The sequence below is a fragment of the Arcicella lustrica genome, assembly GCF_034930985.1.
GTDB lineage: Bacteria > Bacteroidota > Bacteroidia > Cytophagales > Spirosomataceae > Arcicella > Arcicella lustrica.
Window position 1 is genome coordinate 115,343 of sequence record NZ_JAYGIM010000003.1, and the last position, 57,671, is coordinate 173,013.

A 57,671-nucleotide genomic window follows, 5' to 3' on the forward strand; every position below is an offset into this window, starting at 1 on the left:
AACTTCTTCCGAAGGTTCTCTTGCAAATTCAATTCCGACGCTTTTCATTTGGTGAAAATCTCTCCAGAAATCATCAGTGTTTAAAAACAAGAATACTCTCCCACCCGATTGATTTCCTACGCTTTTCTTCTGTTCCTCATTCACGGCTTTTGCCAATAACAAACAAAAACCATTTGAATTTTGTGGTCGTAGCAAAACCCATCTTTTACTTTCGGTCAGTGGCGTATCTTCCACGAGTTCAAATTGTAGTTTTTGCGTATAAAACTCAATCGCTTCGTCATAATCCTGCACGACTAAAGTCATTTGAGAGATACTTTGTTTCATTGTTTAGATTATTTAGATACAAGACGCAAGAGACAAGAAGCAAGATAAAATTAGCAATACAATACATAAGATATTGTTCCTATAATGTGGTCGGTGATACACAAACTACCGTAAGATACAAATAGATAGTCTTCATCTTACTTCATGTTTCATACTTCTTATATCTTACATTCTATATCTTATCTCTTGCTACTTGTCTCTTGCTACTTGTCTCTTGCTACTTGCCTCTTTACAAACCCTTTTCACGAATATACCAATCTCTGAAACTTTCTTTTGGAGGCTCAGGCATTTCTCTTTGGTTGTACCAAGGATTCATTCCATTATTCACCAAGAAAGGAGCATTTTTCATAAAGAATCTACCTAATTTCCCTGCTGTTCTAAAGAATTTTGGAGAATTCAAAACCATTGCCATTGAATTAATTCCCGCAGCTTTTACTTTAGAAACATGACCACCTTGTACCAATACTTGGCGCCATTTATACAATTGGTCATGAATATCAATTTTCACTGGACAAACATTTGAACATGAGCCACAAAGTGTTGAAGCAAAAGGTAAATCTGCATTCTTTTCCATATCCAGATTTGGTGCCAAAATAGAACCAATTGGTCCAGCCACAGCGGAGTGATAACTAAATCCACCCGAACGACGATAGACAGGACAAGTATTCATACAAGCGGCACAACGAATACATTTCAAAGAATTTCTGAAATCTGGACGACCTAATTGTGTTGTTCTACCATTATCTACTAAGATAATGTGCATTTCTTGTCCCTCACGTGGTTTATGGAAATGACTTGAAAAAGTAGTAATCGGTTGTCCAGTGGCACTTCTTGCTAATAATCTTAAGAAAACACTTAAATGTTCAGCTTTAGGAATAATCTTTTCAAAACCCATCGAAGCGATATGAACATCCGCCAAATGCGTTCCCATATCGGCATTTCCTTCATTGGTACAAACCACAAAACCACCTGTTTCGGCGATGGCGAAGTTTACGCCCGTCAAAGCTACTTTTCTTGTCAAGAAAGTATCTCTTAAATGTTGGCGAGCCGCTTCGGTTAAATATTGCGGGTCAGTTGCACCTTTTTCTGTACCTAAATGGATATGAAATGTTTCGCCTACATCCGCTTTTTTTAAGTGAATAGCTGGTAAAACAATATGCGAAGGCGGTTCATTTCTCATCTGAACGATACGTTCGCCCAAATCTGAGTCAATTACTTCTATGCCTTCTTCTTTCAAAAAATCATTCAAATGGCATTCTTCCGTCAGCATGGATTTTGATTTCACCATGCGAGTAACACCTTGTTTTTTCAAGATAGAAAGTACAATTTCGTTATGTTCTTTTCCATCAGAAGCCCAGTGTACTTTAATACCGTTTTGCGTAGCTTTTTCTTCAAACTGCACTAATAAATCGTGCATATTCGACAAACCATGATTCTTGATTTGCGAACCCGCTTCACGCAATTGTTCCCATTCAGGAATCTGAAAAACAGCTTTATCACGCTTTGAGCGTACAAACCAAAGCGTTTCGTCGTGCCAGTTTACGTAATCTTCGTCTTTATTGAATTCGACCGATGCCGTAGCGTGGTCTTTGATTGGAGTATTCATCAGCTATTTTTTTTATTGTGAATGAGTGATTTAGTGATTATTAATACAAGCAATCATTAATTCACAATTCACTAACTCACAATTTACTTAATCACAATTGACTAAATTTTACTATTCAAAATTTCTGCGATATGTTTTACTTTCACGTTTGAGCCTTTTCTTTTCAAGATTCCTTCCATGTGCATCAAACAAGAAACGTCTGCACCAGTAATGAATTCAGCTTCATGACGAAGATGGTCGGCTACTCTATCTTTCCCCATTTTGGCAGAAACGGCTTCCTCTGCTACACAGAAAGTACCTCCAAAACCACAGCATTCATCTTTTCTATCTAATTCAATGATTGATAAACCAGAAACCATTTTTAATAATTTTTCCGGTTTTGAATATGGTTGGGCAACCAACTCTGACATCTGAGCGAGTTTCAATCCACGTTGTCCGTGGCAACTTTGGTGTAAACCAACTTTGTGTGGAAAATGTGCTTGAAGGTTTTCTACTTTTAATACATCAACTAGAAACTCTGTGAGTTCATAAATTTTAGCATTGCCTCCATCTTTGCCCAACACATGGTCTTTCACATGAAGTGTACAACTTCCTGATGGCGAAACGATGTATTCGTAACCTTTAAAGTTTTCAAGAAAATTTTTGTCACATCCTTTACTGAGATGTTCAAAACCAGAATTTGCCATGGGCTGTCCACAACAAGTTTGATTTAGTGGATAATGTACTTCACAACCAAATTTCTCTAATAGCTCCAAAGTAGCAATGGCTACGTTCGGATAAAACTGGTCGATATAACAAGGAATAAACAGCGCTACTTTCATCGTTTTGGATCTACAATTCAATCTTTTCTATAAAGCCCAAAATTACATGTAAAATACTCTTTAAAGCGTACTGTACTCTTATGCGGAAACACTTTGATTGAGTTCTTCGATAAAAGCTCTCCGAAACTGAGAGGGACTTTTCCCTTTGAATTCTCTGAAAACACGACCGAAATAAGACACATTATTGAACCCACAATGGAAACAAACATCCGTAATCTCCTCGCCTTTCAAAAGCATTTTACAGGCTTGATTTATTCGATATTCATTCACAAATTCTGTAAATGTTTGGTTGGCATTCTTTTTAAAGTAATTACAAAAAGCAGGAATTGTAAGGCTCGACAAATCAGCAACTTCTTGTATATCAATTTCTTGCCCAAAATTATCTTCTACAAATTTGTAGATTTTGTTCAAGCGTTCTTGGTCTTTTAAACTAAAATTATAACGTATGTCAGAAGCATTTAGCAAAACATACTCTGTAGATTTTGCTAGAAATTGAAGAATACCGAGTAACTCGATTAATCTTTCAAAATGAGAAAGTTCAAGTAATTTTCTAAACCGAAGATTGAGTTCTTCACGGGTTTCACCATAAAATGAAATTCCTTGTTTGGAGCGTTCAAAAAGTAATTTGATAGCAGACATTTCTTGTACTTGAATAAAGCCATCGCCCAGAAAATTTTCTTTGAATTGAATTACCACTTCCTCGTGTGTTCCAATGGCTCCATAACCAAAACCAGAATGCGGAACGTCTGAGCCAATCATCACCAAATCGCCATTGGTATAATAGCTTAAATGATTACCCACATGTCTTCTTCCTGAACCCTGAAATACCAACACAATTTCATATTCTGGATGATAATGATAGCTCCATCTGAAAGTACCAGCTGATACTTTATGATGCAAAATCCTGAAAGAACTCCCTTCGTCAGGTTGGATTATTTCAAATTCTGCTTTCATTTAATATTTTTTATACAAATTATGAATATTTCCATTTTTATGGCTAATTTACTGAAAAATTTACTTCTTAATAATATTAATTATTAATACAGTAACATTTTCTAATAATCAAAGAGTAGTTTTTTAACCAATATTGTCTGAATTTTGTGAAAACATTAACCATTTATATAGCTACTTTATCATCAAGCCAATAACGCCAAAGAAGCGGACTGACGTCCGCTTCTTTTTTTAATATTATTAGCATCCCAAACCATGAACAACTGGAAAATTAAAGTATCGATATTTATCAATTATTTCCTTTTTGCCATTCTATTGAATAGCGTTGGAGCGGTGATTTTACAAGTACAAAATACTTATGGAATCTCAGAATCTTCGGCTTCTGTTTTAGAGGCATTCAAAGATTTGAGCATTGCTGGTGTTTCTTTTCTAGTTGCTTCCTTTATTGTAAGAATTGGCTATAAAAATTCTATGTTGATTGCACTAGGAATTGTTTCAATTACTTGTTTGATGATGCCTTTTTTAAATCAATTTTGGATGACAAAATTGCTATTCGCTTCCATTGGTACTTCGTTTGCATTGATAAAAGTTTCGGTTTATGCCACAATTGGCTTAATCACCAAAGATAAAAACGAGCATATCAGCTTAATGAACTTCATTGAATCGTTCTTTATGATTGGTGTGCTTACGGGTAGTTTTGTATTTAGTGCTTTTATTGACGACTTAAATCCACAGTCGCCTGCTTGGGTAAATGTTTATTATTTATTGGCTGGTTTGGCTGCTTTTGCATTTGTATTATTATTGACTTCCCCTTTGGATGAATCAAGCATTAAAAAAGAAAGTACTGAAAACACATTGGGCGGTTTTAATGAAATGCTTCGTTTGGTAATTGTTCCAGTGGTTTTAGTTTTTGTGGCGAGTGCTTTTATTTATGTATTAATTGAACAAAGTATTATGAGCTGGCTACCGACTTTCAATAGTAAAGTATTACATTTACCTGCTAGTTTGAGCATCCAAATGGCAAGTATTTTAGCGGCTTCAACAGCAATTGGTAGATTTTTGGCTGGAATTGCACTTCGAAAAATCAAATGGCTTTTTGTATTACTTACTTGTGTAGTTTTGGCGGGAATTTTAGTCATTGTAGCTTTACCACTTGCCAAAAATTTAGGTGATGAAGCAATTACAGGTTGGGGAAATGCCCCAATTGTTGCTTTTATTTTTCCGATGATTGGTTTGGTTATAGCACCAATTTATCCAGCAATTAATTCCGTTATTTTAAGTTCACTTCCCAATCGTCAGCATGGAGTAATGTCGGGTTTAATTGTGATTTTTTCAGCATTGGGTGGCACAACAGGTTCATTAATTACTGGACATATTTTTGAAGCTTATGGTGGCGAAAGCGCTTTCTACTTTTCATTGATTCCACTGACTATTTTAATTGTATGTTTGATTGTTTTCAACAAATTATCAAACAGCGAAAAAGTTGAATTAAAGAGTACAGGAGGGCATTAATTGATATTTTTTATAGATTGAGCATTAATTATATTTTATAAACAATCACTTAAAACAAAAGGCTACAAGGGACAAAATAATTTGAGCGATTATGCTATACTTTGTAGTGTCAAATCAAGATGTCCAATAACAATTATACCCAACCAGATCATCCCTTCGATGAATTGTTCGTCGCCGTGCAGATGAGTGATATTTTTCCTGACTCCAAAACTTTTAATGATTACATTCCAAAGTATGCGTCTGAGTTAATTTTGGAAAAATATTTACAAGAAAAAAATAATCCCACTTTTAACTTAAAGCAATTTATTGATAATAACTATACTGCCAATTCTATTCCATCAAACGATTACAAAAGTGATACTTCAAAACCAATCGCTGAACATTTATCAGCATTGTGGTCAATTCTTACTCGTGAACCCAACCAACAAGAACAAGAAGGTTCATTAATTCAATTGCCTTCACGCTATGTTGTTCCGGGTGGGAGATTTCAAGAAATTTATTATTGGGACAGCTACTTCACGATGCTTGGCTTGCAAGCAAGTGGACAAATTGATTTAATTGAAGGCATTATTGATAATTTTGCTTTTTTGATTGATAAATTTGGCTACATTCCTAACGGTAATCGTACTTATTTCTTGGGGCGTTCGCAACCACCATTTTTTTCTTTAATGGTTGAATTACTCAGACAAGAAAAAGGTGATGAAGTATTGCTTAAATATTTACCTGCTTTAGAAAAAGAATATGATTTTTGGATGAAAGGTAAAAATCAGTTGACTAAAGAAAAGGAAAATATTGCCATTAATAGAGTGGTAAAAATGCCCAATGGAGGTTTTTTGAATCGATATTGGGATGAAAATAATACTCCACGACCAGAAGCATATAAAGAAGACGTTGAATTAGCTGAACAAGCTACAGAAAATACCTCAGAAATTTATCGACACATCAGAGCAGCAGCAGAATCTGGTTGGGATTTTAGTAGTCGTTGGTTTAAGGATGGACAAAATATGAGTACCATTCACACAACTGATATTATTCCTATTGATTTAAATTGCTTACTCCTAAATCTTGAAAAAACTTTATTCAAAGCTTTTTTATTGTTAGATGATAATTTTTCTGCCAACAAACTCTATAATGCTTCAAAGCTCAGAGAAAAAACCATCAAGAAATATTGTTACAGCGTAGAAGCAGGGTTTTACTTTGATTACGATTTTGTAGCACAAAAAAATACTGAGGCTTATACTTTGGCGGCAACATTTCCACTGTTTTTTGAAATTGCTAATAAATTTCAAGCAACCAATGTTTCCAGAATCATCAAAGATAGATTTTTAAAAGATGGCGGTTTAATTACAACCACTACAAATTCTGGTCAACAATGGGATGCCCCAAATGGCTGGGCACCTTTGCAATACATTACTTATCAAGGATTAAAATCTTACGGATTTGATATTTTAGCCGATAAAATCAAAACTCGCTGGATTCAAAGTAATGAAAAGGTGTATTTAAAAACGGGTAAAATGACCGAAAAATACAACGTAGAAACACCAAATACCGAAGCTGGTGGAGGAGAATATCCTAATCAAGATGGTTTTGGATGGACAAATGGCGTATTCTTGAAATTCCTGAATTTTAAATAAAACATACTTCTTTTAAGGCGCATCATGTTTATTCTTGGCGATAAACATGATGCGTTTTACTTCTCTCCCATCTAGCTCAAAAAAAATAAATCGGCAACCCTGCAACAAAAGTCTCATTCTCTCCCTCTTTTTACAAAAATGTTAAAAAACGTTAAGTGCTTTTTTATTAACTAAAAAAATAGTTAATTTGGCTTTTGATATTTAAACCTCCACACAATCAACTCTATCATCATGTATAAATCTACTTTATTGCTTTTCTTTTGTCTCGCCTTTTCTACCCTAATGTTGGCACAAAATCCAGCCAGAGTAACGATAAAAGGCATCGTTCAAGACACGAATTCAACAATAATGTCTGGCGCAACAGTTATGTTATTACAGCCAAAAGATTCTGCTTTGGTTAATTTCTCAAGAGCAAACGACAAAGGTGCTTTTGAATTCAGAAATGTTAAAAATTCCAATTATTTACTCAAAATTTCCTTTGTCGGATTCCTTCCTTATCAGCAAAATGTAAAACCTTCAGAAACTGATATTGCAGATTTAGGAGCTATCAAAATCAAACCTATTGCTCAAGAATTACTGGAAGTAGTTGTACGAACAGCCAAAGCACCATTGAGTATCAAAGGTGACACGATTGAATACAATGCAGCTTCATTTAAAGTGCCCCCTGGCTCATCGGTTGAAGATTTACTTCGTCGTTTGCCAGGTTTAGAAGTAGATGCCAGTGGAAATATCAAAGCACAAGGGAAAGACGTAAAAAAAGTATTAGTGGATGGAAAAACGTTTTTTGGTGATGACCCAAAAGCTGCAACCAAAAATTTAGGTGCTGAAACGATTTCTAAAGTACAGGTTTTCAATGGAAAATCTGACCAAGCTTTATTGACAGGCATCGACGATGGTAAAAAAGAAAAAACCATCAATCTTGAATTAAAAGATGAATACAAAAAAGGAGCATTTGGGAAAATTACGGGTGCTGTAGGAACAGAATCAAGAAATGCTTTCAGAGGAAATTATAACCGTTTTAATAAGAAAGAACAGTTTTCGATACTCGGTTATGCCAATAATATCAACGAAACGGGCGTGAACTGGAGTGATTACGGCGAATTCAAAGGAAATAATACTTTTAATCAGAATGATAATGGTGATTTTGGTTTTGGTAGTGGCGGTCGATACTATTTTTCTGATGGCGGTGGTATTACCGATAATTTTGATGGAAGAGGTTTCACCAAAAACTTTGGTAGTGGTGTGAATTATAATTATACTTATCAAAAAACGAAATTGAGTACCAGCTATTTCTACAATCAGACAGATTTAAAACTAGATCAATTTCAAAACACTAAAACGTTTTTGCAAAACAATTCTTTCTCTACTACTGATACGACAAAAACCACTAATTTCAGAGGGAACCACAGTATTGCTGGGCGCTTTGAGCAAATGCTAGATTCAAGTAACACTTTAATTACCAAAGCAAGTTTGCGTTTTAGTAATTCTAACGGAACAGATTTGAAAAGTCAGCGTTACTTAACCCAAGAAAATGCACTTCGTAATGCTGTTGCTATCAATAATAGTTCAGATTTGAATGCTTTTAACTTTTCGGGTACAGCTATTTTCAGACATAAATTCAAAAAGAAAGGGCGTACTTTAGCGGCTAGTTTGATGTACAATGTTGCGTCCACAGATGGAACTGATAAACTTTATTCATTAACGAAGTTTTTTGCAGCACAGGATGTCAACGAGCAAATCAGAGCCATCAGTCAATTAAATCAAAATGCCAATAATACTAACTTTTTGAAAGGTGGATTAAATTTCCTAGAGCCGCTTTCAAAGAAAATCTATTGGGAAAGTTTCTATAATTTCAGCAACAATAAACAAGAAGTAGGAAGAAATGCCTTCAATGGTTTATCAAACAATGAACGTTTTGATAGCTTGAGTACATTTTACCAAAATGATATTACTTATAACAGAATTGGTAGTAGCATACGTTATTCTCATGCGGGGATTAATATTTCAGCTGGTTTAGCTGGACTTCGCTATGATTTGAATGGAAAAGTTTATCCTAAAAAAGATGCTCCTTTAAATACTGAAATCAATAAAAGCTACGATGCGCTTACTCCAAACCTTTCAGCAAGTATCGAACTGAAAAATAATGCTTATATAGGCTTCAACTATAATTTAAATGTGGAAGCACCAAGTATCACCGATTTACAACCAGTTGTCAATAACAATAACCCTTTTTACATCACAAAAGGAAATCAAGATTTATTGCCTGTTAAAAGTCATGAAGTTGGATTGGATCTTTACAAATTTGACCCTTCTACTTTTACTAATATTAGCTTGTGGACAAGTTATAATTATTACTTAAGTCAGGTAGTTTATAACCAAACGGTTGACCAAAATTTTGTTACGACAACTCGTCCAGAAAACATTTCAGGCGGTACTCGTTTCAATACTGGACTTTACACAAGTTTTCCGATTGTAAAAACAAAACTTACAGTTAACCTAAACGGAAATGTTAACCTTACAAATAACCCAACGTTTATCAACGGAGTTAAAAATGAAACAAATAACCAAGGTTATAACATTACTTTAGGTTTTAGCATTACTCCAAGTGATAAATTATTAATGGGACTTAGTGGAAGTTTAGGTTTCACCAAGGTTAAATATTCTATCGAAGAAGGACAAAATCAGAACATTAATACAAAAGGTTTAGATGCCTCTTTAAAATGGAATTTTGCGAAGAAAACCTTCTTTGAAACAAATCTTGATTATAATGGCTATAAAAACGATCGTTTCGGATTCAATCAAGACATTCCAATCTTGAACTGTTCTGTAAGAAGATTACTGATGAAAGATAATAAAGTTGAGCTTCGTTTAGCAGCATTTGATGTGTTCAACAAACGTCAGACAATCTCACAACGTGGTTATCAAAACGTTGTAACGAACCAAACTGCATTAACTTTAGCTCGTTATTTTATGTTGAGCATCACTTACAACGTAAAAGGACATGTGGATAAATTAAAGAAAAATAATGGTTGGTAATGAAAGGTTTAAAAATTGAGCAATGTTTAGCTTAAACTCATTGTTCAAAACCAGTAATTACTCCATTCTAACAATTAGAAATCTTAGCACATGAAAAAAATATTGATAATCGCATTCATTTTATTCTCAATACAAATGTTTGCACAAACCAATGAGGGAACTGTTTACTTTACTAGAACAACTTATTGGACAAAAATGAACAACCAACTAAGTTATTTGAGCAAACAAGAAAAAGAAAAAATGACTTATATGTTTGCTGGTAAAGACGATTGGAAAGAATATATGTTACTTCATTACAATGATAATGAGAGTAAATATGTTGCTTCAGAAGAAAGGTCGGAAGAATCGGAAGGCTATGCTTGGAGAAAGGAAGAATTTAGTGTTGCCAGAAATTTTTCTAAGAACACAATGTTAGATGTTTTTGAAATACTTGGGAAAACTTATATCATCGAAGATTCTTTACAAACTCCCAATTGGAAAATTCTGAATGATATTAAAGAAGTAGCAGGACATATTTGTATGAAAGCCATGATTGAAGATACGCTAAAAAAGCAGAAAATAATTGCTTGGTTTGCACAAGATATTCCTTCAAACGCTGGTCCAGAAAGACTTTGGGGACTACCGGGTTTAATTCTAGAATTAGACATCAACGACGGTACAGTATTGATTCAAGCATCAAAAATAGAGTCTAAAAAACTTACTCAAGAATTGGCACCACCCAAAAAACTGAAAGGTAAAAAAATGAATGAATCAGCCTATCAAGAAATGTTAAAGAAAATTATTCAGGAAAAAATCAAAGAAGAACGAAACCCATTTTGGTTTATTCGATATTAATAATAAAAAAGGAGTTGCTTTCGGCAACTCCTTTTTTATTATTATTGTCAAGATTCAATCTTTACAATAACTATCTATTCATCGAAACTAAAAACTCTTCGTTTGTTCTTGTTCCTTTCATTTGCTGTTGTAAAAACTCCATTGCTTCCACAGAGTTCATATCGCTCATGTGTTTTCTTAGAATCCATACTCTTTGAAGCGTTTCTTTATCCATCAATAAATCTTCACGACGAGTACCTGATGCTGTAACATCAATTGCAGGGTACATTCTACGGTTAGACAACTTACGGTCAAGTTGTAATTCCATATTACCTGTTCCCTTAAATTCTTCGAAAATTACTTCATCCATTTTAGAACCCGTATCAATCAAAGCAGTGGCGATGATTGTCAATGAACCTCCATTTTCTACATTACGTGCAGCTCCGAAAAAACGCTTTGGTTTGTGAAGCGCATTGGCATCAACCCCACCCGATAAGATTTTTCCTGAAGAAGGAACGACAGTATTATACGCACGAGCTAAACGAGTAATAGAATCTAATAAAATTACAACATCGTGTCCGCATTCAACCATACGTTTTGCTTTTTCTAAAACGATACTTGCAACTTTTACATGGCGTTCTGCTTGTTCATCAAAAGTAGAAGAAATTACTTCTGCTCTTACACTACGTTGCATATCCGTAACCTCTTCTGGACGTTCGTCAATCAACAAAATCAATAAGTAAACTTCAGGATGATTTTTTGAAATGGCATTCGCAATTTCTTTCAACAATACCGTTTTACCAGTCTTGGGTTGCGCTACAATCATACCACGTTGACCTTTTCCAATTGGAGCAAATAAGTCAAGAATACGAGTAGAGTATTGATCTGGACGAGAAGAAAGTTTTAGTTTTTCTTCTGGGAAAAGAGGCGTTAAATATTCAAAAGGGATTCTATCTCTAATTTCTTCAGTCGTTTTTCCGTTCACTGATTCTACTCTTAAAAGAGCAAAATACTTCTCTCCTTCTTTCGGTGGACGAATCGAACCACGAACAGTATCACCAGTTTTTAAACCAAATAGTTTTATTTGCGAAGGTGAAACATAAATATCATCTGGTGAAGCCAAATAATTATAATCTGCTGAGCGAAGGAAGCCATAACCTCCATCTTGCATAATTTCAAGTACGCCTTCGTTCTCAATAATGCCATCAAACTCACGAATAGCTTGATTATAAATCGGTTTTTTGAACGCATTATTGTTATTTTGACGAGTAACATCACTACGTACTTCTTGCTCTTGTGGCAAACCAGCAGCAGGTTCATCTGGTGTAATAAACGAAGTATCTATTACAAATTCCTCTTCAACTTCTATCGGAAAATCTACAATTGGCTCTTCATCAAACTCATAAGTAATGTCCGAAGCAACCTCTGGTTTGGCTTTTACTTCTTTAACAACCTTAGGTTTCGGTAGCTCTGATGGGCTTTGTTTAATTGTTGTATTTTTAGCTACAACCACTGCATTGTCGGCATCTTCCTTAGAAATGCGTTGTCTTTTTGGACGAGGGGCATCTGAAGCTACTCCAGACTCTTTCCTCACTTTCCTTTCTGTTTTGTTATCGTCTTGCATAGCATCTTTGGTGGAAGGTTTGCGGTTTTTTGGGGGCATTACCGCCTGTTTATCAAGAATTTTGTAGATGAGTTCTTTTTTAGGAAGGTCATTAACATTGGAAATGGCATATTCTTTGGCAAGCTCATGAAGCTCCGAAATAAGCATCATGTCTAATTCTTCAATTTTGTACATAAGGGTAAATTGATAGACTATCTACAATTAAAGTCTTTCTAAATTGTGGTTAAATATTAATAAAAACATCTTAAAAAAGATTGTCAACTTTAAAGTTAAATTTGGGAAAAATTTGGAATGATGTGGATAAATGATGTTAAGTATTTAATAATCAAAATCTTAACGGAAGAAACACACAGGATTGTGAATTGTACTGCAATGATAATTCCATTATTTCAAATAATCAAACATTTTCTTCATTTTTTTACAATAATTTACATAATCAACTAACCATCAGTACACTTATATATTAATCCTTTTTCCAACACTTAAGTTAACGTTCTCACAAATTGATTGATTACTCGGCTTAGACCAAAATTATGCTTCGTTGAATTATATTAAAAAAGGCTAAACTTTCTGATAAAATTTTTTAATTGAGATTCCCCTGTTATTTTTGTGCTATCAAACCAGAATATTACGGAAAAATGAATCGCAAAAACATTTTAGCTATCGCCAGTATCGCTTTGTTAGCCATCGCTTGTGACTATCAAAAAAATAACAATATTAAACAAGCTGACCTTCGTGAAGGAGATCAATATGTGTATGGTGTACATCCAGATTCTGCTGCTGCACAAACAAAAAACAAATACACAGCAAAACCTGAAAACGAAGTAAGAGCCAACAAAATTCGTGAAAAACTATTTAATGATAGTACGAATACTCAAGGTAATTAAGCATTATATCTGTGAGAAAAGTTTCTACTTAATTATATTTTATCTAAGAAAGCGTTGCAAATAAAATTGTAACGCTTTTCGTATTTTTTTAACTTTGAACCCATAAATGAATATAGCTCTTGTAACAGGCTCCGCTGGATTAATTGGTAGCGAAGCAGTCTCTTTCTTTTCAGATAAATTTGATTTAGTAATCGGTATTGACAATAATATGCGTCAGTACTTTTTTGGAAACGAGGCATCTACTGCTTGGAATCGTAATCGTTTAGAAGAACAGTTTCCTAATTATAAACATTATCAAGCTGATATTCGTGAGGTTTCTCAATTAGAGGTAATCTTCAAAGAATACGGAACAGATATTAAATGTGTGCTTCATACTGCTGCCCAACCTTCACACGATTGGGCAGCAAAAGAACCTTTTACTGACTTTTCTGTAAATGCCAACGGCACTTTGAATATGCTTGAGATGACTCGCTTGCATGCTCCAGATGCCGTATTCATCTTTACTTCTACCAATAAAGTATATGGTGATAATCCAAATTATTTACCATTAATAGAAACAGAAACCCGTTTTGAAATCGACGCTAGTCACCCATATTTTGAAAATGGTATCGACGAAAACCATAGTATCGACCATACTAAACACTCATTGTTCGGTGCATCAAAAGTAGCAGCAGATGTTTTAGTACAAGAATATGGTCGTTATTTCGGGATGAAAACGGGTATTTTCCGTGGTGGATGTTTAACAGGGCCAAATCACTCAGGAACTGCTCTACATGGATTTTTATCGTACTTGATGAAATGTGCCATTACTGGAAATCATTACACAATTTTCGGATACAAAGGCAAACAAGTTCGTGATAATATTCACTCTTACGATTTAGTGAATATGTTCTGGAATTTCTATTTAAATCCACGTGCGGGCGAAGTATATAATGCTGGTGGCGGGCGTTTTGCCAATTGTTCAATGCTTGAAGCCATTGCAATCTGTGAAGAAATGACAGGTAAAAAAATGAGTTACAGCTATTCTGAAACCAATAGAATTGGTGACCATATTTGGTATGTTTCAGACCTTTCTAAATTTAAATCACATTATCCTAATTGGAACTGGACTTTTGGTTTAAATGAAACCTTACAGCAAATTCACGATGGTATTGCGTCTCGTTTATAAGAGATAAATAGCATTCTGATTTTACGTTTAAAATATTTAATTCCCCAAAATGAATCCGATTGGCTACCAACGGATTCATTTTTCATATCAACATATTATGAAACTAAGTGTCGTAATTCCTGCATATAACGAAGAAGAATCAATTCCAGAAACATTAAAATCTTTATACAATACGCTTCAAAAATATGGAATTGAACATGAAATCTGTGTTACTAATGATAATTCAAAAGACAATACAGAAGCTGTTCTGCAAGCATTACAAAAGGAAATTCCTACTTTAGTTTATTTCACTAACAAAGGACCAAATGGTTTTGGCTATGCTGTTAGATACGGACTAGAACGTTTTACTGGCGACTGTGTAGCAGTAATGATGGCAGATATGTCTGACGATCCTGAGGATTTAGTAAAGTACTACAACACAATGCTTGAAAAAGATGTTGATGCTGTTTTCGGTAGCCGTTTTATGAAAGGTGGAAAAGTAATAGACTACCCTAAATTGAAACTTTATATCAACCGTGTTGCTAATCTTATCATACGCTTTTTAGTTGGGATAAAGTACAATGATACTACCAATGCCTTCAAATTATACAAAAGAGAGACCATCGAAGGCATCAAACCTTTTATGTCTCCGCATTTCAATTTAACAGTAGAATTACCCCTAAAAGCATACGTTAGAGGTTATTCTTTTGCTGTTGTTCCGAATAGTTGGACGAATCGTAAATACGGAGAATCTAAATTGAAAATAAAAGAAATGGGTAGCCGATACTTCTTTATTTTACTGTATTGTATGATTGAAAAATTCTTTTCTCGTGGTGATTATATGAAAAAACCATCAAGAAAATAAGTTTTTTAACCAAGTAATTTGGTACAATAAATAACTAAATAATATTCCCCAAGAAACCGCAAAAAGTAGCATTGAAAAGAATATTTTAAAGAATGGTACTTTAAAAGATAATGCTAAAAGTGTTCCTCCAACGGGCGTAAAAAAGAGTGGAGTAAAACAAGCGATTCCCCAAATACCAAGTTTTTTCCAGATTTTCACTGCAAACCTAGTCCTTTTTGAAAATAGTTTTGGCTTAGTTTTACGATACTTCGCAATTAAACGTTGAATCGTACTTCCCAAAAGAGCAATCAAAGTTACGGTAGTCATCATACCAATGATACAACATATTGCTGTTTCCCACCAAGTCAATCCCATTACAATCCCAGCGATAGGCCCATTAAAAAATTTAATGGCTGTTGCAAGCATTACGGTAAAATATTTCCCAAATGTCATAATTAATACGTTAGTCTTTGTAAGTCAATTGATTAAGTTTTATAATTGATTAAATCTAAGAATGAAATTATTTAATTTTCAATCAATAATTTTAAACTAACTTGCGAAGGTATTAATTGTACAATGAAATGCCCAAACCTTAGTAAAATTATGTATCAAAAATTAAAATTTTTTACTTTTATAGTTTGTTCTGTTGTAAGTGTTTATACTCAAGCACAAAGTGTTTTTATTCCTTTAAACCAAGATTATTATCATTTAATTGACCGTTACGAAATAAAACGTGGTAAATTTTCTGAAGGTTTTCATACAAGCGTAAAACCCTATACTCGAAAAGGTGTAGTTCAACTCGTCGATAGTATTTGGGCAAGTAATTCAATAATTTTATCGGATAAAGATAGATTCAACTTAGCATACTTGGAAAATGATAGTTGGGAATGGAAGAATAACGATACTACAGGCAATAGCAAAAAACCTTTCTGGAAAATATTCTATCAAAAAAAAGCTGACGCTTATTCAAATGCTGATGATATTCTCGACCTCCACGTTAGCCCAGTACTTAATTTAGAATTTGGTGCAGCTACGGGCGGTGTTCAAAAAAGTACAAGTATCAATACTCGTGGAATAGAAATTCGAGGAATGATTAATAAAAAAGTAGGTTTTTATACTTTCATTTCCGAAAACCAAGCTTATATTCCCGACTACGTCAAAACGTTTGTAGATGCCTATAACCAAAATGAGCTCCGACAAACCAATCTTCGATTGCCCGGTATGCCAGGTGAAGGGCTAACCAAAGAATTCAAGCAAAATGCTTATGCTACAGATTTCTTCACGGCAAGAGCTTACATTACTTTTCAGGCTACCAAAAATATACAATTACAATTTGGGCATGATAAAAATTTTATTGGAAATGGCTTCCGTTCGATGATTTTGTCGGATAATGCCGCTCCTAATTTATTCCTTAAAATCAATACGCATATTGGGAAATTTCAATACCAAAACCTCTTCACTCAGCTAGTTTATACAGGTTTAAAACCAAACGACCAGATTTTCCCGAAGAAGTACATGGCGATGCACCATTTGAGCCTTAATCTTTCTAAAAATTTCAATATTGGCATTTCTGAAAGTATTGTTTTTCAAAGAGATAGCACTAATGGCGATGGCTTTGATTTGAATTACTTGAATCCAGTTATTTTTTATCGTTCTATAGAAAGCTTTCAGGGAAGCGGCGACAATGCTTTGATTGGTTTCGATTTCAAATGGAATTTTGCTAAACGTTTTTCTCTTTATGGACAGTTGATGTTAGATGAATTTATTGCAAAAGAGATTTTCAAACCTACAGGTTATTGGGCGAATAAAAATGGTTTACAAGCTGGATTGAAGTACATTGATGTTTTTGGAATCAGTAATTTAGATTTCCAAACTGAAGTCAATGCTGCTCGTCCATATACTTACAGCCATGATAGTGGCGCTAATTATACGCAATATAACCAAGCTTTGGCACATCCACTCGGAGCTAATTTTGTAGAATGGTCTAACATCATTCGTTGGCAAGCTTTAAAGAAACTCAATATCACTGCAAATATTATTTTTGCAAAATTTGGAGAAGATAGAAATCCAACTGAAAACTGGGGACAAAATATTCAAAAAGACTATGACACCAGAAGTAGGAAAGTACTTTATAATGATGATTATGGTAATGAAATTGGTCAAGGAAGAAGTGCTAGAACGATGATTTATGATGTTAGGGCTTCTTATCAACTAAAACATAATTTCTTCCTTGATTTACGATTCTTGAGCCGTGATTATAAAAGTGGAAACAGTGATTTAGATTATACAAATACCATCAAATCGTTCGGAATTCGTTGGAATATTCCATACAGACAAATGCTATTTTGACGATTCATATCCATACTCGGTTGTGAACATGGCATAATCTTCCGATTCATTATGAAGTCTATCAAAAGAGGTTACACAATAAATGTAGCCTCTAAATTTTTCAGCAACTGTATCTTCAAAAGTATTTAGCTTGCCGATATAAATAAGTTTTTCTGCTTTTGTTAAATCTGGCTTTTCCCCCTTTTCAAAGCGATAAACGGCATAATAATTATTAAGGTCGTCGTCAACTGCTTTTTCTCCTGGTTGCCAAGTCAATACAGGAATGCCCTTATCATTCTTTAACACTAATAATTTTTGCGGAGCTAATGGTGGGATACTATCTTTCCAAGGCATCGCTGGAATTAATGCTGGAAAACGATAATAATTTCTCCTTAAAGTATCTTGAAAGCCTCCGTAATTTTCGGTCAAACTTCTTGAACTAAAGAATATACTTCCTTGGCTTGAAATATTTTCACGATTGAATCGGATTTGTTTTGGCGCTTCTGTTAATGACCAACCTGCTTTGATTTTATAAATTCCTTGACCGATGTATAAATGCTTGCCAAAAGTATTGTCTTTCCACCAAAGGGCTAATTCGTTATAAGGAATTTTGCTATGTGCATGTTCAAAGTAAATCTGTGGGGCAATATAATCTATCCAGCCTTGCTGAAGCCATTTACGAGTATCGGAGTATAAATTATCATAAGATGTTAGCCCTGCCTGCGTACAAGAACCATCAGGGTTTTTAAGGCTAAAATTTCGCCAAACACCAAATGGACTTATCCCAAATTTCACTCTTGGTTTTATTTTTTTGATGGCATCACTAATTTGATAAATCAAGGAATCGGTGTTACTTCTTCGCCATTCGTTAATATTTTTTATTCCTCCATTATATTTTTTAAAGGTTTCTTCATCTTTCAAAACCTCACCTGTTACTTCGTAAGGATAAAAATAATCGTCAAAATGAATGCCATCTACATCATAATTTTTCACAATCTGAACCACAACGTCAGTGATGTATTTTCTTACCTCTGGAATGCCGAAATTCAATAATTTTTGTCCATCATAAACCAACATCCATTCTGGTTTTGTAACGCTGATATGGTCAGGAGCAAGTGTTCTTGATTTCTTAAAAGTAGCACGATTGAGGTTTAGCCAAGCATGAAATTCTAAATTTCGATTGTGGGCTTCTTCAATCATAAAGTTAAGCGGGTCATAAAACGGAGTAGGAAATTTCCCTTGTTGACCTGTCAAAAACTCAGACCAAGGTTCTGTACTTTTAGCATAATAAGCATCGCAGGCATCTCGTACTTGTACAAAAACAGCATTCAGATTTGACTTTTTATGTTCGTTCAAGATTCTGATAAAATCTTGCTTTTGAAGTTCAGAGTTATACTGACCACGTTTGGGCCAATCAATGTTTTCAACGGTGGCAATCCACGCTGCTCTGAATTCATATTTCTGAGGTTTACTTAGCGCTGAGTTCTGAGCGTTACAGCCAGAACAAGAAAGACAAAAAAAGAAAAATATTTGTATAAATCGATTGGTCATTATCTAAAAGAGGCTCGTTTGGTAAGCAGACTACCAAATAAAATCTCGTATAAAGGCTAAATGTATTTGTACAAAAATAAGGAATTATGCCTGAAATTGACAATCTGAAAAATATTCGGAAGAAGGGAATAAAAAAACAGAAGACAATCACTTGTTTATCAAGCAAATATCTTCTGTTTTTTCACAAAAATCTATATATTAATCTTCTAAAGTAAACATATAACCAACGCCTTTAAGCGTTTTGATATAATGTTCTGGGATTTTTTCTCTAAGCTTTCTGATATGAACATCTACCGTTCTTTCAACAACGTAAACATCAGTACCCCATACTTTTTCTAATAATTCATCTCTATTGAATACTTTATTAGGATGTTTTGCCAAAAACGAAAGTAATTCAAATTCTTTCTTAGGCATCACTAATGGGTTTCCGTCGTTCAATACACTGTAATTAGTACGATTAATCACCAATTGCCCAATTTCAATCTTCTCATCGCTTTCAATTTGCTGTGCCTCACGCCTAAACATTGCTTTGATTCTACTTACCAAAGCTCTTGGTTTAATCGGCTTCACGATATAATCATCTGCACCAACATCAAAAGCGGCTACTTCTGTATATTCTTCAGCACGAGCCGTAAGAAACAAAATATAAACTTCTTTGAATTCTGGAATAAGACGAAGCTGTCTTGCTGTTTCGATACCATCCTGACGAGGCATCATTACGTCCAATAAAATCAAATCGGGTTTGAAAGATTTGGCTACTTCTACAGCTTGAACGCCATCTAAAGCAGATTGAATTTCGAAACCTTCTCTTTGAAGATTATACTCTAACAGTTCAATGATGTCTGGATCGTCATCAACCAGTAAAATTTTGGGAATAGGTAATGCGTTTGCCATATTTTAGTTTGCAACGAATCGTAATTTTATTAAGATTTTCCTAATTCAATACTTGTGTTGCTCAATTGTTAATGCAAAATTAATAAGCCCAATATTACGGAATTGTTAAATCTAAATCAGGGAATCTTTATAGAATTTATGAAAGTAAGCTACACATCAACTTTGTACAAATTAAAATTGGTTATTTGTACAAAATGAAGATGAATATTTTGCTTCACAACTAATTCATCATTTTTTTTCAATTTGTACTTTAGCCAATTTGCCTTGTTCATTTGAAATTAACAAGATATTGTTCGTTAAAAAAGTAATTGCTTCCGATTGTTGAAAAGCAAAAGTATAACATTTCTTAGGATGCTTAAAGTCTATTTGCTGATTCTTAATTCCGAAAAAGACTACCTTTCCGTAAGTTAGCAAGGCAAAGGTTTTCTCATCTGGACTAATCGCCGCTCCTGTCACCATCGCATTAATCAATACTTCTCCTTTGGGCAAAAGTGCATAATTTCCAGCTTTGCTTGGCACGGCATACATTTTCACCAAATTATTTCCTCTGTTTTTAGAGAACAAGTACAAACTATCGCCATGAGTAAAAAATGCTTCGCAATCAAAATTCTTATCTTCTTTGGCTGGTGGGAAACGTTCTTGATCGGCATAATGAAATGAAATTGTTTCAACTTTTGATGGTTCTGATTCTTTCACTTTATAAATCGTCAGGCTCCTTCTTTTATTTTCATTATTTCCGATGTCTCCAATATACAGATTTCCATTGTTATCACGAGTAATTTCTTCCCAATCTTGATTTTCCAAATTGGTAAAATTGATAGTCGATAGCAGTTTTCCATGAATATCTACTTCATAAATTTCAGGTTTGCCTCCACTATCGTTGTGTGTCCAGAAAGTAGTGTCTTTTGAACTTTTTATCAAACCAGAGCATTCGTTTACTTCTGAAGCCAATTTCCCGGTTTCTGTTACTTTATAGAAGTGTCGTCCTTTCGAAAAATCACTTTGGCTACTTTCTTTATGACAACTACAGAATAATAATTGAAGATTGAATAACCATAAAACAATTTTGGATTGGAACATAATTTAAGAATTTAGATTGGGTTGTAATTAACGATTTTTTTATCAAAACAGAATCAATTCAGTACATTTATCGTTATCATTGCGTGAAATTTACTTAACCGCAGGTTAATCGTCTCAATTATAAAGCAAAACAATAAGGTTTTATTTTATGCTTTGCCAAATATCTTATCAGTTTTCTAATAACATATTTGATAAACAATGTCTCAAATGTTGCCCAATAGTTTTTTAGAGGCTCTTTGCCAAAAACATTCCAAACCCAATACTTTTCCTGCCACTTCGACGGTTAAAGAATTGTTCACCGACATTTCGCTGGCATTGTTTCCTGAACAAACACAGCGCCATTTTGGCTGTGTAGATGAACTACAAGAAGCGTTTGACCAAATCCAGTTAAGACTTACCAGATTACTCCGTTCCATGCAACAGCATCTTGATGAAGATGCCCGTACTTTGGCAGCGGCCTATATTCAGAAACTTCCAGAAATTTACCGAGTATTATTAACTGATATTCAGGCAATCATGATGGGCGACCCAGCCGCTCAAAGTGAATATGAAGTAATTAGAGCCTATCCGGGCTTTTATGCCATCATCTTTTATCGACTTGCACATGCTTTATTAGAAATGAATGTGCCAATTGTACCAAGAATTTTAACGGAATATGCACATTCTAAAACAGGAATTGATATTCATCCTGGTGCAACAATTGATGAGTATTTCATGATTGACCACGGTACTGGCGTAGTAATTGGCGAAACCACTAACATTGGTAAGCATGTAAAACTATATCAAGGCGTTACTTTAGGTGCATTATCGGTTAGCAAAGAAATGGCTTCGCTGAAACGCCATCCAACAATTGAAGACCACGTTGTGATTTATGCTGGAGCAACCATTTTAGGTGGAGAAACAGTTGTTGGCGCAAATTCTATCATCGGAGGAAATGTTTGGCTCACTCGCAGCATTCCTTCTTTCACAAAAATATATCACCAAGAACAGGTAAAAATATTGCAGTAATATAATTGAATGGCAACACTCTTAGACTTAGTTGGCAATACGCCAATTGTTGAATTAAACAGAATCAACCCAAATCCAAAGGTAAAAATTTACGGAAAATTAGAAGGACACAACCCAGGCGGTTCGGTAAAAGACCGTGCGGCTTATGGCATGATTCGTGGAGCGGTAGAACGTGGAGAAATAAAACCAGGAACAAAATTGATTGAAGCGACTTCTGGAAATACTGGTATCGCTTTAGCCATGATTGCTCGTTTGTACGGACTTGATATTGAATTAGTAATGCCCGAAAACTCTACTCGTGAAAGAGTATTGACGATGGAGGCTTTCGGTGCAACCGTAACCCTTACGCCTGCCAGCGTTGGGATTGAAGGCTCAAGAGATTATGCTGAAACTAAAGTAAAAGAAGGTGGTTTCTTTATGTTAGACCAATTCTCGAATCCAGATAATTACATGGCTCATTACCACTCCACTGGACCAGAAATCTGGAGAGATACCGACCATAAAGTAACCCATTTCGTTAGCTCAATGGGAACTACAGGAACGATTATGGGTACTTCAAAATTTTTGAAAGAAGTAAATCCTGATATTCAAATCGTAGGTTGTCAACCGACTGAAGGTGCTAAAATTCCGGGTATTCGTCGTTGGGAGCAAGAATATTTGCCGAAAATTTTTGATGCTTCAAGAGTAGATAGAATCATGGATATTTCTGAAAAAGAAGCTCGTGAAATGGCTAATACTTTAGCAAAAGTAGAAGGCGTCTTTGGAGGAATGAGTAGCGGAGGAGCGGCTTCTGCGGCTGTTCGTTTAGCTCAAGAATTAGAATCTGGCATTATCGTTTGTATCATTTGCGACCGTGGCGACAGATACCTTTCAAGTGATTTATTTGGGAGTTGATAAGATTCCTTGACCATAAAAAAAGCCTTGCTGTGAAGCAGGGCTTTTTTGTTTTATTTCCGATATGATGGTAAAACGTCCAACGATATACTTTTGTTTCATCAATGAAAAACTATTAAATTATTTTTCAAAATAAAATTAAATATTTTCAAAAAGGTGAATTCCAAGAGCCAATCCTACAAAAAAGAGTAAGTCTCAACAAATTTTCGGAACTTTGTAAGTATTAATACAATTGAAATTCGATAATCCAATATTAGAATGCGTCTTCATCGTCCATTAGTGATAGCAACCGTAAAGGCTCTGCAAGAAATATTTTTCGTAAAAAATCCTCGTCAAGCTGACAGAGTAATTGAGCAAACGTTAAAATCAAACAAACAATGGGGCAGTCGTGACCGTGCCTTCATTGCCGAAACTACTTATGAAATTGTTCGTTACTGGCGTTTGATACTTTTCTCGAACAACCTTTATGAAGATAAACTGAAAGCTCCTTACTTCTGGCAAATTGTTGGTTCTTGGTTATTAATCAAAAAACGCTTGTATCCCAATGCGGATAACGTTGATTTTTTACCTAAATGGGAAGAATTCTCACATATTCAAGCAGCAAAAATTTTAGACCGTTTTGAGGAAGGAATGTTAATTCGTAAAGTACGTGAATCTGTTCCCGATTGGCTAGATCAGTTATGTGCTTCAGAATTGGGCGAAGAAAAATGGTCGGAAGAAATTATGGCAATGAATGAACAAGCACCAGTCGTTTTAAGAGCCAATACGTTAAAAACCAATCAAGATAAATTACAAGATTTGTTGGATGCCATCGACATCGAAACCATCGTTCCCGAAGGTTTGCCAGATGCTTTAATACTAAGACAACGTCAGAGTATTTTCAGAACCGATTATTTCAGACAAGGTTTTTTTGAAGTACAAGATGCAGGTTCGCAGTTGATTGCTCCATTTTTGGATGTTCAACCGGGAATGAGAGTAATTGACGCTTGTGCAGGTGCAGGTGGGAAATCATTGCATTTGGCAGCTTTGATGGAAAACAAAGGCAAAATTGTATCAATGGATATTGAAGAATACAAGTTGGTAGAATTGATGAAAAGAGCCAAAAGAAATGGTGTTGATAACATCGAAGTAAAGCTCATCGACCCAAAAGTATTGAAAAAATACGAAGCCAGTGCAGATAGATTATTATTGGATGTACCCTGTTCGGGTTTAGGTGTAATCCGTAGAAATCCTGATTCAAAATGGAAATTAACACCTGAGTTTATTGATAACTTAAAAGTTACTCAATGGAATATTCTTACTGAATATGCTGCCATGCTGAAACAAGGTGGAAAAATGGTTTTTGCTACTTGTAGCCTTTTGCCTTCTGAAAGCGAAAATCACATCAAACGTTTCATGGCTGAGTTTGGTGACCAATGGGAGTTTTTAGGTGAAAGACGTACTTCTACAGCAAAAGAAGGTTATGATGGCTTTTATATGGCTTGTTTACAGAAGAAATAATAATTTTTGCATAAAAACCACTCAAAATGAATTATTGAGTGGTTTTTAATTGTTCATTTACTATATTTAGTATATCTATTTACTTACTTAAAGTATTCTGTAAAAATTTCATCAACTATCATTTACTTCACAATGAAAAAATTAATCATTTTATTATTATTTATGCTGGTTTGTCAACATGTAGAAGCACAAATAGCGACTCGTTGGCGAGCAACTGTTCAAACTGATGGAGGCTCTTTACCTTTTGGACTTGAAATCAAACCTACTAAAAACAAAAACAAGTTTGATGTTTACGTTTTAAATGCTTCTGAAAGATTCAAAACCGACGAAGCTACTTTAGAAGGCGATTCACTAATTATTCCAATCTCTTTATTTGATGCAGAAATCGTAGCCAAGAAAAATGCACAATCGTTGGTGGGATTTTATCGTAAAAACAAAGGTCGCAAATCTTATATAGAATCACCATTTCAAGCTAGTTTGGGTTATTTAAACAGATTTAGAACGAACAAAATGGCGATTCGTGGCAATGCTACAGGAAAATGGTCAGTTAATTTTATTAACGCTGAAACCCAAAAAGCAAGTTTTGCAGTGGGCACTTTTCAGCAAAAAGGAACAATTGTAACTGGTTCTTTCTTAACAACTACTGGCGATTATCGTTACATGGACGGAAACATTGTTGGCGATAGTCTTTTCCTTTCTACTTTCGACGGTTCGCACGCTTTTTTATTGAAAGCAAAAGTAGATGGGGATAAAATTACAGGGAAATTTTATGGAGGAATTAAAGGTTCGAAAATCTTCGAAGCCCAAAGAGATGAAAATGCAAGTTTGCCAGATTTAGGGAAAATCACTTTTTTAAAAGAAGGATATGATCGTTTTGATTTTTCTTTTTTAAACGAAAAAGGCGAGAAAATTTCTCTTTCTGACGATGCTTATAAAGGGAAAGTAGTAGTTGTACAAATTTTAGGTTCTTGGTGTCCGAACTGTATGGACGAAACTAATTATTTAGTACCTTTTTACAAAAAAAATAAAGCTCGTGGATTTGAAGTAGTAGGTTTAGCTTATGAGAAATCGACTGAAACAGAATTTTTCAAACAAAAAATGGCTCTACTTCGCAAACGTTTCGGCATTGATTATCAGTTATTAAATGCTGGCGTAAATAGTTCCGAAAGTGCTTCGCAAAGTTTACCTTCACTTAACCAAGTAATCGGTTTTCCAACAACGATTGTTTTAGACAAAAAAGGTGATATTCGTTTAACACATGCAGGGTTTTCTGGACCCGGTACTGGGAAATATTATACCGAATGGGTTCACGAATTTGAAAGTAAAATTGATGAATTGATTAAAGAGTAATATTTTTCAAAAGAGAAGCCCAGCAAATTTGTTGGTCTTCTCTTTTGAAATTTTTTAATGTAACAAAGCAAAAATCAATAAGTAAGCTACTACACCCGCAAAATAACCAAGTAAAGCCGTAAAACTGATTTTTCGCATATACCAAAGAAAATCTATTTTCTCCATACCCATTACGGCTACACCAGCTGCTGAACCAATAATTAAAATACTCCCTCCTGTGCCTGCACAATATGCCATAAATTCCCAAATTTTCGAATCCGTCGGGAAAGCCGTTAAATCGTACATTCCCATCGAAGCCGCCACCAAAGGTACGTTATCAATTACAGCCGAAGCCAAGCCAATTACCACTACAATAATATCTTGATTCCCGATAGATTTATCCATCCAAGTAGCCAATTCCGTCAATAAATGTGTGGATTCTAAAGCACTGATAGCTATTAAAATTCCTAAGAAAAACAAAATACTTGAAGTATCTATTTTACTCAAGGCATGGGCTACAGTAAAAGGCTTTTTCTCTTCTTCATCTTTACCAGAATGCAGTATTTCAGAAACAATCCAAACGATACTCAATCCTAACAAAATACCCATATAAGGTGGTAAATGTGTGAGGGTTTTAAAAATAGGAACAAACAATAAAGTACAGAATCCTGTAAAAAGCATTATCAAAGAATTTTGCGTTTGGATAATTACTTGATGTACTTCTTCAGGTTTAGCCTCCTCTTCTTTCGCTTTTTTTACTGAGCCTTTTAATTGAAAGGTTAAATAAACCAATGGAATGATGAGGGAAATCAAACTTGGAATCAACAACATTTTCATGATGTTTACTGGTGTAATTTGTCCGCCAATCCAAAGCATCGTAGTTGTTACATCCCCAATTGGCGACCATGCTCCACCCGCATTTGCTGCAATAATTACAATTCCAGCAAACAGTTTTCGAGATTCTGAATCTTTTATCAATTTCCGAATCACCGAAACCATCACAATGGCTGAAGTAAGATTATCCAATACCGATGATAAAAAGAAAGTAATAAAGGCTATCGTCCAGAGTAATGTTACTTTATTTTTACTTGTAATGCGGTCGGTAATTAATTTAAAACCTTGATGGGCATCAATCAATTCTACAATCGTCATTGCACCCAACAAAAAGAAAAGTATTTCAGAAACTGAACCTAAATGATGTGAAAGTTCGCTTAAAACAAGTTCTTTGTCGGATGAAAAAACCACATAAATCGTCCAACATAAAACTCCCGTTAGTAAAGCTGTTGCTGTTTTATTGATTTTGATAGGATGTTCTAAAGCAATGCCTAAATAGCCTATTGTAAAAATTGATATAATTAAAATCTGCATTCGTTAATGAGTTATGTTGTCGGTAAAGATAAAATAAATATCCTTGTTAATTTCAAACGATTATACTTACAGATTAGCTTTCTTTGAAAATTTTGCATTGAAAAGAATGAAAAAATGCAAGAATTTCATTCATGATTTACAAAATAGCAGCAGAAATACTCAATAAATTCCTTTTTTTCTTTCGCATCCCATAATACTCTTCTAACTTTGTGGGATTTAATTTTTTTCTTATGAAAGTTCTTCGAAGGACTTTCTGATTTCCATAAATAAATTCTAGCAAAAATGAGTTCAATAGTATCGCTCGCAGACCGCATTAATGCACTGGAGGAGTCAGCAACGCTCGGGATGACAAAAAAAGCCCGTGAACTTGCTGCTCTGGGACACAAAGTAATCAGCCTTTCAGTAGGCGAACCAGATTTCAAAACCCCAAAGCACATTTGCGATGCCGCCAAAAAAGCCATTGATGATGGTTTTCATGGTTATTCGCCTGTAGCTGGTTATCCTGATCTTCGCAAAGCGATTGCTGATAAGCTCAAACGTGATAATAATATCGAATGGAATCCTGAAAACATCGTTGTTTCTACAGGAGCGAAACATTCATTAGCAAACGTGATTTCAACTTTGGTAAATCCAGGTGAAGAAGTAATCATTTTTGCACCATATTGGGTTTCTTACTCTGAAATGGTAAAATTAGCTGAAGGTACTTCAGTAATTGTTGATGGTGCTTTTGATAATAATTTCAAAGTAACACCTGAACAATTTGAAGCAGCAATTACTCCAAAAACGAAATTGGTGATGTTTGCTTCGCCAAACAACCCAACTGGTTCTGTTTATACTGAAGCTGAATTAAGAGCTATCGGTGCTATTGTAGCGAAACATCCAAATATTTTTGTAATGGCTGATGAGATTTACGAATACATCAACTTTACAGAAGCTGGACATTTTTCTATCGGTTCAATTCCTGAAATTAAAGACCAAGTAATCACTGTAAATGGTGTTGCGAAAGGTCATGCGATGACAGGTTGGAGAATTGGTTTTATCGCTGCGGCAAAATGGATTGCTGATGGTGTTGAAAAATTACAAGGACAAGTTACTTCTGGAACAAACTCTATTGCTCAAAAAGCAGCTACTGTTGCTTTCAACGGTACTTTAGAGGAAGCTTACAAAATGAAAGAAGCTTATCTTCGTCGCCGTGATTTAGTAGTTGGTCTTTTACGTGAAATCGAAGGTTTCAAAGTAAATATGCCAGACGGTGCATTCTATGCTTTTCCAGATGTAAGTTATTATTTCGGAAAATCTGATGGCACAACAACAATCAAAGATTCTGATGATTTCTCTATGTGGCTTTTAGCAGACGCTTTCGTTGCTACTGTAGCAGGAACAAGTTTTGGTGCACCAGACTGTGTTCGTATCTCAACTGCTGCTGCTGACGAACAATTGGTTGAAGCTTGCGAAAGAATTAAAGCCTCAGTTGCGAAATTAAAATAATGATTTTTCTCAGTATTTGAAAAACAAACGTCCACAAGGTTGTTACCTTGTGGATTTTTTTTATAATTTACCTTATATCTTCATATCAATACCGTAAAAGCATAAATCTCGTTAAGTATCTATTCTATAATTTTATTTGGTAAAATAATTAAAATTCTTTGTAAGGACTTTTATATACTATATCTTTCATTTATGGAAATTTTATATCTAATATTGATATAATGAAATTTGTTTTGATTACTTTGTGAAGTAAAGCCTAACGACGATAAGAAGATTAAAGAGTATGGAAAAGAAAAAAATATATTGGACAATTCAACTGACTTGTTGGAGTCTATATATTGTTTATACAACAAGCGAATACATTTATTATGACGTTAATATATCTACGGCTATCATTTCAGGATTCACAAACTTTCTGGTATTTATTGGTTGTACGCATACTTATTATTCAATTGTTAATCCTAAAAAGATAGAATCACTCAATTGGCAAAAATTCATTTTGTATCCCATCATTGCCAATTTTATTATTGCTATTGTAGTTTACTTTATTGATTTTCTGTTTCTGAATATTACCATCCCATATTCCAATAATATTCAATCAGATTTTCTAGGCAATGCTTTTCAGTTTGTTAAAACATTTAGATTCATCATGCCTTGGTTTATTTTCTATCATGGAATTAAGTTTGCTAAGAAAGCAATTCATGAAGAAAGAGCAAAAGTTGAAGCCGAAATACATATCAAAGAAGTAGAATTAGTAAGTTTACGAAGTCAATTAAACCCTCATTTTTTATTCAATTCACTCAACAGTATTCAGGCACTTACTTTGTCTGAGCCAAAAATGGCAAGAGATGCCACCATTAAACTTTCTGATTTACTCAGAATGTCGCTTTCATTTTATGAATTAAAAGATATTACTTTTCAAGAAGAATTGAATCTTGTAAAAAATTATCTTGATCTTGAAAAAATGCGTTTCGACGACCGTTTAAATTATAAAACAAATGTCAGTAAAAGTGTGCTTGCAGCCAGAATTCCTCCGATGTCATTACAATTATTAGCAGAAAACGCCATCAAGCATGGTATTGGTAAGCTAAAAAATGGCGGAGAAATCATTGTTTTTGCCCATAAAAAAAATAATTTATTAGTTTTTGGGATACAGAATACTGGCACAATTTTGGCGGAAAATTCTGAGAAAAAGACCCGAAAAGGAATTGGCTTAGAAAATCTTAAGAGAAGACTTCTTATTAATTATGGCTTAAAAGATGCCATCGTAATTTATGCAGAGGACAATATGGTAACGGCTCAGGTAAGTATTCCCCTGAAAGTGTAACTTCATTCTAATAATATTGTTTTTTCTTGCCAAAAAAACTTTATTTCAACGTTAATCAAAAATAAATAAGAAAAAAAAAGCTAATTAAGCCATTTTTTTTCCTTGAAAATGATTTGAAATTTACTATATTAGCGGAAAATACAGGTAAGTACAACTAGAGCACTACCCCTGAGAGGATCACAGGTGATGACCTATATTAATTATTGCAAATCAGTTAAGTGAGATGGCTAATAGAAAACCTTACTCTCCAAGAGCTGTTGATCGCCAATATCAAGACTTGTCCAATATTAAGCCAATGAGTAAGAAAATTAAGACTATCTTGGTGGATGACGAGAGGTTAGCTCGCCAAGAATTAAAGTACTTGTTACAAGACTATCCGGATATTCAAATCATTGATGAAGCCGAAAATGTGGACGATGCTATCGAAAAAATCCATCGTTTACAGCCTGACTTGATTTTTTTGGATATTGAAATGCCAGAAAAAAATGGTTTCGACTTATTGGATGAACTGGAATTCATTCCTAAAATAGTATTTGTAACGGCTTATAATCAATATGCGATTCAAGCATTTGAATCGGAAGCAATGGATTATCTCTTGAAACCGATGAAAGCCGAAAGACTTTCAAGAACAATTGAGAAAATCCGTGCTGAAATCCAACAAACAAGAATTTCAGAAGCTGTTTCGGAAGGAAGACTTCCACCAGACAAAAGAATTTTCTTGAAAGATGGCGACAAATGTTATTTCGTAAGGTTAACAGAAATATACATGATTGAATCTGTAGGTAATTACTGTCGTTTCCATTTCGGAAGTAACAGGCCGATGATTCACCGTTCTTTGAATAAAATTCAAGAACGTTTAGACCCTAACACTTTCTTCAGAGCCAATCGTCAGCAAATTATCAATACTGAATATATTGCTGAAATAGACTCTTATTACAAAGGTGGAATGAAGGTTGTTTTGAATAATGGAATCGAATTAGAAATTTCAACCAGAAACTCGGTTGCCTTTAAAGATATGATGGGAATATAAAATGATTTTTATCACTTTATCACTAAAAGTCCTCAAAAATTTATTTTGAGGACTTTTTTCATTCCGCACTTGAACGGTTTTTTAAAATTTCAAAATGAATATTCATCACTTCATCCTTTTTTTCAGGACAACATAACCGTTAAACAGAATTTATCCTCCTATTTCTGCGGAAATGTACTTTCTCTTGCTTTTGTTATCATGAGTTAAGTATATTTGCTCAAGGTAATTTAATAATTACTCATAGAAAGGTTTAATAGTGGCGGCTATTAAACCTTTTTTTATTGCCAATCATTTATCTGCAAGACCATCGGCTGAATGGCAGATTTTACTATCTTTGCCTTTATGCGAATTCTAAGATTTTTATATACCGCTTGGGCTATTTTCTGGTTTGTATCGTTATTTTTAATTCTCTTCCCTTTCTTCTGGCTTTTTCTTCAGAAAGAAACATGGAAACCGAAAGCTCATTATTTGAACCGATTATGGGGTAAGCTTTACTTCCCAATAATTGGAATGCCCATCAATATAAAATATGAAGCTGAAATAGATGTAAACAAAACTTACGTTTTTTGCGCCAATCACTTTTCATACTTAGATATTGCCGTGATGGGCTTGGTTATCAAAAACTATTATGCCTTTGTAGGAAAAGCTGGACTCAAAAAAGTACCTCTATTCGGCTATATGTTTAGAAAATTGCATATTCAGGTAGATAGAAATGATAAGCACAGCCGCTCAGTTTCTCTCACTCGTTCCTTAAAAGCCTTGAAGAATGGTAGAAGTATCATCATTTTTCCAGAAGGTGGTATCAAAGCAAAACATCCTCCCAAATTACATCTTCCCTTGAAAGACGGTGGTTTTGTAATGGCAATCAATCAACAAATACCTATTGTACCGATTACTTTTCTGAATAATTTTCAGATTTTAGAAGATGGGGAATACCTCCTTAAGCCTAAAGCCGTTAAAGTAATCGTACACAAACCCATAGAAACAAAAGGAATGACTAGTAATGACGTTGAAGCATTGAAGGAGAAATTCAAAGAAGTTGTTCAAGGAACACTAGATATTACTCATCAAACTCAAAGCATTTTTCAAGAAAGTATCTCATAAAGTCCAATCAAAAGACTTTGCTACCTGTTATCCAAAATCTTTGTATCTTTTGAAAGGATAAGATTTACTTTGAATAAAATAAACAATCAAAATCTAAACGATAATAACATGTACTCTCACGAAATTGATTACAAAATTATAGGAGAAGATATCCAATTAGTAGAAGTAGAACTTGACCCTAACGAAACCGTTATTGCTGAAGCTGGCACAATGTGTTACATGGAAGAAGGCATTGTTTTCGAAACTAAAATGGGTGATGGCTCAAGTGCTGATAATTCATTAATTGGCAAGCTTTTTCAAGCGGGTTCTCGTTTATTAACTGGCGAATCGCTCTTTATGACGCATTTTACCAATCGTGGTTATGGCAAACGTAAAGTAGCTTTTGCTGCACCACATCCTGGTACAATCATCCCGATTAACCTTGCAACACTTCCGGGAAATACGTTAATTGCTCAAAAAGATAGTTTTCTTTGTGCTGCTTTAGGAACAAAGGTTTCAATTACTTTTAATCAAAAAATTGGCGCTGGCTTTTTCGGTGGTGAAGGTTTCATTTTAGAAAAACTTCAAGGTGATGGTTTAGCATTTGTTCATGCTGGTGGTACAATTGTAGAAAAATACTTAAACAATGAAACGTTAAGAATTGATACAGGCTGTATTGTAGCTTTTGAACAAACTTTAAGCTACGACATCCAAAAAGCTGGTAATTTAAAATCTATGATTTTGGGCGGTGAAGGGCTTTTCTTAGCCACTATGCGTGGTACTGGTAGAGTTTGGATTCAGTCTATGCCATTATCTAAATTAATTCGTACACTATCGCCTTATGGTGGCAATGCGAATAAAGAAAGTGGTTCTGTATTAGGTGGCTTAGGAAATATTTTAGGTGACTAAACGTTGTTTGTCGGTGGTTTTCATCTCTCGACAATCAATTTATCATATTCAATAAAAACTTCATCCATTTGAATGAAGTTTTTACATTCAAACAATCAATGATTTATCAAAAAGGATTTTTTCATCAAATTAGTGCAAGCTTATTAGCTTGCACTTTTCTTGTTTTCGGACTAAGTAGTTGTAGAAAAACAAAGGACGATAGCGATTTCGTACCAAAGCCTAAAGGTTTTAACCGCATAGATTTGCCTTCAACGCATTATGTTCAACTACTTGAAAATCATCCTTATACTTTCCAATATTCCAGTCAGGCAATTATTAAGCCTGATACCGTAGCATGGGCAGAACCTCATTGGCTTTATGTGTATTATCCAGCTTACAAAGCGATGATTCAACTTACCTACAAATCGCTTGATAATAATCCGACTAAACTTTCTAGGCTTATTGATGATGCTTATAAATTAGCAGCAAAACATAGCCAAAAAGCATCATCTATTCAAAATTCTATCCTCACGACTCCACAAGGCCAGAAAGTAATGTTGATGAGATTGGAAGGAGAAGTACCTACCTACCTACAATTCTACACTACCGACTCAACAAAGCACTATTTACGTGGAGCACTTTACTTTAACACAGCCTTGAAAAGTGATTCACTAGAACCCGTTATTGAATACCTTAAAAAGGATGTTATTAAAATGGTAAACACCCTTCAATGGAAACAATAATCTAAGTCATCATATCATTGTAGTAAGCCAGTACTTAGGTATTGGCTTTTTATTTTAAGGATTTTCGAGTAAATTACATTTACAAATTATCCTAACCATAAAATATGTTTGGCTCCACATTTCAAAGCATTGTAGATAGACGTCGCTCGGTAAGAATTTTCGATAACAATGCTCCTTTTGATGAATCCGTCGTTTCTAAATCCTTAGCATTATCAGTACTTTCTGCAAATAGCAGTAATATGCAGCTTTGGGAGTTTTATCAAATTAAAACTAAAGCTGTTCATGAAGCGCTAACAAAAGCTTGTATGGGGCAATCGGCTGCTAAAACGGCTAGTCAGTTAGTTGTTTTTGTGACTCGCCAAGATAAATGGAAAGAAAGAGTACAATGGAACATCGACAAGCTTGAAAAACAATTTGAAGGCAAAGAATTAACTAAAAAAGACCTTAGAGCTTTTGATTATTACAAGAAATTAATGCCATTGGTTTACAGATATGACCCATTCGGCTTTAATACCTTACTTCGTAGTATTATCGTATTTTTCATGGGCTTTAATAAACCCTTCTTGAGAATTCGTAATCATGGCGACCAGCGAGTAATGTGCCATAAATCATGTGCATTAGCGGCTCAAACATTTATGTTAAGCATGGCATCAGAGAGTTATGACACTTGCCCAATGGAAGGTTTTGATAGCGACTTAGTTAAAAAAATCTTAAAGCTTCCTTCTTCAGCAGAAATTAATATGATTATAGCATGCGGCATTGGAAAACCTGAAGGTATTTATTCAGATAGAGTCCGTGTGCCTAATCAAGAGGTAATATTTGAAGTATAATTAACAAACTATCTTTATTTTATGAAAAAACCATTATTACTCGCCCTCACGCTCATGTCATTTTTGGGAAATGCCCAAAAGAAAAAAGCAAGCACAACTTCATCTTCAGAAACCGACAAGCAAACTATTATCAGCAACATCGATAAACGCTTCGATGAGTATGCAGGTATATCAAAACAGATATGGAATTTTGCAGAATTGGGTTACATGGAAGAAAAGAGTTCTTTACTTTTACAAGAACAGCTAAAGAAAGAAGGCTTTACGGTACAAGCAGGCATAGCAGGGATTCCTACTGCATTTGTTGCAAGCTTTGGAGAAGGCAAGCCTGTGATTGGTATTTTAGGTGAATACGATGCTCTACCCGGTTTAGCTCAACAAGCTGTTCCTGAGATTAGTCCTATTCCCAACCAAAAAGGCGGTCATGGTTGCGGACATAATTTATTCGGCACTGCATCAGTCGCTGCTGCCGTTGAAGTAAAGAATTGGCTAATAAAATCTGGTCAAAAAGGAACTATCAAGATTTATGGTTGTCCCGCAGAAGAAGGTGGTTCGGGTAAAGTTTATATGGTACGAGAAGGACTCTTTAATGATGTCGATGTAGTACTTCATTGGCATCCTGGCGCTCAAAATTCAGCCGATGCGGGTACTTCTTTAGCCAATAAAAATGCTAAGTTTCGCTTTAAAGGAATTGCTTCACACGCTGCTGCATCTCCAGAACGTGGACGTTCTGCTTTAGATGGTGTTGAAGCAATGGATATGATGGTTAATATGATGCGTGAACATATCCCACAAGATACTCGTATCCATTATGTGATTACAAAAGGCGGTGAAGCACCCAATGTAGTACCTGCTTATGCCGAAGTATATTATTACGCTCGCCATAAAGACCGTGAGATTCTTCAAGGTGTATGGAAGCGTATAGAAAATGCAGCACAAGGTGCAGCACTAGGAACAGGCACTAAAGTTGAATGGGAAGTATTAGGAGGTGTATTTAATTTGTTGCCAAATATTACTTTAGCCAATGTAATGCACAATAACTTGGCTAAAGTTGGCGGTGTAGTGTACAATGAAGAAGAAAAAAAGTTTGCCATATCATTAAGCGAGACTTTAGGGGAACAAAAACAGCCTATCGAAAATGCAGCCTTGGTTAAAGATTTTCGTGATGGCTCAGAAAGTGCAACAAGCGGGGGCTCTACTGATGTAGGCGACGTTAGTTGGACAGTTCCAACGGTAGGATTACAAACAGCTACGTGGGTTCCGGGTTCATCAGCGCATAGTTGGCAATCAACCGCTGCAAGTGGTATGGGTATCGGGCAAAAAGGTATGATTGTAGCGGCTAAAACTTTAGCTTGTACAGCATTAGATTTATTTAAAGACCAAACATTAATTGACAAAGCAAAAGCAGAATGGACACAAAAAAGAGGTGCTAACTTTAAATACGAAGCTCTTTTAGGCGACAGAAAACCTGCTTTAGATTATAGAAAGTAATAGAAAGCCTTGATTCTTTGCTATAAACATTCAAACCCAAAGGATTATTTAGTTCTAAATCCCGAAGGGATTAAATGTTTATAGCAAAAAAATGAGAAGATTGTTCGACTCTGATGGAGTCGTATCCTTTATCTGTTTTACTCTATAAATATTTGACCATTTCATGGTCATTGGACTCCTAATTTGTCTTTTCTATAAACATTTAGTCCCTTCGGGATTTAAAAACGAATAATAATATACACACTACCTTCTAATAAAATGGCAGGAACATTTTCACAAATCTATATCCAAGTAGTTTTTGCCGTAAGAAGCAGAAACAGTTTAATTCATTCTACCTGGGAGGAAGAACTTTACAAATACATCTCTGGAATTTGTAAAAATAAAGGACAAAAATTGTTGGCTATCAATGGAATGCCAGACCATATCCATATTCTGATTGGGCTAAAGCCATCATCTTGTTTATCAGATTTAGTCCGAGAAATTAAAAAATCATCAAATGATTTTATTAATGAAAAAAGATTTACTACATCAAAATTTCAATGGCAAGAAGGATATGGTGCTTTTTCTCACAGCCATTCAGCACTGGACAATATCATAAGTTATATCAATAACCAAAAAGAGCATCACCAAAAACATACCTTTAAAGAAGAGTATATTTCATTTCTAAAAAAATTTGAAATAGCATTTAAAGACGAATATCTGTTTGAATGGATTAGCTAATTTTGATGGAAATTAATTTGACTCTTTCAGGGTCTAAGAATAGTATATTGTATTCATTCTGCTATACGCATTTAATCCCTTGGGGATTTTATTGACAGAAAATATTTTACAAGTAGAAAAACTACGTGCAGAGCATGAAGCTCAGTCACTAAAATAATACGTTCATCTATTTCTATTGGATTTTAAAATACTTCATTGTCAAATTAGACAAAAGTAAATTTTCTATATTAACCTTTTGGTGTTTGATACTTTTCAAATGTTTTGTTAAAATATCATTTAAAGAAGGCATATATTTTACTTCTAAAAATTCCAGTATTTTTTGATAAGCTTTCATCAAAAATTCATCTCCAAACTGACAGGAAACCATGACGGTTCTTGGATTATTAGAAGCACGAGCCATACCAAAATAAAAGACAGATTGGTCAATAGTAGAGTCTTCGTAAAGAATAGGGCTTTCTGAATTCTCAAATGACTGGTATAAAATTGAATTGAGTTCATTGAGTAACAAAGTAGATTCGTCTGCTTGTGTTTTGAAGTGTTGCTGTAGTTCTGGCGTGTAGATTGTTTCAGATAATTTGCCATATACCTCAATCCGTTGACTATTGATTTTGAAGATATTAAGCAAGCCTTTCAGTATTTCTTCGTTGATGATTTTCATGATATAATTGTGTTCATGTGAAAAACGGATGATTAAAACCTCTATTAACCATTAACAAAATGTCAATCTATTCAAAGTAGAAAACCTGTTCAATTCAATATTCTATTTCAAAAAAACACTTCTTCCTCAAATCGCAAGCATACAATTAAGCAAAAAAATTATACCAGTTAAAACCCATGAAAACTTTGTTATTTTTTGTGTAAATGACTCTACAAGAGTAGTATTAAAGGGGAGAAAGAAGGCAATATTTTTACGCACTTCCTAGTACATACGTTGAGTGAATACATCAACATTCAGTATTCCACATTTTAAAAATGGAGAATACTGAATAATAAAACTGAGAATGAATTAGTTTCAATCCTTTATTTCACAAAAGACGAAACACCTAAATCCTGCATCTTTTTTACTATATGTTTACCTAAGTTTGCACCTTGTGTTTGTCCGTTTTCGATGGAGTCTTTGAAGTGAATACCACCATAAAATCGAGAAATAGCGGCTTCTGAGGCGGCCTGTTTAAATGATTTAAATGAACGTTGAGGAATACCAAACTCAACTTCTACAACATCGGTATAGGCGAAATTATCGCCGACTAAATGCGTTAGAACTGTTGCTACTGCAGAGGAAATCACACTATGTCCACTGGTATATTCTGGAAAAGGTGGAGTTTGTAACAAGCCTCGCCAATTAGGGTCTATTTGCTCATTGATAACAGTTTCAGGTCTAATTCTATTACTCCTATATTTTTCATCCCAACATGAAATAAAAGCATCAGCCATCGTAATGCCTACCATCGCATGCCAACGTACTGCTTCAGCTAAGTTCACTTTTTTCTGTAAACAAGCTATTCCTGTAATACCCATCCAGTGTCCGCCCGGAGATATTTTCTTAGTACCAAAACTAACATGACCTTTCTGATTTAAGAAAAAGGGGTTGCAATCCCAAAAATTGGCAATATGAATTTGTTCTTTTGTGAGATGCTGAGTAGCATCATAAACGTCTTTTGCAAGCTTATAAAATGCACTATTTTTGTCTTTACTATATGGAATAACCGTCTCTGGCTTGAATTGAGCAGCGCTATCTAACACAAAAGGACGGAGAGTTCGCCAGTGTGGTTCGTAAGCTTCAGTATATGCTGGTGGTGTTGGTTGCCAATAACCCTCTTTATTGATAGGAGTATAACGTAAATAGCCACTGGTTTTTACATAGCCATCTTTAGCTGCATACTTTACTAAACGTTTCACCACTGAATCAGCATAAGTAATAGAGGCTTGCAAAACTTGTGGAGTTATTTTTCCAGACTGTACTGTCTTTTGTACTAATTCTTTACGAGCACTTTCTAAGGTATAACCTGAGGGCAACAAATCTTCACCCATTCTTAGTAAAGAATAAATAGCGGCAAAGTCTTCTGCGATGGGGACTGTAGATTTTAAATCTTCAAAGTTGGGATAGGCATTTAACTTTCCCTTCAGCTTTACTAATTTGACATTGGCAGTATTATGCGACAAAATTTCATAGGGAGCTAAATTGGCATAAGCATAATAACGTGCAGCTGCACATGGACCTGTAACATCGCTTACCATAACGTCGGTAAGTTGCTTTAAAGCTTTCACGTAAGCTTTTGTATCTGTCACAGACGGCGTTTCTTTAGCATGTATAGTATTTTGTAATAATACTCCTAAGCATATCATTACATATATAAAACTTATTTTTTTCATTTTCCTTATTGCTTTATCAGTGGTTATAAATCAATTTACTACTCTTATTTATCTATTAATTGATAACTCGAAACAGTATCGTTATTTCTAAAAAAATGTACTTGTTGACCGTTTTTATTTTTCGTGGTCAAAATATCTCTCACTTCTCCTTTTACCTGAAAGCCAGCTTGATATTGTGGTAAATATTCAAATTGACAATTCCTTTTATTGATGAAAAGCATTCCATAATTGGCATCCATCTTTCCTATTTTGATACGACTATGAAACTGATTTCCTGCTAAAATCAAATCATCAAAACCATCTTTGTTGACATCTATCAAATTAATGGCATAAACTGGCGCAAATTGGGCTTCAATTGGTAAAGCTATAGGCTGAAACGTCCCATTTCCCTTATTTTCTAGCACGACAGATTGAAAAGTATTCGCTGTTAGCGTATCTGCTAATTTGAGTTGCTCAGGACTTAACATATCTTTCAGTTCGGCTTCGGCATAAGAGGCATAATTAGTAAACTTTCTACGCAAAGCGAATACCTGATTTAAAGCCTCATCACGACTTACCAACGGGTAAGCTTTCCCTTGAACATAATAACAAAGAAATGGGTCAATGGCTTCGTTTTGGTCAAAATCACCATAGACTAATGATACAGGCTCTTTGTCTGAAGGTTTTAGCTGATTATTTAAGCCATAATTGCCCATAATCACATCCAAATCTCCATCGTTATCCAAATCAGCTAATTCCATTGTATTCCACCACCCTTTCAGTTCTTCTCCTACAATAGCACTAACGTCTTGAACAAATGTACCTTTATTGTTTATCCAAACAGTTATGGCTTGCCAATCTCCAGCAATAATTAGGTCATCCCAGCCATCTTTATTAATATCTAAGCTTTTAGCAGTCGTAACCATTCCTAGCTTATCAAAAGCTGGTGCTATTGTTTTGGTAACATCTGTGAAAAAACCTTTTCCGTAATTTTGTAACAATCTGCTCGTTACTGCAAGTGGATATGCGCCAGGTACTCCCCTCCCACCAATGAATAAATCGACATCACCATTATGATCAAAATCTAAAGCAACTACACAAGCATCACTATTCAAATCTCCTGTAATTAAATTGTCTTCTTTTTTTGTAAAATGTCCTTTCCCATCATTCAGATACAATCTATCTTGAAGTAACAAATCATCTGGCAGATAAGCATAACCTCCACTTACTACATACAAATCAAGGTCTCCATCTTTATCAACATCTAAAAATAAAGCATCAGTATCTGTGCACATGATATCTGATTCTATACTTGTTTGCTCAGTCCCAAGCCATGAACCATCAGCTTGTTGAAGTACAATAGCACCCGATTGCCCTTTTGAACCACCTATATATATATCTTCCAAACCATCCCCATTCACATCTCCTTTGACTACTTTTGGTCCAACATAGGATAGCATATTGGGTAACAATAACTGACGTTTGAAATCATTATAATCATCCTCAACATTTCCGTAGGGAATTGTATCATTTTTGACAGCTACAAATAAGCTGGCTGTAGCTTTTGGAAGAATAGCTTTAGTACTTTTCTCTGGACTTACACTTAAAACTTGATTTGCCTTTAGTGATTTAAATAGCTGAGAAGTTTGATTAGCAAAAACTACTTTGACGCTATCTATTAAAGTATGTTCGCCAACGCCAAAATGCAAAGGCATCAACATACATGACTGAAATCCACGGGTTGGGTAATATTCACGATATTGCATTTTCCCTTGATGATATACCCAAACCTTAGCTCCATAATTGCTACTTTTAGCCATATCACTAAACTCAACCTTTAGGTAATGTTGCGATGAAGTAATTTCATTTTGATAAATAGTAGCCTCTTTATTAACATTACTGGTAATAATTTCTAAATCACCGTCATTATCTAAATCGGCATAGACGGCACCATTCGATAATAAAAGTTGATCGCAGTGCCAATCTTTCGTTTTATTTTCAAACTGCAATTTTCCATTATTTCTAAAAATATAATTCTGAGTAGCCGTAGATGGCATTTCTTTCAAAATATCCATCATGGCTGTCGGATTTCCCTGAGCTGCTTTAAGTTCTTTGTCTGCATAAAACTTCATAAAATCCATGTTGGTATAATCACGAAGGTACCCATTGGTAACAAACAAATCTTTAAATCCATCATTATCAAAATCTGCCACTAAAGGCGACCAACTCCAGTCTGTGTTAGAGATTCCACCTAATTGGGCAATCTCACTAAAAGTACCGTCCCCATTATTAAGCTGAAGCATATTGCGCATAATCTGGTGATAAAAACCATTGCGAATCATGCTTTTGTAATTTTCATAATTCTCTGGGCCATACAACAGCTTTTGTCTGCGATTGTCTTCAGGTAGCATATCAAGGGTGAAAATATCGGGTAAACCATCGTTGTTCATATCCACGACTTCGTTTCCCATCGAAAACTGGCTCAAATGCCCAACTGATTGTTCCAATTTATCCGTAAAAGTACCGTCGCCATTGTTGATATACATGTAATCTTGTTCGATATAATCGTTAGATACATAAATATCAGGCCAACCATCAAGGTTAATATCAGCAATAGCAATGCCTAATCCAAAACCTAAAGGATTGCCTTTGATATGAGCTTGAGCACTTACATCTACAAACTTTCCATTTTCATTTTTGAGTAAACGGTCTCCAGCAGTTTCGTCCCGCTGGGCTTTTAGCACCGAGGCATCAAAGCGTTTATAATCTTTGATGCTATGGTTGAGTAAAAAACAATCTAAATCACCGTCTTTATCATAATCAAAAAATGCAGCTTGTGTAGAATTAGTGGGAGAATCAAGGCCGTAAGCTGCGGCTTTTTCTTGAAAAGTGAAATTTTTTTGATTGATATACAACTTATTACGTCGTGAATTTGCATCACCATCACCTGAATAACATACATAAATATCTAGCCAACCATCTTGGTTAATATCTACTAAAGTTACACCAGTTTTCCAGCCACTACCTTTACTTATGCCAGCTTGCAAAGTGACATTTTTAAATTTCAAACTCCCTAAGTTTTGGTAGATATGGTCTTGCACCATATTACCAGTAAAATACAAATCTAATAATCCATCATTATTCAAATCTCCAACTGCTACTCCACCACCATTATAAAAGTATTCATAAGCCAATACATTGTGTTTTTCGGTTTCGGTCAACTGATTCACGAAAGTTACACCAGACTCAGTAGAAGGAACAAGTCGAAATTGGGCATTTACAGAAATTGTAATTAACCCAAACAACATCTGTAGTAACAATGAATAAGTCAATTTCATACGATTCTAAATTTGGAATGAATTATCAGTTAGGGAATATTAAAAATCAAAATATAAGTTAATATAATTAAGATACCAAAATTTTGAACTTCTCTATTATTCAAAATGCCTCCGTAAACAGAGGCATTTTGATAATAGCTTTAAAATTTTAACAGTACTTTGGTCTATAGGTTAAACCTAAAGACCAAAAGCCAAATTATTGTTTATCCCACCACATACGAGTAGTAAATAAATCAGCTCCTTGTTGAGCAATTGCAGCATTGTACTGAGTAGCATTTTTACTTGCTTCCGACTGAGGGTATTTCAAACGGCGAGGAATAACACCACCAGTTTCATTACCTACGTAGTTAGTCGGAGTCAATACTGGGTATCCAGTACGTCTCCAGTTTGCATACGCTTCGTAAGAGTTCAAGAAGTTAACAGCCCAATATTGTGTATGGATTTGTTGCATCTGAGTATCTGTAGTGGTAGCAGTATATGGATGAGCTGTCAAATAAGCTGTAACAGCCGCATCAGAAATAGTTGCACCATATAAACTAAACATTTTCATAGCCGCTGTAACACCTTTGTTGTAGTGAGTAGCCGCTTGGCCATCGCCCCAACCACGAACTGCTGCTTCAGCCAATAAGTACTCAACTTCTGCATAAGTTTGGAATACTGTTGGAGCTGCTGGACTAGCGATATAGTTTAGGTTTGCTTCAGAATATTCAGCCAAAGAGTTATCACCCCAAGTAGGAATCAACGTTTTGATTGTCGTAACGTCATAACCATTTGGTAAGCCTTTTTGTACAGCAGGAAGTGAACTTGTTGCTAATTGTGTAGCATCAGCATTCCCTTGCCACAAAGTAGCAATGTATGGCAAACGAGGGTCATCATTGTTTTTCAAGAAAGAAACAAAAGTACTACTCAATTTGCTATTAGCTTTACCTTTTAAGTTAGCAGCATCATACTCTTGTGTTCTCAAGGTATTACCATCTAAGTTACGATTGTTATCGTTGGTATTTTGATGATTAATCTTAGCAAGATCATCATTACTTTGCATTACACCAGCAGCGATAGCTTTTTTCACCCAAGTTTGTGCAGAAGCCGCATCAACTTTAGTTAAACGCATTCCCAAACGAAGCATTAGAGAGTTCGCAAAACGTTTCCATTTTGCTACGTCGCCACCATATACAGGGTCAGCAGCACCATAAGTTGCTTTAGAAGCATCTAAAGCACCACCAGCAGCTTCTAATTCTTTCAATAAATCCGCATAAATATCTGCTTGTTTGTCATATTTAGGAGAATACACGTTAGACAAATAACCTTTACCAGCCTCAGAGTAAGGAATATCACCATAAAGGTCAGTCATACGGCTATAGATATAAGCTCTCCAGATTCTAGCAATGTTATACTTATTGCTTAAAGCTGTATTATCTTTTGTTAAAGATACAATTTGCTCAATTTCTTTTACTTGGTTTTGGTAACCAGTATCGAAATAAGCACTGTAATATTCAACGTTCGATAAGTATTTATCGCCAGACCAGTAAGTGTTCAATGAAGCAAAATGTTGAATCATTGCACCACAGTAAATTAAATTAGCACGATGGTTTTCGTATCCAGTACCTGCAGTTTTAACAATGTTATAAGTAAACAAGTTTTCTAAAACTGGGTCAGTAAGAGCGTTAGGATTCTTGTTCATTTCTTCGAAACCACTATCGCATGATGTTGCTAACAATGAGGCTGCCGTTAGCATACCTGTTAGCATTAATCCTCTTTTTTGTTTTATATATCTAATCATTATTTCAAAAGTTTTGAGTAAAAAAACTAGAATTTAGCCATTAAGTTCAAGCCGAAACTACGAGTAGTTGGCACACCAAACATTTCTAAACCTTGAGCGTTACCGTTGTTGTAAGTAGATTCTGGGTCAACATTTGGCACGTTGTTGAACAACATCAACAAGTTACGAGCTACAAAAGAGATACTCAATGATTGAATTGGTGATTTACCCAATACTGATTTAGGGAATGTGTAACCAAATGTCAATTGTCTCAACTTTGCGTAATTAGCATTATAAACAAATTCATCCGTGATAGTAGTTGAGATTCCAGTGAAGTAATCTTGAGCTGAGATAGTTTTAGTAAACGCCTCACCATTTTCATCAACACCTTTAACTGTTACTCCTGTTTCTCTGATACCATTTTCAACAGTTCTTTGAGCCAAACCAAATCTAGTAGCAAAAGCATTCGTTGCAGAATACAATGAAGCTCCGAATTTAGCATCAATCAAGAAACTCATGTTGAAGTTTTTATAGCTAAACGAGTTAGTTAAACCCATTGTTACTGGAGGTACACCTCTACCCAATTGAGTAAACTCTCCTTGAATTGGCAAACCTGTAGCTTTGTTAAAAACGATATTTCCAGCAGCATCTCTCTTAGCTCTATAACCAGCAATCATACCGAATGGCTGACCTTCAAAGTTGTAGATATAACCGTTACGAGTTCTAGATTCGTCCATAGAAAGTGTTTTCAAACCTGGAGCAATTGTTACTACTTTGTTATCATTATAGGCAAAGTTGTAACTAACATCCCATTTGAATGAACTTGTTCTTACTGGATTACCAGTTAATAACACCTCAACTCCTTTGTTCTCAACACGACCTACGTTCAATAATACATCTTGGTAACCACTTGCTGAAGAAACAGAAGCTTTAACAGCATCATTCGTAGTGACACGGTTATATAATGTCAAATCGATTCCTAATCTATTATCCAAAGTTTTCAATTCAAATCCTAATTCAGAAGTAGTAGTAGAGTTTGGTTTCAACGTTGAGTTTGGAATTGTGTTGCTACCAATATTCATCAATGGATATGAGAAATATGGGTTCGATTGTAAAGTATATGGCAAGTTCAAAGCATAAGCACCTGGATAGCCACCACCTACAGTTGCATAAGAAGCACGTACTTTACCATAAGTCAACCAATTTGGACGAGAAGCTAAAGCATCAGAGAAAACAAAACCTGTACTTACCCCTGGATAAAAAATGTTATTATTACTAAGTGCTAATGTAGAGAACCAGTCATTACGGCCTGTTAGCGTCAAGAACAATAAATTTTTGTAAGAAAAGTCAGCCGAGCCATAAACCGAGTTCACAGCAATTTTACTATATTCATAATTCCAGTTACTTGAAATCAAGTTACTTGGGAAATAATTGAATGGAACGTTGAACTGGCTACCACTAATACCTGTAGCTTCATTAGTTCTTAACATCTTGTTACCCCCAACAAAAGCGTTAACTGAAAAATCACTAAATTCTTTTTGGAAACCTACAATTACTTCAGCATTCGTTTCTATAATCTTACGTTCACTTTGACTCATGCTACCTTGTGTACTATAAGCTAGACCTGTAGGCTCTATTTGCCAGAATTTCAATTGGTTATAATCTGTACCTAAACGACCTTTTGCATAGAAATTATCGTTGAAGTTATAACGCAAGTTGAAAGATCCCATGAAACGGTTGCGATCATCTGTGTTTTTTACTTTTGTAGTAGCAAAATATGGGTTTTGAGCATACACGTTATCATTCCAAAGAGATTCATAGCCACGGCTATCAACTCCTGGAGCTAAAGTACGAATATCAATACTTGTAGCCAATAATTGCGCTGCTACGTTAGGGTTTTTAGGGGTATCAGACAAGAAAGAGCGATTTTCGCCTTTTTCAAGATTGTACTGCACAACACTTTCAAATACAAGTTTATTAGAAAGTCTTCCATTAGTACTTAAGTTAAATGATTTACGACCAAAAGTTGAGTTAGGCACTACACTTTTCGAGTCTGCATTCGACATAGAGAAACGGAAGTTTAAATCCTTGTTACCACCAGATACAGCCAAAGTATTAGAGAATGTACTACCTACATTATAGAAATTCTTGATGTTATCTTTTTGAGCTACATAAGGACGAGAAACACCATCAGCTTGAATTACAGGAGAACCATCTAACTTAGCACCCCAAGACATTCTTCCAGCAGCAAGTGCTTCGTCAACTGTAGTTGGTTTCGCACCACGTGTACCAGCACCATATTGGTATTGATAATCAGACAATTTCAATGGCACTTCAGCAGTATAAGTTGAATTGAAATCAACACCTAAACCTTTTTGCCCTTTACCACTTTTAGTTGTAATTAAAATTACACCACTACCAGCACGGAAACCATATAAAGCAGCAGATGCACCACCTTTTAATACAGTAACAGATTCGATATCGTCTGGGTTGATTGAGTTCAAACCATCACCAGTATCGAAACCGCCCCACATACCAGCAGAGTTTACGTTAGTATTGTCAATAGGTACCCCGTTGATAACATACAAAGGTTGGTTATTACCACCCAAAGAACCATTACCACGAATGATTACACGGCTAGAACCACCAGGACCAGTAGCTGTACTTGTAGCGTTTACCCCTGCAATTTTACCAGAAAGAGCATTACCAAGGTTTAATTCACGAGCTTGTGTAAATTCGCCACCTTTTAGCTCAGTTACAGCATAACCAAGCGCTTTTTTGTCTTTCTGAACACCCAAGGCTGTTACTACTACCTCATCAAGACTTTCAGCCTTAGCGTCCAAAACAACATCAACAACTGTACGATCACCAACTTCTACTTCTTTAGTAGCAAACCCTAACGAGCGAAAAATTAAAATACCACCTTTAGGAACATTAATACTATAGTTACCCGAAACATCGGTTACTGTTCCTTTGGCAGTTCCTTTAAGAAGGATGTTAACCCCTACCAGGGCAGATTGATTACTGTCGGTTACTTTACCTTTTATCGCTTGCGCAAAAAGTTGCGAGCTTGAAAAGAGTAGTAATGCAGTAATTAACATTGTAAAATTACTTTTGCATGCTTTCATTTTTTTTAAGATTACAGTGAAAAATAGACTTTTTTAATAAACATGACCTTGGCCAAAATACTTAACAGATGGCTTCAGGGCGGGACTTGGGTTTTTGTGTACATGACTATATTATTAATTAATTTGACATTCAATTGATTATTTCAGTTGCACAGCCCACCTCTATTTTTTTATATTACAAGCAAATTTATTTAATATTATTCATCAAAATAAGACTATTTCTTAAATTAAATTTACATATATTTAACATATAATAATTTTATTTAAAATATCTCATTTCCTCTTTTTGATTAAAAAGTTAATAAATATAAGAAAATACTGTAAGTGTTGACCAAAATTATTAAAAAATCTAAAAAAAAATGCAAAATTTTCTTTAAAACGGAAATATATTGCCTATTTTGAGAAAAATTCAAACCTACATCATATTTTTACAAAATATTAATTAGTAAAAAATATTAAAAATTAAAGAACGAATTATTTACATTCCTGACAACTCGGTTGTAAGGAAATTTATTTTTTTGTTCTTTTGTAATGAAACCATTTTAACTATCGCTTTTTAGCTCAGTAAAGAAGCCTTTCTAGGAAGATTTACAGGGTTGATTATGCTCAAAATTGATAACCTTATTTTTCACATAAACTCCATTGATTAAAACATGTCTTTCACTTCCATAGAACCTTCTGAATTAGAAGTATTTGATAAAGAATCGATTGTCGATAAGAAGAAAAATAGTTTAAGACGTAAAATATTACAAGACTTATACTTTAATGGCAATAAAACCATCGCTCAATTAACTAAGGAGATACACTCTAGTGTGCCTTCGGTTACGGCTTTATTAGAGGAGTTGATGGATGAGCATTGGATTATTGAAATTGGTCCTGCCGAAGCACAATTTGGTAGGAAACCTATTCTATATTCATTGAATCCCAAGAATCGATATACTATTATATTGGATATTGCTGTGCATCGTTCCAAGGCTGCCATCCTCAACTTGCAAAATCAAGTTCTCTTTGAAGAAGATTTGCATTTTTGTTTAGAGGACAGTCCGCTTATTTTAAATAAAATTGCTGCTTCAATCAACGAAATTGTAGCGAAGTACGGCATTGGTCTTAGTGAGCTTATCGGAATTGGGATTTCGATGCCGGGCTTAATTAATCCAAGAAGTGGTTTCAATTATACTTACAGAAGAGTAAATCCTGAAACGCAGTCAATGATTGAATGGCTTGAAAATAGTTTTTCATTACCTTTTTATCTTATTAATGATACTCAAGCCACTATAATTGGTGAAAATCAATTTGGCTTGGCTAAAGGAATGCAAAATGTTTTCTCTGTTAATATGGACTGGGGTGGCGTTGGTTTAGGAATTGTATTAAATGGAAAGGTATTTCAAGGTTCAAATGGTTTCGCTGGTGAACTTGGGCATATTCAAGTAAAAGAAAACGGAGAACTTTGCCATTGTGGAAAAGTAGGTTGCTTGGACACCCTTACTTCAGCAGCTTCCTTAATACGTAGAATTAAAGAATGTCTGAAAGAAGGGAAAGTCTCTAAATTAGCAAAAACAAATCTTGAAGAAATTGATATAGAATTCGTCATCAAAGTTGCCAACGGTGGCGATGCCCTAGCGATTGATTTACTGTATGATATTGGTAAAGAAATGGGAAAAGGGCTTTCAATAGCAGTACATTTGTTTAATCCAGAAGCGATTGTTGTTAATGGAATTCTGGCTAAAGCAGGCAGATTTATCAGTAACCCAATCGAGCAAGCTATCAATAAATACTGTTTGGTAGATTTTAAAAGTAATTTAAGTATCGAGATTTCCACTTTGGGCGAGTCTGCCAGAATGCTTGGTACACAAGTATATCTAATCGAAAATATTATGGTTTCATAATCATACTCATTCATAAAGTTTAAGTATATCATGGTTTCTGTTGACTATGATATACTTAAATTGCTTTTTGTATTCGTGCACCTAACTTCTATTCTGCTTATCCATTTTGAATTAATCCAATAAAATATCATCAAGTATACTCTTAATTTCCTTCTTTTTCACCTGTAAATTATTTATCATGCTGATAATCACTGTAAATTTGGATTTTGATTAACTTTTTGAGTATTTTTATGGTCACGCCTCCATTCTAATTCGCCAGAGTAATGAAAAAGATTCTATTTATCATCTGTGTTATAACTTTAGCAAGCTGTCAAAAAAATGTTTATTTGACGGGTTCATTAATGCACCAACTTCAAGAAAATGAACTTGACCTCACTCGAATACAATTTTATAATGACAATCCACTTTACCTAGAAAGGGAAGTACCTTCTTCAGATGCCAATATCAAGTCTGGGAAAGTAGTTTTTAAAAATGGTAGATACATCAATAGAATTGCTTTGGAAAAAAATACTCCCGGTATTGTACAAACTGAAAATAATGGACATTTAATGATTGCTTTTGAAAAAAGTAATGAAGAAAGTTCATTAAGGTTTGGGCCTGTAGCGGGTGAAAAAGGAGAATACTTTTATCAATTGGTTGACAATAATGGTAGTCCTATGTTTTCTCGCATAGATTACGAAGGAAGTAAATACTTAGTAATCTACAAAAAACCAAGAGTACGCATTATGCTTTCAAGAAGTGTTTTTACCAATATGAAGGTAAAAGTAAGAAGAATGAAAGGGAATAAAATAAAGTCGCAGTATAAATAAATCTCAGATTATAACAATATTCATTGAAGAGTAAGCTCAAAAAGGCTTGCTCTTTTTATTTATATCACATTGGTATCTATCTTATAGAAGACCTCATCCAAATTTGTGGGCTAACTCCTTTTGCTTTCTTAAAGTATCTATTAAAGTAATTAATATCCGCAAAACCACATTTCCATGCTGCTTCATTAATTTTGGTATCAGGGAAAGTATCTAGTATGGAACAGACCATTCCTAAACGATATTCATTGATATAAGTAGTAAATGTTTTTCCAGTTTCCTTCTTAAAAAAAGAGCAAAAAGCTGCGGGACTCATCGAGGCTATTGCTGCAATTTTTTCCAGAGAAATTTTTTCATTGTAGTTTTCCATGATGTATTTTACAATGATCTGCATGCGCTTCATATTTTTGCTAATACCATTTGACACCTTGTTGGCGGGACCAATTATTAAAAAATCTTCTTGTTTACTTAATAAACTTATAAGTTTCATCAATGACGTCAGTCTGGTGATACTACCCTCATGTTGCATTTTTTTTAATATGATGATTATCTTTTCAGCCGTTTCACCCACTATCCTCACGCCATGTTGAATAGAGCGCAATCTGTTTACTAAAGAAACCCATTCACTAAAAAAAGCTAGCCCATTACTTAAAAACGAAGGGTGAAACTGTACAAACAACACTTCTCTGGATCCATCAGGATTACAGGTCTGAGGATCGAACATCCAACAATGTGGCAGGTTTGGTGGAGCAAAAATAACCTCTCCTTCATTGAAAGATTCTACAAAATCGCCCACCATACGGTAACCCGATCCTTTTTTAACATATAATATTTCAATTTCTGGATGAAAGTGCAGGGAAATTTCCTCCTTATAGTTCTTCTTTGAACAGACATAACGGTATGAAGCTTGAAAATCAGCATCTATTTGTTCAAATTTCACTTTATCGGTCATTGCGAAGCCTTTAAATTAGTAATAATACAAAAATAAGACAATAATTGAGTAATCCAGAACAATCTAAATGGCTATGATTTTGGTTCTTTTGCATCCTATTTTAAATACTTACTTTATTAAAATGAAAAAAAACATATATGCTTTGTCGATGGGAGCATTTGCTTTTGGGATGGCAGAGTTCTTAATGATGAGTATCTTGCCTGACGCAGCCGAAGGGTTAAATATTTCTATATCAAAAGCGGGGAATTTAATAGCTTTTTACGCTCTGGGAGTTTGTGCAGGAGCTCCCCTACTCATTACGATTACACGTAACTTAAAACTGCGTACAATTTTAGTAATATTACTGAGTATTTTTGTGCTAGGAAGCTTACTGACGGCTGTTAGTAATGTCTATTTACTAACTATCATTGGACGATTTTTTTCAGGTTTACCACATGGAGCTTTTTTTGGAGTGGCTGCCATTGTAGCCAACAAACTAGCTGACGATGGAAAAGGTACCTCGGCAGTAGCAACAGTAATGATGGGCATGACGGTTGCAAATTTACTGGGTGTACCCCTCGGAAACCTAATAGGTCACTATATTTCATGGCGAGTTCTTTTCCTTTTAAATGCAATTATTGGATTATTCTCTATTTATTTCATTTATCAATGGATTCCAGAGCTTCCTCCGCTACCCAAAACAAAGGTTTGGGAACAATTTAGGTTTTTAAGAAAACTAAATCCTTGGCTTATGATTATCGTTACGGTACTTATCAATACTGGAATCTTTGCGTGGTATAGCTATATTAACCCTTTTATGACAGATGTAACCAAAATAGATGTGAAATTTATGCCATTATTGATGATTTTGTCGGGAGGAAGCATGTGCATTGGTAATTATCTAGGCGGAAAACTTTCTGATAAATTTAGCCCTAAAACAACAACCATTTATTTACAAATAGTATTAGCGTTGGCATTAGTTACCTTATACATGTGGGGTAACCAACCTATAGTTTCATTAACAATGCTGTGTATAGGAGCCTCTTGCTTTTTTGGACTTTCGGCACCAATTCAACAATTATTTTTTCTGAGTTCAAAAGGTGGTGAAATGATGGGAGGTGCTCTTGGACAACTTGCTTTCAACCTTGGTAATGCGATGGGTGCTATAGTAGGTGGAGCGGCTATTATAAAATACGGAAGAATGGAATACACCGCATTTGCAGGAATCTGGTTTCTAGCTATTGGGATTATTGTATTCTATCTATTTAAACGTAGAAATTAAAAGCATATCATAAACATCAGCATTAATTTCTTGCCATTTTTCTATGAATTTATTTCATGGGAAAATGGCATTTTTATTAAATATTTTTCATGATTATTTTAGTAGTATGCTTGCAGAACAATTTTTTCTTTACCATTTTTACCATATTATGCAAAGCATAACATTCAATTAAAATTTCCCTAATACTGTATCTTAAGTTTTTATAAACAATTCATCCAATATGAAAGCAGATAAAACCGTAGATTATCACATAAAATCAGGTTGGCATGCCATCAGTAGAATGTACAATTCTTTTGCAGCACCATTCGACATGACAATGGCTATTGGTTATGTATTATTGAATATCGACAAAAAAGGAACTCCTGCTACCAAAATTGCCCCTGCTTTAGGCTTAGAACCACGAAGTTTAACCAGAATGCTAAAATCTTTGGAAGACAAAAAATGGATTAGAAGAGAAACCGATGAAGAAGACCGAAGAGTAGTAAAGGTATATCTTACCGAAGAAGGCAAACGCAAAAGAGATAAAGCTCGTGAAGGCGTATTAATTTTCAACAATGCGATTTATGAAAAAATTGGTGCTGAAAAATTAGAGATTTTCTTTGAAGTCATGGAAAAAATCAGCGAAGTTGTAGATATCGATACTGCTGGTTATAAAGCCGATAACATTGGCGAAGATGAGTTTATCTAAAGAAAAAATCTGGAATGAAATTATTTTAAATGTTATGCTTGCATAACATTTTTTTTATTGCTTATCTTTACATAAAATAGTACGTAAGCATCATATTTTAGGCTTTTATTCAGATTAAATTGATAAAGACATGACAATCACAGCTAATAAAGCTTCCATCAAAGGAGGCGAGTTTTTAATTAAAGACATCGACGCTTCGCAAATTTTCACTCCTGAAGATTTTACAGAAGAGCAACAAATGATTGCCCAAACTTGCTTGGATTTCCTTCGTACAGAAGTACATCCACGTTTAGACGATATAGATTACGCCAAAAATACCGATTTGATGGTTGAACTAATGGATAAAGCTGGCGAGCTAGGTCTATTGGGAACGGCTATTCCAGAAGAATATGGTGGTTTTGGGATGAATTTCAATACTTCAATGTTGGTAGCTGAGGCTTGTGGTGGTGGGCATTCTTTTTCGGTAGCCTTGTCAGCACATACTGGTATTGGTACTTTGCCTATTTTGTATTATGGTAACGAAGAGCAAAAAACCAAATACTTACCAAGATTAGCCACTGGCGAATGGAAAGCCGCTTATTGTTTAACTGAGCCAGATTCAGGTTCGGATGCAAATTCTGGAAAAACCAAAGCTGAATTATCGGAAGATGGTAAACATTATATCATCAACGGACAAAAAATGTGGATAACAAACGGTGGTTTTGCTGATTTATTTATTGTTTTCGCTAAAATTGATAACGATAAATCGTTAACGGCCTTTATTGTTGAAAAAGATTTTGGTGGTATTACAATGAACGAAGAAGAGCGAAAAATGGGCATCAAAGGTTCATCTACTCGTCAAATCTTCTTTAATGATTGTAAAGTACCTGTTGAAAATCAGCTTTATACTCGTGAAGGAGGCTTTAAGATTGCGGTAAATATTTTGAACATTGGTCGTATCAAATTAGCCTCTGCAGTTGTCGGTGCTTCTAAAGGGATTATTGGTAAAGCTGTTAATTATGCCAACGAACGCAAGCAATTTGGTACTTCAATCAGCAACTTCGGAGCAATCAAACATAAAATTTCCGAGATGAATGTAAAAGTATTTGCTTCAGAATCAGCTTGTTATCGTGCAGGACAAAATATTGACGATGCCATTGAAGATTTATTAGCAAGTGGCGTAGAGTCATCTCAAGCAAAACTAAAAGGCGTTGAACAATTTGCCATAGAATGTGCCATGCTTAAAGTACATGGTTCAGAAGTATTGGATTTTATTGTTGATGAAGGAGTACAAATTTATGGTGGAATGGGCTTCTCAGCCGAAGCACCAATGGATAGAGCTTACAGAGATTCTAGAATTAACAGAATTTTTGAAGGTACTAATGAAATCAACCGTTTGCTTTCTGTAGGAACAGTTGTAAAACGTGCCATGAAAGGCGAAATCAACTTAATGCCTGCGGCGATGGAAGTTGGCAAAGAGATTATGTCGATACCAGATTTTAGTATTTCTGATGAAGAGGGTATTTTCATCGCAGAGAAAAAAGTAATAAAAAATATGAAAAAAGCCATTTTGATGGTGGCTGGTGCAGCATTACAAAAATTCATGATGAAGTTTGAACAAGAACAAGAAATCATTATGAATTTGGCTGACATGATGATAGAACTTTATATCGCAGAATCGACGCTACTAAGAGTTGAAAAATTAATATCAGTACGTGGCGAAGCAGCTTGTACTTTACAAAAAGATGCCGCATTAATCTATTTACATAGCGCAGTAGAGAAAACAAATAATGCAGGAAAATCTGCCATTACAAGTTTTGCCGAAGGCGATGAACTCCGTGTAATGCTAATGGGCTTAAAACGTTTTACAAAAATAGAACCGATGAATCTCAAAGATGCTCGCAGAAGAATTGCTGAAGCATCTATTGAAAAAAATAGTTATGTTTTTTAGCAACATTACTTGATATACAAAAGAGGTCTTTACTCGACGAGTAAAGACCTCTTTTAGTTATTAATGAATTAGAATTTAATATTCAAACTTGCGTTAAAAATAGTACCTAATTGGCTAAACTGAGAACCATCATAAGTAACTCTTGAATAACGTCCGTTGAAAGTGATTAAATTATATTGTTCGTAATATTTTGCAGATGGTACGTTGTTGTTAGCATCGTAACGTGTTTTAGCGCCTGTTTTAAGGTCAATAAAATCCCATTTTGGTAATACATTCAACACATTGTTGACGTTAAATGTAAAAGTAGTTTTTGATGAGAAAGGAATACTAATTGCTAAATCAGAAACGACTGCTGGAGTAAACTCTGTATCAGTATTAGCGTCTAAGCCATTTTGATGAAAACGAGTTTTTCCAAATAAAGTATTATTCAAATTGATATTAATGCCTTTGATTAAATAATCGAATCCAAGAATTACTTTGTATTTTGGACGAGATGAAAACAATAAAGCATCTTGTGTTCTATCAAAAATTGATTTGCCAGCATCAGCAATCAATTTCGGGTTGTTGATTGAAGTATATTTATTTTCGAAAGTATAATTACCTGCTAAATTGATTCCCAATTTTCCCATTCCTAATTCAATATTCTTCTGAGAAACTACAAAATCAAGCCCAGAAGTAGTTGTATTCAACGCATTTGCAAAGAAACTTACTGCAACAATACCGTTTGATGTCAAAATATTATCTAAAGCTGTGTTTCCTGCATCTGTTCCTGCAATTTCAGAACCTAAGACGATACGGTCTTTTACTTTGATATTGTAATAGTCTAACGTAACACTTAGGTTTTTCGTTGGATTCAAGCCTAAACCTACAGTAAAGTTGGTTGATTTTTCGGGAGTTAATTTTGGTACTCCTAAAGCAAAAGCTTGTGGACTTACATTATTTACAACACCTTTTGTTTGAATTCCTTGACCCGGCACAAAACTAGCTTGTGCTTGTTGTTGATAAATTTGGTGTAATAAAGGTGCACGGAAACCAGTAGAATAAGAACCACGCAATGTTACTTTATCACTAAATTTATAACGTGAACTAATTTTATAAACTGTCGCATCACCAAAATCGCTGTAGTGTTCTGAACGTAAAGTACCATTTACTAAAAATTCATCAGTAATATCATATCCTAAATCTACGTATCCACCAAAGTTAAAACGAGTATTTGTTCCTGCATTGTTCGGTGTAGTTCCCGGAAAAGAATCCGCACCAGAACCAACATAAGAAGAAGTATCTCCTACAAAAACAGTAAAGGTTTCTGCACGAAACTCAGAACCAAACGAAAGGCTCAACTTATCATTTACTTGTTTAGAAACATCAATATTCCCAACGTTGTGGCTAAACTCATATCCACCCGGTTTAAAATAAGTAGGCGATCCTTTACCTAAACTTCTGTTTACAGAATTCGAAACAGTATATAATTGTTTGTTTCCACCCGTTGTAAAACTTAAATCTGTTTTCCAACCATTTGTTTCACTTTTAACGCCGATGGTTGCAGTATAATCATTCAAATCTCCTTGGAAAGTAGGTACATAACCTAAATAAGGTTGTCCTGCTGGGGTTAAAAGTCCATTGTCAGTTGGTCGCCAATACGGAGTACGATAATTCGCAAAACTGTTTACTCTTTTATACACATAAGCCGCAGTGTAATACAATTCTGCTTTTTCGCCCACTGAATATCCACCATTCACTAAGAATTTTGCAGCCGTATTTTCTGGCTGACCATTGATGTTACCAGCATCAGGTTTAAGTGCCAAGAAACTCTTTACTTGTGCCAAGGGAGCATCAAAACCCAAGCTTGCATCAGCTTCAGCTTCGGCACTCACTGTACCCGGACGATTCGCCAAAGTTGTGCGACTAAAATCAATCGTGTAATTGATATATCCTTTTTCAAAATTTGATCCATTATTCACCGAAAAACCAATGTGTTTTCCATCTCCTTTAGCAGTAACACCCATTGTAAGCGTAGCCGAACCATAATCAAATTTATCTTTCAAGATAATGTTCATTACACCTGCAATCGCATCAGAACCATATTGAGCAGATGCACCATCACGCAAAATCTCAACACGTTTAATCGCTTGTTGTGGAATCGCCGAAATATCAGCACCCGATTCCCCACGACCAGGCGAAGTCTGAATGTACATCAAAGCACTTGTGTTTTTACGTTTCCCATTAATCAAAATTAAGGTACGGCTTGGACCCATGTTTCTAATTTCATAAGGGTCAAGTAAAGAAGTAGCATCATTTACAGGAGTATTCACCGTGTTGAAAGATGGTACTCGGTATTGAAGCGCTTTGTCGAAAGAAGTTTGTCCAGTAGTTTTCAAATCTGCCGCAGAAAGAATATCAATGGGAAGCGGCGTGTCGGTCATCGTTCTTTTAGAATTTCGACTACCCGTTGAAATCACCACCTCTTCTAACTGATTACTAGCAACATCAAGCGAAACATTCAAAACACCAGTACCAACAGGCACATCTTTGGAAGCATAACCAATAAATGATACTGTTAAGACAGACACCGAGACGGGTACTTTCAGCGTAAATTCTCCTAAGCTGTTCGTTACCGTTCCGATTGATGTTCCTTTGGCAACAACTGAAGCTCCGGCTAATACGGAACCATCCTTCGCATCTTTGACCTTTCCAGTCAGCGTTTTGTCTTGGGCATAGTTTAGCCCCCTAAATCCTAGCATCGCTAGAATTGTAAGTAGAAAAATTTTTTTCATGTGTTTTTTAGAAAAGATTAATATTAATTTGGTTATTTTAACTAAAAGC

At 34.9% G+C, this 57,671-nt stretch carries 43 protein-coding genes (1 of these 43 cut by a window edge); 26 read left to right on the top strand and 17 right to left on the bottom strand.

Features of this window, described 5'->3' with window-relative positions; genetic code table 11:
* From VB798_RS03890 to VB798_RS03905, 4 genes are all read right to left on the bottom strand, one after another.
* Positions 1 to 324, bottom strand: the 5' portion of a protein-coding gene (locus VB798_RS03890) for a VOC family protein (RefSeq protein WP_323256176.1). 69 nt of this gene lie to the left of the window's left edge; 324 of the gene's 393 nt are visible here — the first part of the coding sequence; it begins with the start codon at positions 322 to 324; its stop codon lies beyond the left edge, outside the window.
* 229 nt (positions 325 to 553) lie between these two features.
* Positions 554 to 1,930, bottom strand: coding sequence for a lactate utilization protein B (locus VB798_RS03895; protein WP_323256177.1), 1,377 nt, complete (start codon positions 1,928 to 1,930; stop codon positions 554 to 556).
* Between the two features lie 101 nt (positions 1,931 to 2,031).
* The gene (locus VB798_RS03900; protein WP_323256179.1) at positions 2,032 to 2,751 is read right to left on the bottom strand and encodes a (Fe-S)-binding protein; all 720 of its coding nucleotides are present in this window, start codon (positions 2,749 to 2,751) and stop codon (positions 2,032 to 2,034) included.
* Positions 2,752 to 2,829: 78 nt separating this feature from the next.
* Positions 2,830 to 3,705 carry an AraC family transcriptional regulator gene (locus VB798_RS03905; RefSeq protein WP_323256181.1) on the bottom strand — a complete coding sequence of 292 codons (876 nt, stop codon included), beginning with the start codon at positions 3,703 to 3,705 and terminating at the stop codon, positions 2,830 to 2,832.
* A 252-nt stretch (positions 3,706 to 3,957) separates the two neighbouring features.
* Here VB798_RS03905 and VB798_RS03910 point away from each other — a divergent pair, with 252 nt between their 5' ends.
* The 4 genes from VB798_RS03910 to VB798_RS03925 all read left to right on the top strand — a co-directional run bounded on the left by VB798_RS03910 (position 3,958) and on the right by VB798_RS03925 (position 10,718).
* Positions 3,958 to 5,214 (top strand): MFS transporter, encoded by a 1,257-nt coding sequence (locus VB798_RS03910; RefSeq protein ID WP_323256183.1) that lies wholly within the window; start codon positions 3,958 to 3,960, stop codon positions 5,212 to 5,214.
* Positions 5,215 to 5,333: 119 nt separating this feature from the next.
* Positions 5,334 to 6,848, top strand: a complete 1,515-nt coding sequence (gene treF, locus VB798_RS03915) for an alpha,alpha-trehalase TreF (RefSeq protein WP_323256185.1) — start codon at positions 5,334 to 5,336, stop codon at positions 6,846 to 6,848.
* A gap of 231 nt (positions 6,849 to 7,079) precedes the next feature.
* Positions 7,080 to 9,884: an outer membrane beta-barrel protein gene (locus tag VB798_RS03920; protein ID WP_323256187.1), complete on the top strand. Its 2,805-nt coding sequence runs from the start codon at positions 7,080 to 7,082 to the stop codon at positions 9,882 to 9,884.
* 90 nt (positions 9,885 to 9,974) lie between these two features.
* Complete coding sequence (locus VB798_RS03925; RefSeq protein WP_323256189.1) at positions 9,975 to 10,718, top strand: GLPGLI family protein; 744 nt, start codon at positions 9,975 to 9,977, stop codon at positions 10,716 to 10,718.
* Positions 10,719 to 10,788: 70 nt separating this feature from the next.
* Here VB798_RS03925 and rho read toward each other — a convergent pair whose 3' ends face one another.
* On the bottom strand, positions 10,789 to 12,495 hold the full coding sequence (rho, locus tag VB798_RS03930; RefSeq protein WP_323256191.1) for a transcription termination factor Rho: 1,707 nt from the start codon (positions 12,493 to 12,495) through the stop codon (positions 10,789 to 10,791).
* 464 nt (positions 12,496 to 12,959) lie between these two features.
* On the opposite strand from rho, the gene VB798_RS03935 reads away from it, so the two are divergent.
* The 3 genes from VB798_RS03935 to VB798_RS03945 all read left to right on the top strand — a co-directional run bounded on the left by VB798_RS03935 (position 12,960) and on the right by VB798_RS03945 (position 15,220).
* On the top strand, positions 12,960 to 13,208 hold the full coding sequence (locus tag VB798_RS03935; RefSeq protein WP_323256193.1) for a hypothetical protein: 249 nt from the start codon (positions 12,960 to 12,962) through the stop codon (positions 13,206 to 13,208).
* 106 nt (positions 13,209 to 13,314) lie between these two features.
* Positions 13,315 to 14,376, top strand: a complete 1,062-nt coding sequence (locus VB798_RS03940; RefSeq protein WP_323256195.1) for an NAD-dependent epimerase/dehydratase family protein — start codon at positions 13,315 to 13,317, stop codon at positions 14,374 to 14,376.
* Between the two features lie 97 nt (positions 14,377 to 14,473).
* Positions 14,474 to 15,220: a glycosyltransferase family 2 protein gene (locus VB798_RS03945; RefSeq protein ID WP_184130296.1), complete on the top strand. Its 747-nt coding sequence runs from the start codon at positions 14,474 to 14,476 to the stop codon at positions 15,218 to 15,220.
* Here VB798_RS03945 and VB798_RS03950 read toward each other — a convergent pair.
* Positions 15,209 to 15,652, bottom strand: coding sequence for a small multi-drug export protein (locus VB798_RS03950; RefSeq protein ID WP_323256198.1), 444 nt, complete (start codon positions 15,650 to 15,652; stop codon positions 15,209 to 15,211). The genes VB798_RS03945 and VB798_RS03950 overlap by 12 nt on opposite strands.
* Positions 15,653 to 15,802: 150 nt before the next feature.
* On the opposite strand from VB798_RS03950, the gene VB798_RS03955 reads away from it, so the two are divergent.
* Complete coding sequence (locus VB798_RS03955) at positions 15,803 to 17,548, top strand: hypothetical protein (protein WP_323256200.1); 1,746 nt, start codon at positions 15,803 to 15,805, stop codon at positions 17,546 to 17,548.
* Here the strand turns inward: VB798_RS03955 and VB798_RS03960 are convergent.
* The 3 genes from VB798_RS03960 to VB798_RS03970 all read right to left on the bottom strand — a co-directional run bounded on the left by VB798_RS03960 (position 17,540) and on the right by VB798_RS03970 (position 21,052).
* The gene (locus VB798_RS03960) at positions 17,540 to 19,078 is read right to left on the bottom strand and encodes a glycoside hydrolase family 10 protein (protein ID WP_323256202.1); all 1,539 of its coding nucleotides are present in this window, start codon (positions 19,076 to 19,078) and stop codon (positions 17,540 to 17,542) included. The genes VB798_RS03955 and VB798_RS03960 overlap by 9 nt on opposite strands.
* A gap of 198 nt (positions 19,079 to 19,276) precedes the next feature.
* A complete protein-coding gene (locus VB798_RS03965) occupies positions 19,277 to 19,972 on the bottom strand; it encodes a response regulator transcription factor (RefSeq protein WP_323256204.1) in 696 nt (231 codons plus the stop codon).
* Positions 19,973 to 20,200: 228 nt separating this feature from the next.
* Complete coding sequence (locus tag VB798_RS03970; protein WP_323256206.1) at positions 20,201 to 21,052, bottom strand: SdiA-regulated domain-containing protein; 852 nt, start codon at positions 21,050 to 21,052, stop codon at positions 20,201 to 20,203.
* Positions 21,053 to 21,262: 210 nt separating this feature from the next.
* Between VB798_RS03970 and VB798_RS03975 the strand changes: the two genes are divergently transcribed.
* The 4 genes from VB798_RS03975 to VB798_RS03990 all read left to right on the top strand — a co-directional run bounded on the left by VB798_RS03975 (position 21,263) and on the right by VB798_RS03990 (position 25,804).
* Positions 21,263 to 22,060, top strand: coding sequence for a serine O-acetyltransferase (locus VB798_RS03975; RefSeq protein WP_407654137.1), 798 nt, complete (start codon positions 21,263 to 21,265; stop codon positions 22,058 to 22,060).
* A 9-nt stretch (positions 22,061 to 22,069) separates the two neighbouring features.
* The gene (gene cysM / locus VB798_RS03980; RefSeq protein ID WP_323256210.1) at positions 22,070 to 22,954 is read left to right on the top strand and encodes a cysteine synthase CysM; all 885 of its coding nucleotides are present in this window, start codon (positions 22,070 to 22,072) and stop codon (positions 22,952 to 22,954) included.
* A 258-nt stretch (positions 22,955 to 23,212) separates the two neighbouring features.
* Positions 23,213 to 24,454: an RsmB/NOP family class I SAM-dependent RNA methyltransferase gene (locus tag VB798_RS03985; RefSeq protein WP_323256212.1), complete on the top strand. Its 1,242-nt coding sequence runs from the start codon at positions 23,213 to 23,215 to the stop codon at positions 24,452 to 24,454.
* A 132-nt stretch (positions 24,455 to 24,586) separates the two neighbouring features.
* Complete coding sequence (locus VB798_RS03990) at positions 24,587 to 25,804, top strand: peroxiredoxin family protein (RefSeq protein ID WP_323256214.1); 1,218 nt, start codon at positions 24,587 to 24,589, stop codon at positions 25,802 to 25,804.
* A gap of 54 nt (positions 25,805 to 25,858) precedes the next feature.
* Here the strand turns inward: VB798_RS03990 and nhaD are convergent, their stop codons facing one another.
* Positions 25,859 to 27,151, bottom strand: a complete 1,293-nt coding sequence (gene nhaD, locus VB798_RS03995; protein ID WP_323256216.1) for a sodium:proton antiporter NhaD — start codon at positions 27,149 to 27,151, stop codon at positions 25,859 to 25,861.
* Between the two features lie 282 nt (positions 27,152 to 27,433).
* Here nhaD and VB798_RS04000 point away from each other — a divergent pair, with 282 nt between their 5' ends.
* The 9 genes from VB798_RS04000 to tnpA all read left to right on the top strand — a co-directional run bounded on the left by VB798_RS04000 (position 27,434) and on the right by tnpA (position 36,748).
* Positions 27,434 to 28,639, top strand: coding sequence for a pyridoxal phosphate-dependent aminotransferase (locus VB798_RS04000; RefSeq protein WP_323256218.1), 1,206 nt, complete (start codon positions 27,434 to 27,436; stop codon positions 28,637 to 28,639).
* A 283-nt stretch (positions 28,640 to 28,922) separates the two neighbouring features.
* A complete protein-coding gene (locus tag VB798_RS04005; RefSeq protein WP_323256221.1) occupies positions 28,923 to 29,966 on the top strand; it encodes a sensor histidine kinase in 1,044 nt (347 codons plus the stop codon).
* A 295-nt stretch (positions 29,967 to 30,261) separates the two neighbouring features.
* Positions 30,262 to 30,996 (top strand): LytR/AlgR family response regulator transcription factor, encoded by a 735-nt coding sequence (locus tag VB798_RS04010; RefSeq protein WP_221432380.1) that lies wholly within the window; start codon positions 30,262 to 30,264, stop codon positions 30,994 to 30,996.
* Between the two features lie 315 nt (positions 30,997 to 31,311).
* On the top strand, positions 31,312 to 32,100 hold the full coding sequence (locus tag VB798_RS04015; protein ID WP_323256223.1) for a lysophospholipid acyltransferase family protein: 789 nt from the start codon (positions 31,312 to 31,314) through the stop codon (positions 32,098 to 32,100).
* Positions 32,101 to 32,208: 108 nt separating this feature from the next.
* Positions 32,209 to 32,988, top strand: coding sequence for a TIGR00266 family protein (locus VB798_RS04020; protein ID WP_323256225.1), 780 nt, complete (start codon positions 32,209 to 32,211; stop codon positions 32,986 to 32,988).
* A 98-nt stretch (positions 32,989 to 33,086) separates the two neighbouring features.
* Positions 33,087 to 33,710: a gliding motility lipoprotein GldD gene (gene gldD / locus VB798_RS04025; protein WP_323256227.1), complete on the top strand. Its 624-nt coding sequence runs from the start codon at positions 33,087 to 33,089 to the stop codon at positions 33,708 to 33,710.
* Positions 33,711 to 33,814: 104 nt separating this feature from the next.
* Complete coding sequence (locus VB798_RS04030; RefSeq protein ID WP_323256229.1) at positions 33,815 to 34,540, top strand: nitroreductase family protein; 726 nt, start codon at positions 33,815 to 33,817, stop codon at positions 34,538 to 34,540.
* Positions 34,541 to 34,561: 21 nt separating this feature from the next.
* Positions 34,562 to 36,028 carry an amidohydrolase gene (locus VB798_RS04035; protein ID WP_323256231.1) on the top strand — a complete coding sequence of 489 codons (1,467 nt, stop codon included), beginning with the start codon at positions 34,562 to 34,564 and terminating at the stop codon, positions 36,026 to 36,028.
* A 258-nt stretch (positions 36,029 to 36,286) separates the two neighbouring features.
* The gene (gene tnpA, locus VB798_RS04040; protein ID WP_323256233.1) at positions 36,287 to 36,748 is read left to right on the top strand and encodes an IS200/IS605 family transposase; all 462 of its coding nucleotides are present in this window, start codon (positions 36,287 to 36,289) and stop codon (positions 36,746 to 36,748) included.
* Positions 36,749 to 36,920: 172 nt separating this feature from the next.
* On the opposite strand, the gene VB798_RS04045 is transcribed toward tnpA, so the two are convergent.
* From VB798_RS04045 to VB798_RS04065, 5 genes are all read right to left on the bottom strand, one after another.
* Entirely contained in the window at positions 36,921 to 37,406 is a 486-nt protein-coding gene (locus VB798_RS04045; protein ID WP_323256235.1) for a hypothetical protein, read from the bottom strand.
* 362 nt (positions 37,407 to 37,768) lie between these two features.
* Positions 37,769 to 39,121 (bottom strand): vanadium-dependent haloperoxidase, encoded by a 1,353-nt coding sequence (locus VB798_RS04050; protein ID WP_323256237.1) that lies wholly within the window; start codon positions 39,119 to 39,121, stop codon positions 37,769 to 37,771.
* A 44-nt stretch (positions 39,122 to 39,165) separates the two neighbouring features.
* Positions 39,166 to 42,438, bottom strand: coding sequence for a VCBS repeat-containing protein (locus tag VB798_RS04055; protein ID WP_323256239.1), 3,273 nt, complete (start codon positions 42,436 to 42,438; stop codon positions 39,166 to 39,168).
* A gap of 196 nt (positions 42,439 to 42,634) precedes the next feature.
* Entirely contained in the window at positions 42,635 to 44,218 is a 1,584-nt protein-coding gene (locus VB798_RS04060) for a SusD/RagB family nutrient-binding outer membrane lipoprotein (RefSeq protein ID WP_323256241.1), read from the bottom strand.
* A gap of 26 nt (positions 44,219 to 44,244) precedes the next feature.
* The gene (locus VB798_RS04065) at positions 44,245 to 47,325 is read right to left on the bottom strand and encodes a SusC/RagA family TonB-linked outer membrane protein (protein ID WP_323256243.1); all 3,081 of its coding nucleotides are present in this window, start codon (positions 47,323 to 47,325) and stop codon (positions 44,245 to 44,247) included.
* Positions 47,326 to 47,978: 653 nt separating this feature from the next.
* Between VB798_RS04065 and VB798_RS04070 the strand changes: the two genes are divergently transcribed.
* Both VB798_RS04070 and VB798_RS04075 read left to right on the top strand, forming a co-directional pair.
* The gene (locus tag VB798_RS04070; protein WP_323256245.1) at positions 47,979 to 49,211 is read left to right on the top strand and encodes an ROK family protein; all 1,233 of its coding nucleotides are present in this window, start codon (positions 47,979 to 47,981) and stop codon (positions 49,209 to 49,211) included.
* A gap of 263 nt (positions 49,212 to 49,474) precedes the next feature.
* Positions 49,475 to 50,020, top strand: a complete 546-nt coding sequence (locus VB798_RS04075; protein ID WP_323256247.1) for a hypothetical protein — start codon at positions 49,475 to 49,477, stop codon at positions 50,018 to 50,020.
* A 76-nt stretch (positions 50,021 to 50,096) separates the two neighbouring features.
* On the opposite strand, the gene VB798_RS04080 is transcribed toward VB798_RS04075, so the two are convergent.
* Complete coding sequence (locus VB798_RS04080; protein WP_323256249.1) at positions 50,097 to 50,969, bottom strand: AraC family transcriptional regulator; 873 nt, start codon at positions 50,967 to 50,969, stop codon at positions 50,097 to 50,099.
* 148 nt (positions 50,970 to 51,117) lie between these two features.
* Between VB798_RS04080 and VB798_RS04085 the strand changes: the two genes are divergently transcribed.
* From VB798_RS04085 to VB798_RS04095, 3 genes are all read left to right on the top strand, one after another.
* On the top strand, positions 51,118 to 52,230 hold the full coding sequence (locus VB798_RS04085; RefSeq protein WP_323256767.1) for an MFS transporter: 1,113 nt from the start codon (positions 51,118 to 51,120) through the stop codon (positions 52,228 to 52,230).
* 220 nt (positions 52,231 to 52,450) lie between these two features.
* A complete protein-coding gene (locus tag VB798_RS04090; protein ID WP_323256251.1) occupies positions 52,451 to 52,918 on the top strand; it encodes a MarR family winged helix-turn-helix transcriptional regulator in 468 nt (155 codons plus the stop codon).
* A 130-nt stretch (positions 52,919 to 53,048) separates the two neighbouring features.
* Positions 53,049 to 54,848, top strand: coding sequence for an acyl-CoA dehydrogenase family protein (locus VB798_RS04095; RefSeq protein ID WP_323256253.1), 1,800 nt, complete (start codon positions 53,049 to 53,051; stop codon positions 54,846 to 54,848).
* A gap of 68 nt (positions 54,849 to 54,916) precedes the next feature.
* On the opposite strand, the gene VB798_RS04100 is transcribed toward VB798_RS04095, so the two are convergent.
* Positions 54,917 to 57,622 (bottom strand): TonB-dependent receptor, encoded by a 2,706-nt coding sequence (locus VB798_RS04100; protein ID WP_323256255.1) that lies wholly within the window; start codon positions 57,620 to 57,622, stop codon positions 54,917 to 54,919.
* Positions 57,623 to 57,671: the final 49 nt, after the last annotated feature.

Excerpts from the sequence above, each read along its gene's own strand:
- VB798_RS03895 (WP_323256177.1), bottom strand. The coding sequence starts at position 1,930 with ATGAATACTCCAATCAAAGACCACGCTACGGCATCGGTCGAATTCAAT.
- VB798_RS03900 (WP_323256179.1), bottom strand. The coding sequence starts at position 2,751 with ATGAAAGTAGCGCTGTTTATTCCTTGTTATATCGACCAGTTTTATCCG.
- VB798_RS03905 (WP_323256181.1), bottom strand. The coding sequence starts at position 3,705 with ATGAAAGCAGAATTTGAAATAATCCAACCTGACGAAGGGAGTTCTTTC.
- VB798_RS03910 (WP_323256183.1), top strand. The coding sequence starts at position 3,958 with ATGAACAACTGGAAAATTAAAGTATCGATATTTATCAATTATTTCCTT.
- treF (WP_323256185.1), top strand. The coding sequence starts at position 5,334 with ATGTCCAATAACAATTATACCCAACCAGATCATCCCTTCGATGAATTG.
- VB798_RS03920 (WP_323256187.1), top strand. The coding sequence starts at position 7,080 with ATGTATAAATCTACTTTATTGCTTTTCTTTTGTCTCGCCTTTTCTACC.
- VB798_RS03925 (WP_323256189.1), top strand. The coding sequence starts at position 9,975 with ATGAAAAAAATATTGATAATCGCATTCATTTTATTCTCAATACAAATG.
- rho (WP_323256191.1), bottom strand. The coding sequence starts at position 12,495 with ATGTACAAAATTGAAGAATTAGACATGATGCTTATTTCGGAGCTTCAT.
- VB798_RS03935 (WP_323256193.1), top strand. The coding sequence starts at position 12,960 with ATGAATCGCAAAAACATTTTAGCTATCGCCAGTATCGCTTTGTTAGCC.
- VB798_RS03940 (WP_323256195.1), top strand. The coding sequence starts at position 13,315 with ATGAATATAGCTCTTGTAACAGGCTCCGCTGGATTAATTGGTAGCGAA.
- VB798_RS03945 (WP_184130296.1), top strand. The coding sequence starts at position 14,474 with ATGAAACTAAGTGTCGTAATTCCTGCATATAACGAAGAAGAATCAATT.
- VB798_RS03950 (WP_323256198.1), bottom strand. The coding sequence starts at position 15,652 with ATGACATTTGGGAAATATTTTACCGTAATGCTTGCAACAGCCATTAAA.
- VB798_RS03955 (WP_323256200.1), top strand. The coding sequence starts at position 15,803 with ATGTATCAAAAATTAAAATTTTTTACTTTTATAGTTTGTTCTGTTGTA.
- VB798_RS03960 (WP_323256202.1), bottom strand. The coding sequence starts at position 19,078 with ATGACCAATCGATTTATACAAATATTTTTCTTTTTTTGTCTTTCTTGT.
- VB798_RS03965 (WP_323256204.1), bottom strand. The coding sequence starts at position 19,972 with ATGGCAAACGCATTACCTATTCCCAAAATTTTACTGGTTGATGACGAT.
- VB798_RS03970 (WP_323256206.1), bottom strand. The coding sequence starts at position 21,052 with ATGTTCCAATCCAAAATTGTTTTATGGTTATTCAATCTTCAATTATTA.
- cysM (WP_323256210.1), top strand. The coding sequence starts at position 22,070 with ATGGCAACACTCTTAGACTTAGTTGGCAATACGCCAATTGTTGAATTA.
- VB798_RS03985 (WP_323256212.1), top strand. The coding sequence starts at position 23,213 with ATGCGTCTTCATCGTCCATTAGTGATAGCAACCGTAAAGGCTCTGCAA.
- VB798_RS03990 (WP_323256214.1), top strand. The coding sequence starts at position 24,587 with ATGAAAAAATTAATCATTTTATTATTATTTATGCTGGTTTGTCAACAT.
- nhaD (WP_323256216.1), bottom strand. The coding sequence starts at position 27,151 with ATGCAGATTTTAATTATATCAATTTTTACAATAGGCTATTTAGGCATT.
- VB798_RS04000 (WP_323256218.1), top strand. The coding sequence starts at position 27,434 with ATGAGTTCAATAGTATCGCTCGCAGACCGCATTAATGCACTGGAGGAG.
- VB798_RS04005 (WP_323256221.1), top strand. The coding sequence starts at position 28,923 with ATGGAAAAGAAAAAAATATATTGGACAATTCAACTGACTTGTTGGAGT.
- VB798_RS04010 (WP_221432380.1), top strand. The coding sequence starts at position 30,262 with ATGAGTAAGAAAATTAAGACTATCTTGGTGGATGACGAGAGGTTAGCT.
- VB798_RS04015 (WP_323256223.1), top strand. The coding sequence starts at position 31,312 with ATGGCAGATTTTACTATCTTTGCCTTTATGCGAATTCTAAGATTTTTA.
- VB798_RS04020 (WP_323256225.1), top strand. The coding sequence starts at position 32,209 with ATGTACTCTCACGAAATTGATTACAAAATTATAGGAGAAGATATCCAA.
- gldD (WP_323256227.1), top strand. The coding sequence starts at position 33,087 with ATGATTTATCAAAAAGGATTTTTTCATCAAATTAGTGCAAGCTTATTA.
- VB798_RS04030 (WP_323256229.1), top strand. The coding sequence starts at position 33,815 with ATGTTTGGCTCCACATTTCAAAGCATTGTAGATAGACGTCGCTCGGTA.
- VB798_RS04035 (WP_323256231.1), top strand. The coding sequence starts at position 34,562 with ATGAAAAAACCATTATTACTCGCCCTCACGCTCATGTCATTTTTGGGA.
- tnpA (WP_323256233.1), top strand. The coding sequence starts at position 36,287 with ATGGCAGGAACATTTTCACAAATCTATATCCAAGTAGTTTTTGCCGTA.
- VB798_RS04045 (WP_323256235.1), bottom strand. The coding sequence starts at position 37,406 with ATGAAAATCATCAACGAAGAAATACTGAAAGGCTTGCTTAATATCTTC.
- VB798_RS04050 (WP_323256237.1), bottom strand. The coding sequence starts at position 39,121 with ATGAAAAAAATAAGTTTTATATATGTAATGATATGCTTAGGAGTATTA.
- VB798_RS04055 (WP_323256239.1), bottom strand. The coding sequence starts at position 42,438 with ATGAAATTGACTTATTCATTGTTACTACAGATGTTGTTTGGGTTAATT.
- VB798_RS04060 (WP_323256241.1), bottom strand. The coding sequence starts at position 44,218 with ATGATTAGATATATAAAACAAAAAAGAGGATTAATGCTAACAGGTATG.
- VB798_RS04065 (WP_323256243.1), bottom strand. The coding sequence starts at position 47,325 with ATGAAAGCATGCAAAAGTAATTTTACAATGTTAATTACTGCATTACTA.
- VB798_RS04070 (WP_323256245.1), top strand. The coding sequence starts at position 47,979 with ATGTCTTTCACTTCCATAGAACCTTCTGAATTAGAAGTATTTGATAAA.
- VB798_RS04075 (WP_323256247.1), top strand. The coding sequence starts at position 49,475 with ATGAAAAAGATTCTATTTATCATCTGTGTTATAACTTTAGCAAGCTGT.
- VB798_RS04080 (WP_323256249.1), bottom strand. The coding sequence starts at position 50,969 with ATGACCGATAAAGTGAAATTTGAACAAATAGATGCTGATTTTCAAGCT.
- VB798_RS04085 (WP_323256767.1), top strand. The coding sequence starts at position 51,118 with ATGGGAGCATTTGCTTTTGGGATGGCAGAGTTCTTAATGATGAGTATC.
- VB798_RS04090 (WP_323256251.1), top strand. The coding sequence starts at position 52,451 with ATGAAAGCAGATAAAACCGTAGATTATCACATAAAATCAGGTTGGCAT.
- VB798_RS04095 (WP_323256253.1), top strand. The coding sequence starts at position 53,049 with ATGACAATCACAGCTAATAAAGCTTCCATCAAAGGAGGCGAGTTTTTA.
- VB798_RS04100 (WP_323256255.1), bottom strand. The coding sequence starts at position 57,622 with ATGAAAAAAATTTTTCTACTTACAATTCTAGCGATGCTAGGATTTAGG.